The organism is Micromonospora narathiwatensis (genome assembly GCF_900089605.1).
Taxonomy (GTDB): domain Bacteria; phylum Actinomycetota; class Actinomycetes; order Mycobacteriales; family Micromonosporaceae; genus Micromonospora; species Micromonospora narathiwatensis.
In genome coordinates, this window is sequence record NZ_LT594324.1 from 1,084,002 (window position 1) to 1,141,672 (window position 57,671).

The window sequence follows — 57,671 nt, forward strand, 5'->3', positions numbered from 1 at the left end:
TCGGCGGCCGCGGCTGCCGAGTTTTTGCGCCATCACCACGCGGCGATCCTTCGAAACGATCAGCCTCGTCGCTTGGAGTGGCTCGGTGCCTTCACCGCGCGCGCCGACCCACGACGGCTGAAGCTCGAGCTCCTGCTCGACCCGGCCATCCGCTTCGACCTCGTCTCCGGGCAGACCGCTTCGGCGATCCTGGACCGGTCGGTCGTCGACGGACTGCCCGAGGCGCTGGATGCCATCGACAAGGTTGTCGCAGGCGAAGCCTCGTACCGATCGGCGGCGCAGAAGGCGGGTGAGAAGGTCAGACGCGCCGAGGTCCAACGAATCCTGCAGGAGATGCCTGTGGAGGCGTTGAAGACCGCCACCCGCGATCGACTTCGGCTGGGGCCACTCGGCGAGGCGGGGATCAGCACGGTGCAGGACGTGTTGAACGTCGGCTTGGCCCTTCAGGCGCTGCCGGGCGTCGGGGAGACCTCAGCACGCCGCATGCTCGGAGCAGCGCAAACCCTCTGGCAGACGACGTACGACGAGATGCCAGTCCGCATTGACATCAATCACCGCCATTCAGAGACCACTCAACTGCTGCGCTGCCTCACCGAATGGGACTCGTGCCGGCAGACCCGAGGAGCGGCCGCCGACCTCGAACGTGCATCCGAGCTCGCACCGCTGCGGGCAGCGATCAACGGCGAAACCAGTCACCTGCTTGTCATTCCGGCCAGGCAGCTCGCCGCCTCGGGGCTCTCCGAGAGCATCCAGATCGTCAAACGGCGGGCCGAGCTGCTGGGCATGTCATCGGGATCCGGTCGCAAGAGCGCCGGCGCGGACCCATGGGAAGACTTCCTCGCTCGACCCGCCGACTACTTCGCCATGCTTGCCGAGCTGGGGTTCGTCACCGAGGACGAGAACGCGGTGCACGGCGATCTCCCGGAGGAGATCATCCAGGCGGTACGCGATCAGGCACTCGACGGTGAACACCTGACCGCCTCGCTGCGCGGCTACCAGAGCTTTGCGGCCCGCTTCGCCCTGGTACAGCGCAAGGTCATCGTCGGGGACGAGATGGGCCTCGGGAAGACCGTCGAGGCGATTGCAGTCCTCGCACACCTGCGCAGCAGGGGTAAGACGCACTTCCTGGTGGTGTGCCCGGCTGCGGTGGTGACCAACTGGGTTCGCGAGGTCACCGGCAAGTCGAAGCTGCGCCCGCATCGGGTCCACGGACCGGAACGCGAGCGGGCAGCCCGTACCTGGATGCGGGATGGCGGCGTGGCCGTCACGACCTACGAGACCCTGGCGTGGTGGGAGCCGGCGCTGCGGGAGCTCCGCGATCTGGCGTGCGTCGTGGTCGACGAGGCTCACTACATCAAGAACCCTCAGGCACGGCGGACGACCAGGACCAGGGAACTCATTGCGCGCTCGGACAGGGCGATCCTCCTCACCGGCACGCCACTGGAGAACAAGGTCGACGAGTTCCGCAACCTTGCCTCCTACGTACGCCCTGACCTCACCGTTGACGCCACCGACCTGTCGCCGAGGACATTCCGGCGGCAGATCGCGCCGGCCTACCTGCGCCGGAACCAGGAAGACGTACTGACCGAACTCCCCGAGCTCATCGAGGTCGAGGAATGGCTTCCCATGTCCACGGCGGACAGCTCACGATATCGAGGGGCGGTCGAGCGCGGGAACTTCATGGAAATGCGCCAGGCGGCGATGCTCCAGGGAGCCCAGTCCACGAAGATGCAGCGCCTGATCGAAATCGTCCGCGAAGCGGAGGAGAACGAGCGGCGAGTCATCGTGTTTTCCCACTTCAGGGAAGTGCTCGGCCTGGTTGCCCGGTCGTTGCCGGGGCCGGTCTTCGGGCCACTCACGGGGTCAGTGCCAGCCAGTCAGCGCCAGCAGATGGTGGACCAGTTCTCGTCCGCCAGGCACGGCGCCGTCCTCGTCGCCCAGATCGTGGCCGGCGGCGTCGGGCTCAACATCCAGTCCGCATCCGTCGTCGTCATCTGTGAACCTCAGCTCAAGCCCACCACTGAGGCACAGGCCATCGCCCGCGCGCACCGCATGGGGCAGGTGCAGTCGGTGCAGGTCCACCGGCTGCTGTCCGAGGACAGTGTCGACCAGCGGATCACCGAACTGTTGGCCGGTAAGAAGCGGATATTCAATGAGTTTGCCCGAGTCAGCGAGATGGCCGACTCCACGCCAGAGGCGGTGGACTTGTCCGAGGCTGAACTCGTCCGCGAGGTCGTGGCCGCTGAACGCCAACGCCTCTTCGAACGTGCCTCTGCCAAGACCAACGCAGCCGAGTGACCGCAGCGAGCATCAAGAGATAGACCGCCGGCACGGACGCGTGGTCCTGGTGGGTCTCCGACACGTACGCGCCATCAGGCCGATGATGTGGTGTCACGGGCATGACCACGCGCGATGTAGGGGAGGGTGCCGCCTGCGTCAGCGTGCTGGCGTGCCGCGCGGGCTCGGGTTACGGCGCCTCCGGCGGGGGCGCTCCGGCTCCAGGATGGCCGTGGGCCGTCTGCGGCCGCCGGCTTCGAGGGTGGTGGCGGTGGGCCATCCTGTCTGCCATCGACCCGGGCAAGCCGAGCAGACCGCCGCCCGACCCGCCAGCGTACGCGCGGGCGGCGAGGTCCGCGGGCTGTGGCGGGCCGGGCGGCGGCCCGCTCCCCGTCGGGCGGGTCGATGGCAGACAGGATGGCGGAAGCGGCATCTGGCGTCTGGGGTTGAGCAGCCCACGGACTGCGCGACGCCGTCGTGAGCTGGGTCAGCCACCAGCTCGATCGTACGGCTTCGGCGAGGGTCGATGGCGGAACGCCTCGGACGCGGGTGAGGTGGCAAGCGTGGCAAGAACGGTGCAGATTCGGACCTACACGGTTCGGGAAGGACTGTTGGACGAGTGGGTGGACAGGTGGCAGCGTCTGGTCGTGCCCCTGCGTCGTGATTTCGGCTTCGAGGTCCACGGCTCGTGGAAGGACCGCGCACGCAATCAGCACACATCTGGGTGATCTCTCACGACGGGCCCGAGTCGTTCGAATAGGCCAATGCCGCCTACTGGGCCTCGGAGCGCCGTAAGACGCTCGGTCTGGACCCGGACGACTATCTGGTGGGCGAGGAGACCCGCGAGGTCGAGCAGACGCTATGAGTCCGCGTCGACCGGCAGCAGGCGGGCTCGCCGCTCGGCGTCGGTGTGCCCTCGGAACACCCCGGTTCGCGCCACCGTTGTCAGTGCATCCAGGTCGACGTGGTCGGCCCAGACGCGGGCGGTGCCGTCCGCCGATCCGGTCACGATTTGTCGCCCGTCCGATAGCCAGGCCAGGCTGGTCACGCCGTCGCGGTGTACGCCGATCACCTCGCACTGGTCGTCGTCCGCGGCCCAGATTCGTACGGTCCGATCGTCCGAGCAGGAAGCCAGCCGCCGGCCGTCCGGCGCCCAGGCCACCGCGCGGACCCGCTTGTCGTGGCCGGTCAGCACCCGCGGCCGGTCAGTGCCGGTGAGGTCCCAGACGCGGACGTTCCAGTCGGCGGAGCAGGTCGCGAGCCGCCGTTCGTCCGGTGCCCAGCTGAGTCCGTCCACGTAGTTCTGTGCCCGGAGTGGACCGTGCTGTCGCCCGGGTGCTCGATGTCCCAGATGCGGACGGTCCGGTCATCAGAGCCGGAGGCGAGATAGCGGCCGCTAGGCGACCAGGCGAGCGCGCCCACCCAGTCCGCGTGCCCGCGCAGGACGCCAGCGGAACTGCGTGTGCGGATGTGCCACACCCATACGGTGTTGTCCTTGCAGCCGGCTGCCAACCGGGATCCGTCCGGTGACCAGGCCAGTGACTCGGCTTCGCCGTCGAGGCGTACGTTGCCGTCGACGCCGGCCAGGTGGACCGAGCCGTCCCGCAGGGCTACGGCGAGCACGTTGGCCGCCGGTGAACAACGCTGGCTGCTGGTCTTCAATGACAGAGTCGAGCACATGTTCGTCGGCGCCTTTCTGGCCGCGGCCCGTGGTGTCGGCGGGCGACGATCTGTCGACGTACCGGCCAACGTACCCAACCGGGTACGTCCGAACGGGGTCTGCCGCTGATCTTGTGACGGCATGTCAGCTCGGTGGAAGGATGCGTTTGCGGAGCAGGTCGAAGTTGGCGCGGCCGGTACCGGCCCCCGCGCTCGCGGGAGCTCTGTCTTAACGTGACGTTTACGTCGCCTTCCTGCAGGCGCATGTCCCATCGACGGTGATTTTTGAGACAGTTGATCTGTCGCTGCCACGCTGTCAGCCGGGGTCCTCACCTGGCCGTGGTCGGCGGCAGGCAGGAGTCTCCCCAGTGGCCCGCGTTCACAAGGCCGCCCTCGCCGTGGTGGCCGCCACCGTCCTGGCCGTCGTTCTGGCCCCGGCGTCAGCCCACGCCGCACCCCCGAACGTCCCCTCGTACAGCAACGCGGTGAGTCGGCTCAATTCGCTCACCGTCGCGGCCGAGTCCCACCAGTCCAGCTACAGCCGTGATCTGTTCCCGCACTGGATCACGATCTCTGGTACGTGCAACGCCCGTGAGGAGGTCCTCAAGCGCGACGGCACCAACGTTGTCGTCGACTCCAGTTGCTATCCGACCTCCGGGTCCTGGTACAGCCCGTACGACGGGGTGGCCCGGACGAGCCCCTCGACCATCGACATTGATCACATGGTTCCGCTCGCCGAGGCCTGGCGGTCCGGGGCGTGGGCCTGGACCACCTCGCAGCGCCAGACCTATGCCAACGACCTGGGCGGCCCGGAGTTGTGGGCGGTCACCGACACCGTGAACCGGTCCAAGGGCGACAAGGATCCGAAGGATTGGAAGCCCCCGCTGAGCGGGTTCCACTGCACTTACGCCAAGGCCTGGATTCAGGTCAAGTGGTACTACAGCCTCTCCGTCGACAGCGGTGAGAAATCGGCGCTCAACGCGATGCTCAGCACCTGCTGACCACTCGATTCGAGTCCGAAATCGCGGAGATCCGACATGAGTCGCTCAGCCATCCGGCGATGCGACCCATGTCTGTCTTGCATCAGGCTCAGCGAGTCGCACCTCCTCCAGCGGATCCCGGATGCTTCATCGGTGCTCAAGCCCGAGGAACCGGTGTGAGCCATGCCTTCTGGTGCCAGCTATCGCTGGCTGTCACAGCTGGTCTGCGACTCACGAGCGGCGTTGGCTCTAGACGGCTACAGTCCTCCGACGTGGAGGGACACGAAGAGCCTGCCTACGACCTGGCGCAGATGATTGTCGATGGTGGCCGGCGGGTGGCGGTTGTACGACTTGGGGACTGCCAGCCCATACCCACTCAGCGGCTGAGCTGGGATCGCCCAAACCCGGGACGCGTCGTCAACGTAAGTGTCGAGCAGCTTGCCTCCGCTTGCCTGATCGGTCGGACTCCTCCGCACCAACGCTGACCTCAACACCCGAACCGGCGGACGTGGACCAGTAACCGACACCGACCGCCCCATGAACCGGAGACATCCGTGAACGTGAAAAGCATGCTCGACCGTATGACCCCGGAGCAGAGGGGGATCGGCGTCGCTCTGCTAGCCGTCGCGGCAGTCATCAGCCTCGCCGTCGTCGTCAACATCCTGGTCGACGAGCCGACGCCGATCGCCGCACGGAATACACCCACCACCACCCCAATCCGCACCACCGTCGCGCCCACGCCGTCTCCCGTGCCGGCGCAGACGGCTACACCGGTCACATCGACCGCAAGCCCGGAGAGGCTTCCACCAACCCTGCCTGCCGATGTCCTGGCCGATCTGCGATTGGGCGGGCAAGGCACCACCTGGTATCCGCACATCAAGGGGGTGGATTGGCGCAGCATCGACGGCCGGTACACGCTGGTCGCGTCGACCGACTTGCAAGAACGTCCCGCGGACCGCGACCTGGCCGGGAAGGTGTGCGTGCAGATGGGTTCGTACGCGTTGGATGGGGATGGCAAAGTGTGGCCGATTCTCGTTCTTGGCGACCACGGCGAGAGGCTTCTCTTTCGCCGCGACGTTGCGCAGCCATGCGAAGCTGACTTCTAGACTCCGCGCGGGCGGATGCCGGCCGGCTGGACTGATCCGCGTATCACGAGTGTCGCCCGAAACGCCTCACATGACCTGACAGGTTCCGATCAGGGGGTCGCCCGTCGGGCAGCCATGCCAGGCCGGTCACGCCGTCGCGGTGGACGCCGATCACCTCGCCCTGCTCGTCGTCCACTCGCCAGACCCGCACGGTCCGGTCGTCGGAGCAGGAAGCGAGCCGCCGGCCGTCCGGGGGCCGCGGCCACCCCGCGGACCCGCCGATCGTGGCCGTTCAGCAACCGCGGCCGGTCGGTGGCGCTGAGGTCCAGACGCGGACGGTCCAATCGGCGAAGCAGGTCATATCATCCTTGGTCTTCTCGACCGTTCCCGCGACAAGAGCCGGCCAGGACGCCCGAGCCGAGCGGCAAGATCGACGCTGGGCTGGGCTGGCTATCGTACGGCTTGTGGCTATGACGAGCGACAGCGGTAGCTGGTGGATCGATGATCCCATCTCGACACCAGACGACGAAAGTCTGGGGCGCATGCCGTTCGTGCGCCGGGTTGCTGAACTGCTCGACGAGATCGCCAGCCGGCCCAGCAGCACAGTGGTTGCTTTGGTAGGCCCCTGGGGGAGCGGCAAGACCAGCACGGCCAATCTGGTGCTTGATGCCCTCGACCCGGATCAGTGGGGCATCTCTCGGCTAAATCCTTGGGCCATGGGATCTGCCGAAGCGATCGTGGCCGAGCTACTCGGGGCGATTCGCAGTTCGCTGCCGAAGAAGGCAAAGGAAGCGCGGAAGAAGCTCAAGTCCTATGCGGCGTACGCAGCGCCGCTGCTCTCGCTGATCCCCGTCGCCGGCGACACGCTGAAAGACGTCAGCGACATGGCACTGAAGCGGCTGGAGGGCGAAAGCACACTACAGGCCCAGTTCGAGCAGCTGAGCGACGAGCTGCGAAGCCTCGCTCGGCCGATCCTCGTGTTCATCGATGACGTCGACCGACTGCAACCTGACGAACTGCTGGCACTGTTCCGAGCGATCCGGGTACTAGGCCGGTTGCCGTACGTGCACTACGCCGTCGCATATGATCAGCGCACCATCGTCGACCTGCTCAAGGCAACCCCGATCGCTCGAGAGCGGGAGGATCGAGCACTCGCCTTCCTAGAGAAGATCGTCACGCTTCGGATTGACCAGCCGCTCATCCGGGCGGAGCAATCCGAGCTGCTATTCAACGATGGACTAACGAAGCTGCTCACGGACTTGCAGGCCACCCTGGGCAACGAGGAGCGCCGAAGGCTGTCCGACGAGTGGGAACTGCTGCTATCCGCCGACCTAGCCGAGCCGCGCAGCGTCAGCCGGTTCATCGCACAACTGCGGGTCTACCTACCGCTGGTCGGCCTCGGCGACGTCGACCTGGTCGACTACCTGGTTGTGACCCACCTGCGCTCCATGTATCCCGCTGCGTACCAAGCCCTTGCTGCCGACCGGTCGTGGCTAGCGGCGTCTGCTGGCTACGGAGATGATTCATGCCTTGCACCTTGGAGGGACGGCAGCCGGCTGGCAAAGATGGAACTCCCGGCGGCGCAGCACGACAGGTTGCTCGCCGCAATTCAGCGGCTCTTCCCCGTACTCAAGCCTGCGGAACGCCGCGAGGTACGGCGCCGCGGCGTCAACAACCCGGACTACGTCGACCGATACTTCACCTTCGTGCTCGGCGAGGCCGACGCCACCGACGCAGTTCTACTGAACGCAATGCGCGACTGGAGTCGGGGACAAGCCGGTACGGGCACAGACCTGCTGATCAGCATGCTGACGCCCAACGCCGAGGATAGGGACGCCTGCGCGCGCAGCGCTAGCGTGATCCGCCGTCTGGAGGCACTCACCGACCAACTGCCCACTAACGACGCGGAGATACTGCTGCGCAACGTCCTGCGCTATCTGCCGTTGCCGGCCGGTCCGGGGCTGGTCCTCGGTGGGCCCGACGCTGCCGTGATCAGCTGGATCTCCCGTTTGCTGCTGGCCGTCGACGACGTCGACGTGCCTAGCCTGCTTGCCGTAATAGACGGGCGGGGGATCCCCGCGCTGGTCGACTTCCTGCGGTCGCTGCCCGACAGGAAGCCTTCCGCCGAGGTCGGGCGGCTAAGCCGGCTGCTCGATGAAAGCGCAGAGCATGGATGGCAGGCATTCCTTGGACACGTAGAAAGCGGCGACGCAGCCCCGGACGCGCCGACGGAGAGCCTGTTCGCACTCGTCGAGAATCTCCTTGGCACGAAGGAGACGGATCGCCGGCTGCGGTCCGCGGTCGACGACGGCACCTCCATCTCCGGCCTCGCGGCCCGCCTCGTCCGGGTGGGCGCCGAGGTCTCGTCGGGTCAGCCCGTGATCATCGACCTCGACGCCGCTTCGCTGATTCAGCGCCTCGGTGATGCCCGAGTGTTGGAGGGGCGCCCTGCCCTAGAAGCAGACGCGGGAAGCGAGACCGTCGACCGGCAGGATCTCGCTTGGGCAAGTCGGCGGAGAACCGCGGCGCGCCTCCTGGTCGACGCCCTGGCGAACCCATCGCGCTCCCGGGTCCCGTCCCTGCCCACCGATGTTCCCGAGCCCTTCACCAACTACCGCGTTAACCCCCTGGAGGCGCCGAATGGCGAGGTTCCGGACCTGGGGATCTCGGTGACCGTCCTCGTGTCGGCCGGCGAATCGCTGCCGATGACCAACCTTGCAGCGCCGGGACCGTTCGGAGACGAGCGTGAGGCGATCATCCAGAACGAACTGCGCAACGGTGGCGTCAACCATTGGCTGGAGGTCACAGCCGCAACGGCCTGGCCGCTCATAGCCGATCAGTGGCAGATTAGCGACGGCGGCGATGGCCGGACCGTGACAAAAGCAGCCGTTGCTCTGCGCTCCAAGGACGAGACGACGACCGGCGGATGGCGGCAGGAGACGCCCATCCTGGCGGGTGCACAGATCCGGACCGGGGCCACGAACCCGGGCGGTGTCGAGCCGTTCCTTGTCGCGGACTTCGCGGTCGGATTGTGGCTCACCGAGCTGACAGCCGATCGGCGGCCGGATCCCCGGCGGCACGACAGCCGGCCGCTGCCAGCCGCGCTCTCGCTGGCCGAGTTGTATACCTTGCTCATCGAAGTGATGACTGGTGCCATCAGGTCCGCGGCCGTGCTCCATGCTCGTCTGATTGAGCGGGGCGAGCCGGAGCCGTCGATGATCATCAAGGTAGCGATGGAGGCGGGCACGGGGGTCGACGCCGTGGTTGATCTCAGCAAGGAGGAACGGGTAGGGACGGGCGGATCCCGGCCGCAGATCCAAGTTGGCCACTTCCGGTTCTCGACGCCCGACGCTCAAGACGTCGATAAGTTCAACGAGCAGGCCCGCTCGGCAGTTCTGGCGCTTATGGGGGAATGGCTACTTCGCTCCGGATACCGGAGGTACGAGGACGTGTTGCTGAGTCTTCCGGGCGGCTGATCGGTCGCCTGTCGGCGATCACGCTATTCGCGCTCGTCACCGCCGCCTACTGGGAACCGGCCCTTCAGGAGGATGTGCGCCAGCTCGTTCGGGCTCGGCAGGACGCGGCTGTTGCGGCGGATCGGCTGGTCGCGATCGAGGAGTCGCTGCCGCATCTGATGCCCATCACTCCTGGCTGCCGCGCCGGCGACCGCGCTGTGGCCGCGCGGCGCCGGCCCGCGCGACCAGGGCGACGACGAGGAACCAAGCCGCCCAGGAAGCGCCGCTGGTGGCGGCGGCGCGGCTAGCGCGACAGGTGCTCGTCGGGCGGCAACACCCAGGCCAACTCGGCAATCCTATCCTAGGACGCTCTGCAGGCAGTGTTCTCCTCAACAGTGCAGCCTGGACAGGCCGGCAGGGCGGCCCCTTGACCGCTCGCCATAACGGACCCGGTAACGCGGTGAACGAATGTCTGGGCTGGGTGGCCCCTCTGCTGCCTGATCAGCGACCGGATCTCCTTTCGGAGGGCGGCAAGCTGGTCACCGGGCACCTCCCGAGTAGCCGTGCTCACGCACCACGTCGACGACCACCTGCGCGACAACCGGGACTCTGCGGTCGACCGCTGGCGCGGGGAACAGGCGGTCCATCAGCGTGAGACACCGTCGGCACGTCGGTGCGAACGCCGGCTCCCGGTGCCTGCTCAGCGTGCCGTCGTCACCGCCGACCATCAGCGCCCAGGCCCGGCCGCCCATCGTCGTGTGCTCCCAGATCGGCTCTCGCAGCGCCTGAACGTCATACCGCCGCCCGACTGCATCCCGCTCGCTGTCTCCGCTCGTGAGGCTTGCTGGGCCAGACACGCTGCCGTCGGGCTCGTAGAGTCAGTCGCCGACGCGGGGGGTCGGAATCTGCCGTTGTCGCCGGCATGGCACAACCTTCCCCGCCTGACAGCGTGGCCCGACCGCCATCGCCGCGAACGGCAGGAGTCAGCCATCCACCACGGTCGCGGTGCTTTTCTGGTCGAAATGAATGACGAGCGGAATGAAAGAGGTGCGGAGGGCGATACCAGGCTGGCGATCGGGAGCGCCGCCGCCGGGCGGTGTGGTCACTGGATGCCGTATGCCCACGACCGGGTCACCGAGCAGTTCGTCGGGCGTAGGACCCAGCAAAGGCGTCGGCGCCGGATGCGGCGTGGTGCGACGGCCGGCGAAATGACGCTCGGCCGCGATGTGGAACATGGCGGCATGAGTGCGGGCGAGCATCCAGCTTTCGGCCAGCAGCGTCGCAGGCGGAAGGTTCAGGGTCGTCATTTCCAAGCCCTGCTTGCGGCCTGCGGCCCTCGGTCGTGACAGGTGTGTCACCGACAATCCGTCGATCAGGCTGTGGGTGCCTGAGCCGGTCAGAGCGCTGAGGGGCATCGTCCCATCCGGGTCCGGGCCGTTCTTGGTGAATATCGCCAACAGGTCGTTGCGAGCGCGAACTGCCATTCCGTGCTTGATCTTGTTGTAGCCGGCGTTGAGATCAATAGGTTCGCTAGAGAGTAGTAGAAGCATTGCTCGCTGCAACCAGGCCGCCATGACGTTGAGGGCGGTCGTGTTTGCTTCATCCGGCGGGCTGGTTTGCGCAGCGGAGGCTGGTAGTACCAGCTTCCAGAAGGTGGCATGGCCATCATCGCTCGACAGGTGAGCGGAAGCCTGATCAACGAGGGTCGCGGTCTGGGTCGGGCCGTCACACAGCGCGCTCCACACGCAACGTGGCGCGCCAGCCGGTGAGGGCGCCACCGCCAGTGCGTGGTAGAGCCGCACTAGAGTCTCGGCGGCATGGTGGCGGGCGGCGAACGCCTCGGTGGCCACATGCAGGTCACGGTCAGCATCGGTAAACGAGGCGGCATCAGACTCGTGACCCGCGCCCAACCCGGCGATGCACGTAGCCAGGCGGTTCGACTGGCCGGCCGCTGGCACGTCGGCGGACGTTAGCAGCGAGGCTATTCGAGCAGCCATATGCGCCAACGGTCGGGATCCGAAGAACTCGTCATCCAGCGCCACCGCCTGCTCCGCGGTCAGCGCCTGGCCTCGCGGCTGGGTGAACACCCCTACACATCTCCTTGTACGCAGCACGATCCGCCAACCGTTGTACCGCCTGACATCGTTTCCAACAAACTTAAATTGACGGCTCGCACTGGTTGTAGCGACCGCTGGCAGTGGGGCGAACAGCGAAGCACATCTCCCTGTCCCATAGCATCGGCTGCTATCGAATCGATCCGCTGGCGCCCCGGCGCGGTCGCGACGGCCCTGGGCTGCGCAGGGATCCTTGCGCGGGTCCGGAGTTGCTGCGTTTGCTGCGCGGTGCCGATCCCCATCCCGGCTCGGTGACGCGCTCCCCGCGGTCGCGGCGGCATCACCTGATCCGACGAGCCCGGCCGTGATAGCGCGACAGGTGCTGACCGAGCGCCGGGCCCTGCCACGACGGGCCGCACTGACACAGGTGGCCACTGATCGACGAGTTTACGAAATCGACAGGGTCCTCGCGAACGCCGACCTGATCCACGCCTCAGCAGCTACCGTCGTTGCCCAATGGGATAAAACGGCCGGACCGGACTTGGCATGTGCAGGGCCTGATGGTCACCCGCAAGGGTCGTGCCGGCCATCTACGTCGGCATACCCGGGTGCTTTTCTGCACGGCAGAGACCATCGGTACCGAGTTCAGCAGCACTCGTCGTTGGTGACGTTCTGGCGTTGTGCCTGCCGAGAATTCCACTCAGGCAGGTCAGGCGGGATGTTCGTACTCGTGAAGGATGCCGCCGAGGCGGCCACGTCGGTGGATGTTCAGGTGGGCGAGCCGGTCCGGGTCGGTGATCGGTTTGGGTAGTGGTGCGAGTGGACGGGCGTTGGCGATGCCCTGGTGCGGCCGGTGCTCGTTGTGGAAGATCTCGAACTCGCGCAGCACGTGCAGCAGGTGGTGTTGGTTCCAGGTCAGTCTGCGATCGAGCAGCTCCCGGCGGCAGGTCCGCACCCAGCGTTCCATGATCGCGTTCATTCGGGGCATCCGGACGCCGCTGCGCACGACCGTGGCCCCCGCGTTGCGAGGATCTGGTCGAACAGCGCTGGGTACTTCCCGTCCCGGTCGCGGACGAGGTACCGGACGTTCGACGCGACGTACTGCAGGTCCATGACCAGGTTCTGGGCGGCCTGGGTCACCCAGGCGGCGGTCGGGTGCGCGGTCGCGCAGAGGATCCAGATGCGGCGGCTGGCGTGCTCGATGGCCGCGAGGATGCGCATCCTCGTGCTGATGAGCGTGATCGTCAGGATGAAGTCTGCTGCCAGAAGCGCCTCGGTCTGCGCGCGCAGGAACTGCGTGCAGGTCGTGGCGGCCCGGTCCGGGGCGGGATCGATGTCGGCCTCGCGCAGGATCTCCCAGACTGTGGACGCGGCGACTTTCACTCCCAGGGTTGAGGTTGAGCAGTTCGCCGTGCACCCGCCGATACCCCCACGACGGGTTCTTCCGCGCCAGGCGCAGCGCCAGTGCGCGGGTCGAGCGTACGGTGCGCGGCCGGCCTCGCCGGCGCAGCCGCGACGTCGCCGCGTGGCGACGTGCGGCGAGGTCGCGATGCCACCGCAGGGTTGTGTCGGGACGTACCAGCAGCCGCAGACGGTGCATTGGGGGCCTCGGGAGGCGGTATAGCAGCGCGGTCAGCAACGCCCGATCGGCTGTTTCGAACCGGACGCGTCGCTCGCCGAGCTGACGCTGCAGCACCGCGAGCTGGTGGCGTAACGCGAGGATCTCTGCGTCATTGTCCTGGTCGCTGCCCGGCAACAGCCGCAGTAGTGCGACGACGTTCGTGAGGCCCAGGTACGCAAGTCGCAGCAGCACGACCCGGCATCATCGCGCAGCCATCAACGGAGATGGGAAAGGAGGCCCGCGTCGGAGAACGAGGCAAGATCGGTTCCCAGGCCCGAACAGCCTCTGAGCAGCCCGGACGTATTTTCTCGGCAGGCACCGGGCTTGCCGGCTGGTCCCGCCTGTGTCGTCGCCGCCCGGCGGTTGCTGGCCCAGCTTCAGGCTCGGACAAGGTCAATTCGGGCCCGGCCGCCGGCCCCCGGCCGCTCGGCGGCGTGGGGTATGGATGGTTAGGGCAAACTCGGCTTCCGCCGTCGTCGGAGAGCTCATCAGCTCGTTCCTGGTGTCCGTTCGTTCGGAGAGTGGGCACGCTGGTGGTGGTGCGGATGAGGTTGACTTGCTCTGATCATGCGACGGATACCGTGGGAGGGGTTCCAGCGTGGACGGTGGGATCGAGCTGGCTGATCTGCTTTGGCAGCTACGGCATGAGCTGAGCCGAGCAATGTGGGCCGGTGAACGCACGGACCTACGTTTCGAGGCTGGGCCAGTGGAGTTGGAGCTCACGGTGGCAGTTGAGAAGTCCACCGAGCCTGGGGTGAAGGCGAAGTTCCTGGTGGTGGAGGCGGAAATGGGTGGGCGGCGGGCGTCGACGGTCACGCAGCGTATCCATTTGACTCTGCATCCACGGTTGGCTGATGCCCCGGAGCGCTCGCCTCTGATCGCAGGGCGTTCCGAGGATGGCGAGCGGTGAGCGGCCGGAGCATGCGATGACTGATGGCGTAACGCTTTCAGCCCGCGAGCCTTCGAAGGCCCTGGATGGGCGGCGAGTCGCCGAGGTGATATCCATCCGTAGGGACGGATCTACGCATCGTGGCTCGGGCTATCGGGTTCGTGATCGGCTGGTTCTTACAGCGGCCCACATCGTGAGCGATGCCATGGAGGTGACGGTCCGGTTCGACGCTGACCAGTCGGGCGAGTGGTCAGCGCCAACGACTGTCGCATGGTGTGATCCATCGGCAGACGTGGTGCTGTTGCGGCTGGAGCGGGTCGACGGCCCGCCCGAGGTGGTGCCGGTGCGGTTCGGCCATCTCGCGCGCCGGGCCGAGCAGGTAGAGGCACACCTGGTCGGCTTTCCTCGATGGAAGCTACGCAGGCACTCAGATGGCAGTTGGATTCGAGAAGCGCATCACGCAGTGGGTACTGTTGCAGGGCTGTCCAATTCCAGGTCGGGCACCTTGGAAGTCACCGTTGATCCGCCCGCGGAAGATCCGGATCCGGCTGTGTCGCCGTGGGAGGCGATGTCCGGGACTGCGGTGTGGGTCGCGGGGTACGTCGTAGGCGTTGTTTCGGCACATCACCGTCAGGAAGGTCTGGGCCGCCTAACCGCTGTACGGCTGGAATCCCTCGCGAGCAGCGAACCAGCGAACATCCTCGGCTTTCCTGATGGTGCCGAAGTGCTGGCGGACGTCCTCGCCTTGGTCGATCGGGCCGATGCGGGACCGTCTCGGGCCACGCATTCTGGCGGATCCTTAAAGCTGGATCCCGTCAGTCGAGCCGATGCGCTGATGCGAGGCCCTCTTGAGGCGATTGGCCTTGCTGCAGAGGTGGCCGTCGCCGCAGGAATGGAGCAAGAACACCCTCAACTCGCCGGAGAGACCTATCTCCGGGTAGCGGAAAGCTTGGGGGTCCACCGCTACCCTGGTCATTCAATGCTGATGAAGAGGCGCGCAGTACGAGCCTTCACAGCAGCAGGGGAGAAAGATCGCGCTGCTGCAAATTTGGTGACGATGATTGAGGAGGCTACCCTCACCGGAGGAGGTTCGGAGGACGGAGGCTACGAAGTTCACGAACTTCGGAAAATACTTCGGGAAGGCCGCCTATCAGAAGAATCGGTTGAGCGTGCGAATGCCGCGCTAGCTCTATTCGAAGCCTTTCAGCATCCCTTTGACGACCTCAGTAATCTGGCGGCAGCCGTTGACATCCTGGCTGCGAAGAGGGTTTCGTCGCTTCCGACTTATGTCCTCGCCCTTGGCGAGGCCGCAATTGCAAGTGACCAAGCCTCCGTGGTCGCGGGGCGGAATGCGGTTTTTGGTCAAGCGGCCGACTTATCCCCCGATCCCAAGATTGCTGTCCGCATCCGCCTCTGCATGGCGGAAGCAAACAGCGACTGGTCCAAAATCGTGTCCGAAGCTCGGAGGCACCAGTTACCGCAGCCCTTGGCGGCGCTCGTAAGTGCTCGATTTGCGCGCCACCTCACCCTTTCTGCCGATCCCGATGAGGCGGCCATCTATTGGGGCGATGCGATTAATGGGGGAGCACTTGCTGGACTCGGTCACGACACTGCCGCGTGGTTGTACTCCATTAGAGAGAATTCGCTGCGTTATGGCCCTATAACAGAGGAAACGGAAACACATTACCTCGCCCAGGTGATGAAGGCCGTAGGTGGGGAACCGCTCCTGCCGGCATCTCGCGATCATCTCGCTGATGCCACAGCGGCTCTGCTAAACAAGAGGCTTGTACAGGCGGTACGAGCCTCCCGACGAGCATTGCGGGACGCCGTTTCGGCGGCCCATTTGATGGACGAGATCCGCGCCAGCAATGTACTTGCTGACGCGTATGTCGCAGCAGGTGAAGCGAAGCGAGCTGCGATCCTCTATATCAAGATTGGGAACGCTGAGGCCGTCGTTGAACTCATTAAAAAAATGGACGATTCCTACGGCGACTTGTCGCGATTCTTTGCGGATGCCGCGCCTTGGAGGCGTGCCGCTTCATATAAGGCGATGGCCGCACAATCTGACTTGGCGCCAGATGGCGATGTAGAACCTCAGACGGCAGCTGCCCTCGGCGACTTTGAGGCGTATCTCCAGGGACGGATCCGTCAGAGTCGGAGGGCTTCGAGTGTGGGCTTGGCTGCGCTAGGTCTGATCTCTAAGCTCATCGGCCGCGCCTCCCGTGACCAAGCAGTTAGATTGCTCGCCATCCTTGATCCGTTGGTGCCGCGCGAGGCAGACAGTCATCTGCACACGGACGATTTCCATGTCGCCGCTTTGGTCGGGATTCTTGAAGGTCATCCGGATCTAGCCGAGCCTGCCGGTAAACAACTACTAGACCTGCTTGAGCTCGGTCATCCGATCTCTGATCAAGTCGCCAATGTAGCTGCTGACGTGATCGATGCGAACATAGAAGTCTTCTCCGCTCGCCTAGAGTCGGCTGCTGCTAGCGGGAGCGTGGCTGCCGCGAAACTCTTGGTCCGGATCGACAAGGAGCCCCCGGATCCTGCAATCGCCAGATCCGCTTACGCTCGTCTGACCGCAGCATACAGGCAGCCACCCGGAGTGTTCGCTCACGGCATCGACCTGGCAACCCCAGCCTTGCTTGTGCGGCACCTACCGGAAGGCGAGCGTGAGGCTGCGGCGCAAGCGCTTTTGGACCGTGCGCTTGATCGGAGCGAAATTGCAGCTAACAGGAGGGAGGCGCTCAATGCTTTGAAGGCGTTACGGGATGTTGTATCGCCAGGCAAGCGTGACGAGTTGTTCGAGACGGCAATGTCGTTCGCGGAAGGCAGTCAAGACGGAAGTGCAATGGATGATGTCTTTGCGGGGCCGGCGCATCCCCTAAGCCAGTTCAGGGTCTCGTTCGGACGCGCTAGCCTGGTAATTCCCGGCCTACAACTAGCGGCGACATGTGCATCGCCGGAGCAAGCCGCCCGCGTAGAGAGGATCGCCGCTGGCCTGCTAGGGCAGGATGATGAGGGAATCGTCCATGGGAGTGCGCTAGCAATGTCGTGGCTCCCGCCCCATCACGCTGAATCGAACCTCGAAGCGCTTGCTAATCATCCAAGCCGGAGCGTCCGAGCACTCGCTTGCGTACGCTGGCCCAGAGAGGCTGACCCAGACCCGGAGTTGGGGCTCCGGCTTGCACGTGACGCGGAGGCGATTGTCCGGCGCACGCTTGCCGAAGCGGTCGCAGGAATGCCTGAGGACGCGGAGGTCCTTGCCCTCGTTCGCGGCGTTCTTAGCACAGATCGGCGGTGGTCCGTGAGGCGGCTGGTTCTTCCGACAACAAATACGGACACGACAACAAATACGGACCCGACAACAAATACGGACCCGACAACAAATAGGGACACTTTGTCAGGCTCCAGTTGATGCGTTACGGATCAGTGTCACTTAATCCGTAACACGTCCGGCTAGACCAAGTTTCTCGATCGTGAGGGTAGCCGGGGCGGTCATGTCGACGGTGCCCACGGTTTGGTCCAGGTGAGGAGTTGGTGGGTTCCGGTACTGATCGTTGGGTTGGGGTCTTGGGTCAGCTCTGAGCAGCGGGTGATGAAGCGATCGGTTGGGCCGTCGGGCAGTAGGTGTTGTCCGAGGGCTGCGTAGAGGTGGTCGAGTTGTTCGTCAGTGGCGGCGGCGACGGCTTGGGCGATCAACCGGACTCCGTGGGTGTCGTCGCGTTGCAGCAGGGCGTGGCTGGTCGCGTTGGTGACGGCTGTGTCGTGTTCGTCGAGGAGCAGGCGCAGCAGCTCAACCCAGTCGTCTCCGTTGCCGATGTCACCCTTGCGGTACTCCGCGATGCGGCAACCCTTCCTGCCCTGCAACGGTTCGTACGACAGGATGTCTTCGAATGCGGGCTCCAGCTTTGCGCGGGCGGCGGCAAAACGCGCGTCGTTGACGGCCGGGTCAGGGTGCTGGAAGAAGATTTCGCTCGACGGCCCCGACCGGCCGAACGTGCACGTGTACGACATGCCGGTTATGCCGGCGGGCAGGGACTGCCAGTTCTGCGGCGAGCCCTTGGTCGACGTCGTCCACCCGAGCTTGCGGTCATGGACCGTCTCCAGGAACCTCGTCCAGAACTCCTGGTAGGCCATCGCTCGGTCGCTCGCTGCGGTGTCGCACTTGGCGATCGCCTTGACCTTCTTGCCCCAGTCGTTCGGCTGCACGACCAGGCGCATGAGGGGCGCCGGCACCGACTCGCCGATGCGTACCGCGCTGATCTCGATTCCGAAGAACCGCGTGTTCTCGTCCGTACGGGTGTTGAGCCAGTCCAACGCGGCCCGATGTTCCTCCCGGAACTCGGTCGCGATCCACACCACGTTGACGGGATCCGTCCTACCGGCGTAGGTCAGCAACTGACCCAGGTGGCCGTGGTCCGTCCTCGTCAGCTGGTTTTCGATGATCACCGTCTCGTTCGTCGCCTCGTCGACGCCGATCAGGTCCAGCGAGAATCCGCCCACCGGATGTTCCGCTGACGACAGCACCAAGTCCATGCCGAGCAGCTCACCGAGCACGTCCGCGTTCGCCAGCAACCACGGCGTGAAGGTATGCGCCTCGTGCTTTCAGACTTGCCGCACGTCGAGTAGTTCGAGCTTGCCGAGCGTGGGCAGTCCCTCGCCGGCATCCACAGAGGTCATATCGCCGACCGTATCGGCTTGAGGCCGGTCCTGACGTCCCATGGCCCCCTCTTGGTGCTGGCATTGCAGGGTCGACGTCACGAGGCCGTTGAAGCCTCTCGGTCGGGCATCCAGGCGAGGATGTCCAGCAGGCGTACGTCCGACAGGCGATCCGCCGCCTCGGCGACCAGTGGGTCGTCGTGGTCGCGTGCGGCGCCCCGCAACAACGCGAGGCCCTCGGCGGCCCGCAGCAGATCCGTGCGGTATGCCGCCCAGTAGGCCCGCCGCGGTGGTGCGTGCCGGCTGCCTGCCTGCTGCAGTTCACGCGCCGCGACCTCGGCGGCCCGCCGGTACCGCCGCAGCAACGCGCTGTCGAGGATGAGGAACAGGCCAGGCCGCACCAGGTGTAAGGCCTTGCTCACCTTCGCGTGCCCGAGCCCTCGCGGACGATCCTGGAAAAAGTGCTGGTACAACCGGAGCGCACAGTCGTAGTGGCCGTCGTCGAGCATCGGGTCGGCGTCGCGGAGGTGGGCGTCGAGCGGGACGTCGTCCCAGGGCGCGGTCTCGCTCAACCGGAGCAGGTGGCGCTCCTGCTCCCGACTAATTCTGCTGCCCATGTGCGGTGCGCGAGTTACCTTGATGAGCTTCGGCGTCAGCACGGGGTGCGTGCCGGCCAGCCAGTCGTAGGCGCGGACCGTGCGGGCATGCCGCTTGCAGTAGTCGACGAAGACGCCAAGCGGGTCGTTCACCGGTCGACCGGCGACCTCGATCGGGCCACTGTGGCACCTGCTTCCTGATCGCTCGGCGGAGTCTCCGCCAGTTCCCAGCCTGCTTCCGTCCAACAAACCGTGCCAACCTCCCGGGCGGCCACCGAGAGGAGCGCTCGGGTGACGACAGCCACCCGAGCGGGTCGTTCCGCGTCGGGTGTTGGTCCCGTTCTGGCCCCGGCTTTCGCCGATGGCAGCGTGCCCGTCAGCGCATTTACTAGCATCACCATTCCTTCATCGCCCACTTGGGGGCGCTCGGGTCGTCGGCCTCAAGGCCGGGACGAGGAGTCGACGAAGCATATGGTGGCCAACGGCAAAAACCAGTTCGAACGGCTGAGCGAGAGCGGGTACTACTCCGCCGTGGTCGAGGCGAACCGGGCGTACCTGGACGTCGCGGTGCCCAACCCGGCCGGCACGGAGCGGGAGTACTGGACCCTTTCCTGCCTGCCGAACACCAAGAGCAGCCCGCGCCGGCTGTCCGCGGTGTGCATGCGAACAATGGAGACGTTCGTTCTGCACCAACCGCTCGATCCGGAGAACCAGGACATAGCCGAGGGGTTCATCGTCGTCCGGCGGTCCGTGCTCCGCCGGCACTGGCCGACCGGCCGAGCCCTGGCCCGGGAGTTTCCGGGCCTCACCGAGGAGCGGTCGGACTACCGGGACGCGGGACCGGACCAGGCTCGGGTGTGCGGTCCGTACGACCAGTTGGTTGCGGCGCTCGCCGACGAGCGCTTCGCTGCCGCAGTCCGGCACCTGACCTCCGCCCTGCTCACCGCGCGGACCGTGCAGGGCGCCGGGCACAGCCACCGGCTTGTCGACGAGGTGCTGGGCCGCGCGCGCCCGGCCGCCGAGTGGATCTATCCGGTGAACGACCGGACCGAGGTGTGGGGCTACGACCAGGACGTGCTGGAGATGTTTGGGAGTCTGCCGGCCGACGGCGCATACGACGACTGGCACCTCTCCTCCTGCTTCCATCAGATCCGGGCCGGGGACCGCATCTGGGTCTACGCCAGCACCCCGCACCGGCGGATCGTGGCCGCTGGGACCGCCTGGGCTGACCCGTACCTCCGCGCCGACGGCGACGGTTCGGAGTGGCGGCTGGAGATCCGCTGGGAGGTGCCGCTGACCCGTTTCCTGCTCAGACGCGGCGTGGCGGGGACAGACGTGTTGGAGAAGGTCGTGCAGGGCGTTCGCGCCGTGCAGCCGGTAGAGTCGGACCGCCTGGCCAAGATCCTGGACGAGGCCCGGGCGCCCGAACCCGAGGGACTGCCGGAGGGCCGCCGTCGGCGGCTGGCGCAGGTGACGGCCCGACAGGGACAGGCCGACTTCCGTCGCCGGCTCATCGAGGCGTACCAGGGCCGCTGTGCGATCAGCGGTTGCGGCGTGGAGGCGGCGCTGCAGGCCGCGCACATCGAGCCGTACGATGGGCCGGCCACCAACCGGGTTTCCAACGGCCTTCTACTCCGAGCGGACCTACACAACCTCTTCGACCAAGGGCTGCTCTGGATCGACGACTCGTACCGGGTCCGGGTTGCGGAAGGGCTCGACCACTACGGCGAGTTCGCCGGGGTCGAACTGCCGGCGACGGCGGATCCCGCGCACCGGCCGAACCGGCGGGCGTTGGCGGCGCACCGCCGCGACCACGGCGTTGAGTGACGATTTCCGCAGCCGACCGACACCCGGACGGTGCGGTCGACCGCGGGGCGGTACTTACGAGGGGCACGCACAAGGAACCTCCTGATCAGGGCCTGTCAGGCCATGATCGAAAGTTTCCGTGCTACCGGAGGAACCTCACTTGGTCTGAAGACCGCCTACGAGGTGGTGCCACAGCCAGGCGTCGGTCGGGCGGCCCGTTATTGCCACCTGATGAGGTAGATGCCTTGCCCGTGGGTGGTGAAGTGCCCGTCCGCGGGGTGCATTGTCGCGGAGTGGTAGGTGCCGGGATGGCTGGGGTCGGGTCGGCGAAGCGCCATGTCGAGGACGTACCGGGCGGTGCGCCGGAACGCGACCGCGTTGCCGGCCATGAACAGGGTGTGAGCGTGCAGGCGTTGGTGGATCCTGTCCCTGTGGGAGGAACGTCGACGGGCTTGGCGGTTGAGTTCGTGGACCTCGTCCCAGGTGGGGACGTCGTTCGGGTTCCAGGAGATGGTGTGGGTAGCCCCGGCTCCCAGGCGGTGGCGTAGCTGCTTCCATCGGTTCGGGGCGAACTGCAGGTCGCGGTGACTGAGTACGAGGTCGAGCTCACCGATGGTCACGGTGGCGAGGGAGGGCTCCGGTGGCGTGTTGCCCCGTAGCGGTAGGTGGATCAGCGTGTGGCGTGACCGGGCTGCCAGCATCCACAGGCCGGTGATGGTGAACGCGGCGTCGGCGTTGAGTTCCAGGACGAACCAGGGGTTGTTGTCGACCAGCACCGCGCCGGTCACCGGTTTGCCGGGGCGGACGACGCGGTACTGATCGGTCCCGAGTCGCCCCTGATGTACGCGGATCTTGAGGTTCATCCGCTGGCGAGCTGCGCGCGGGTGCGCATCAGCGCGAACCCGAGGAGGTTGCTGCCGCGCCATTGGGCGGGATTGTGGGCGCGTGGGTCCGTCGCGGAAAGACCGATGCCCCAGGCCCGATCCATCGGGCTGGCTTCCACCAGTACCCGATTGCCCGTGCGGGACAGGTACTGCCCGAGGTCGGGGTGCTGGCTGAACTTGGCCACGTTGCCGGCGACGACCAGGTCGAAGGACTGCGCATCCCAGGTGGCCTGGTCGAAGTCGCGGACCTGCCGGCCCAGGGTCTTGACCGCGCCCGGGTGCGGCGCCGTGAGCATCTGCGCGGTGATCCCTTCGTCGCCGAACAGGCGTGCCTTGCCGATCATCATGTAGTGCTCGGCGGTGGCGTACCGGATCCCGTCCACGACGAATGGGGCCGGCCACCATTGGCTCAGGCAACCCGGTCCGATGCTGCCGTCCGGTTGGGGCTGGTGCCCCCAGAAGAACAGGTACTTGATCGGCCCGCCCGCAGCGGCGAGCGCCCGCAGCTCGGGCAGGCTGCGCGGTGGGGCGGCGGTGTCGGGCATGTTCGGCAGGGTGCCAGAATCGTATGGTTACGCGCCATCGGGTTTGCCTGCCGTGCGTGTTTCGCAAACCAGCGAATCCGCTCCCGCAATAGGCGGATCTCTCCGGTGGCCAACTGCTCGTGATGCTGTAACCACCTATCCGGCTGCCCCGATCGTGGCCTTGGGCTGCCTGCCGTCGGGGATCCTGGGTTGACGGTCGCGTAGCCGACGGAGAGGCGCTGGCTGATGATGTCCAGCGCCTCTCCCAAGCCCCGGACCGCCGTGATATCTCACAACCGTCTCACGGACGGCCCGGGACGGCCCGGCAAGGCTCGATGCGGGTCGGACCGTCGCTTGGCCGTTGACCTGCATGTTTGGCATGATTCGGTACGGCCCGGCAGGTGCCGGTAGGCCCGCTAGTTCTCTGGGGGTCAAGGGGTCGTCGGTTCAAATCCGGCCGTCCCGACAGCGAGAGGGTTTCCGCAGGTCAGAGACTTGCGGAAACCCTCTTTTCATTGCTTGGCATGGATGCCTGGTCTAGCACGCCGCTGTTGGACTCCTTGACTCGGGCAGGTTGTCATGCCACTACTGGATCTTCAGAAACTCACTGTCGGACTGTCCCGGACCTGGGCTGGGTTCCTGCGGGACTGGGACCGGTCGCTGCGGGCCGGGAACTACCCGGAGACCACCCGCTACAACTACCTCCTCGCTGCCGCGCAGTTGGGTCGGTATCTGGGGGAGTCGTCCCCGGATCCGGACGCCGATGATGCGGCTGACGACCCGTGTGCGGTGACCCGGGCGCACGTGGAGGCGTTCCAGGCCTGGATGATCGACAGCCGGTCCGCGTCGACCGCGTTGAACAAGCACAAGGGGCTGCAGCAGTTCTTCAAGTGGCTGCTCGTCGACGAGCAGGCCATCGACCGCTCGCCGATGGAGCGGGTGCGGCAGCCGAAGACACCCCGGAAGCTGGTCCCGGTAATGCGCGACGAGGACACCGGCAAGCTCCTCGACGCGTGCAAGGGCAAGGGCTTCGCCAATCTGCGCGACGAGGCGCTGATTCGGCTGTACTGCAACACCGGCGCCCGGCTGTCCGAGGTGGGCAACCTCCTCGTGGCCGATGTTGACCTGAACACCGAGTCGGTGCGTTTCCACGGCAAGGGTGCCAAGGATCGGCGGGTACGTTTCGGGCCGAAGACCGCCCGGGCCCTGAGCCGCTACTTGCGGGCCCGGGACAAGCGCAAGGGTGCCGCCCTGCCGAACCTGTGGCTGGCGGAACGAGGCAGCGCACCCTTGACTCCGAACGGCATCAAGATCCTCCTCAAGCGGCTGGGCAGAGCTGCCGGGGTGCCGGATGTGCACGCGCACCGGTGGCGGCACAGCTTCGCCCACGAGTGGAAGCGCGCCGGTGGGGACACCGGAGACCTGATGCTCCTGCTGGGCTGGACATCGGAGGACATGCCCCGTCACTACGGTGCGAGCGCGGCGGCTGAGCGGGCGCAGGAGACGCAGGCACGACTGGGTATCGGCGAGCGCGTGTAGGCCGGCTGATGTGACGCGATCACGCACGGCCTGCCGTGCGTGATCGCGTCGTTACCGATAGGCTGCGGCGGGTTTCGGGAGGGTGGGGCGATGACGCGTTACGCGATCGACGAGAGTCGCAGCGAGCTGGTGGCGATCTGGGAGACCGGATACGGGGCTGTCGCGATTCGGGTCGCGCCGCTGGCGGTGAGCATCGAGCCGAGACGGCGGCTGGCGCTGGCAGCCGAGTTGTCGGGCCTGTCCCGGGCGCTCTGGCGTTGCTACACGCATCCGGCGAGTGCCGCCGGCAGTTTGGCGCTCAACACCGAGGGCTGGCGGCGAGAGCAGACCCGCAACGAGTTCGCTTCCGTGACCGCTCACATCAGGAAACCGAACCTGCCCGAGGGCAATTCATTGATGGTGTCGTACGACCCGGTGGAGGAATGCGCCCATCGCGTGGGCCGTTGCCTGCACGCTGCCGGGGACACGGATCTCACTGCTGCGGTGGTCGCCGATGTGGAGGCAGAACGAGCGGCGGTGGAGGGCGCCGAACTGGGGGATCTGTCGGGACGGTCGGCGCAGGCCGTGCAACTGACGCGCCAGGCTGCCTCGCCGGTCCAGGTCGCTGCTGCCGACCGGATCCTGATGGGCGACCCGCTCGGCGGGGGCGAACTGTTTCTGGAGCTCGATCCGACCTCGGCTTGCGTGGCGGCGGCGCACTGGTTGCAGGCGGCCGCCGATGTGGCGGCGGACGCCGCCAACAGCGCCGCACCCGACGTGTTGGCGGAGGCCGACGACATCGAAGCGTTGCCGCTCGCGACACCCACCGTCGTCCTGGAGCTGATGGAGATCGGCCTGTCGCCGACCGACGTGGTGACCAGAATGATCTGCGATGCCATGGCGGTGGCTGAGGGCGAGGCGCCCGACATCGATGACCTGCGAGAGAAGATCGAGGAAGCCGGCGAGGAAGCCGAGCAGGTTGCGGCGAGCGGTGCTGAAGCGGTTGGCGAGATCACGGCGATTCGGTTGACCACTCTTGACCCGCTGCGTCCCGCCCGCGACATGCTCGAGGACCTACTGTCCGGCATTCGCGGATGCTGGCTGCTCTACCGCGAGAATGCCATGTTCTCAACCGACCTCGAGGGCACCGTGTCCGACGACGAACTGGACGGCGAAATCAACGAAGCGTTCCGCAATGAAGTTCGCGCCCGAGCCGCTGCTGACCGGCACCGACTCGATCTCGAGGACCGCAAGTAGCAGCAGGAGGCATTGGCACGCGCGGCATGGCCCACCGTGTCTGCGATCGCGGCCATGCGCCACGGCGTTACAGTGCGGCCGCTCACGCGTCAAATTGCTGACCGCGTAAACGGACTCGTCGACGGGCAGTCCACCGTGGATAACAGTCATGACGGCCGCAACCGCAGGCAGCGTCGGCGTTCTTATGCGGACAGTGATGTGTCACCGTCTGTCGCCTGTGGAAAGTAGGGTGGCGTGACCGGGTTAAGGTTCTCGGGTGTCTGTCTTGCCCGCCAGGTCGGCTGCCGTGTCGGGAACTGCCGTCCTTGCTGTTCCTGAACCTGGTCAGGTCGTTGAGGTGCGTGGCTCGACCTGGGCGGTGGCCCAGATCAAGCCGCAGGGACTACCGCGCAGCCCCGCCGACGAAGCCGTAGCCTCGCTGAACCACGCCGTAACCTTGCAGGCGCTCGATGAGGACCGGCTGGGTGAGGAACTGACGGTCGTCTGGGAGCTGGAGGTCGGCCATACCGTCACGCCCGCTCAAGGGCTGCCGACCCAGGTCAACCCGGACGCCTTCGATGATCCGAACACTCTCGCCGGTTTCGTCGATGCGATGCGCTGGGGTGCGGTGACCTCGGCGGACGACCGGAGCGTGCAGGCGCCGTTCCACAGTGGTGTCGCCGTCGAGGCGTACCAGTTGGAGCCGCTGCGGCGTGCGTTGTCCTCGCCTCGTACGAACCTGCTGCTGGCCGACGACGTGGGCTTGGGTAAGACCATCGAGGCTGGCCTGGTGGTGCAGGAGTTGCTGCTGCGGCACCGGGCGCGGACCGCAATCGTGGTGTGCCCGCCGAGCCTTGCGCTGAAGTGGCAGGACGAGATGCGGGACAAGTTCGGTCTCGACTTCACGATCATCAACAGCGAGATGATGCGGGAGGTGCGGCGCCGGTACGGCTTGCACGCGAACCCGTTCCAGCTGTATCCGCGGGTGATCGTGAGTATGGCGTGGTTGCCGCAGGTGCGCGCCCAGCGGATGCTGCGTGACGTGTACGCGCAGGCGGCGAGCACGAAGACCGCCCGGCGGTACGCGTTCGACATCCTGATCGTGGACGAGGCGCATCACGTGGCGCCGGCCAGTCCGTCGGCGATCGGGGGTGGGCGTGGCTATGCGGTCGACACGCAGCGCACGATCGCGGTGCGGGAGCTGGCGGACAAGTGCGAGCATCGCCTGTTCCTGAGCGCCACCCCGCACAACGGGCATCCGGAGTCGTTCACGGCGCTGCTGGAGATGATCGATTCGCGCCGGTTCAGCCGGGGTGCGCTGCTAGACGAGCGGGCGTTGCTGGAGGTGACGGTTCGCCGATTGAAGTCGGATCCCGCCCTGTCGCACAAGGGCTTCCGTCCCCGGGAGCTTCGGGTCATCCCGTTCACACCGCGAGCCGACGAGCAGGAGATGTTCGCCCTGCTGGACCGGATTCTGACCGACAGCGCGAAGGCGAACGGGACCGGTGCGTCCGGTGACATCACCGCGATGCTGTTCAAGAAGCGGTTCCTGTCCAGCCCGTGGGCTTTCGGTATGACCCTGCAGTCGTATCTCTCGGCGCGGTCAGTGGGCCGGGCGCCGGAGGACTGGGACTACGACGACATTCTCGGCGAGGGGCAGTCCGACGAGGAGGAGGGGCTGTGGGAGCAGGACGAGGCGACAGCCCTGCGGCACAGCAAGGCAACCGATCCGCTCGTCACCGCCGTACCAGGCGAGTTGCAGCGGCTGGCCGAGTGGGGGCTGGGCTTCGAGAGCCGGCCCGATTCCCGTCTCGATGAGCTGATCACAACACTGAATGCGATCTGCCAGCCCGGCGGGTTCTGGTCCAACGAGCGCGTCGTGGTGTTCACCGAATACGCCCACACACTGGAGTGGGTGCACCGGGTGCTGGTCCAGCAGGGCTACGGCGAGGTGCTGGAGGTCATTCAGGGGCAGACGCCGACCGACGAGCGGGAGCTGATCCGCGAGCACTTCACCACGGAGCCGTCGGCGAAGAACTCCGTGCGGGTGCTGTTGGCCACCGACGCGGCCGGTGAGGGCATCGACCTGCAGGACCACTGCCATCGGTTGATCAACCTGGACATCCCGTTCAACCCGTCGCGGCTGGAGCAGCGTATCGGCCGGATCGACCGGTACGGGCAGCAGCAGACCCCGTTGGTGTTCCAGTTCGCCCCGGACCGTTCGGCGACCATGTACGCCGCGGACATGGAGTTCATGGGCAGGATCGCCCGCAAGGTAGTGACGGTCGCGCGTGACCTCGGGTCGGTCAACCAGGTCATCGCCGACGAAATCCAGGACCATTTCACTCGTTCCAGCGGGGGGCGGCGTAAGAAGGCCGCGCTCGACGGCAACGCCGTGATCAACAAGGCGTTGGCCGGCGGGTTGGATCTCAACAGCCGGTTGACCCAGCTGGAGAAGGGCTACGCCGACAGCCGGGCGCAGCTGCACTTGGAGCCGGAGAACCTGCGGCGGGTGGTCGACACCGCGCTGCGGATCAGCCATCAGCCGCCCCTGGTGGTGGCCGGCGACGACCGGACCGACGCGGGCGTCTACACCATTCCGCCGCTCGGCCCGGCATGGCAGTCGACGTTGAAAGGCCTGGACACCCGCTCCGAGCCAGGCGTGTTGCGGCCGATCACGTTCGACGACAAGGCAGCGGCCGGGCGTAAGGATCTGGTGTACGTCCACCTGGGGCACCCGCTGGTGAAGAAGGCCCAGCGGCTGCTGCGCCGGTCGCTGTGGAGCGCGGACGCTCCGCTGCACCGGGTCACGGCGGTCGTGGTGGACGGGCTGGAGGAGTCCTTCGTCGCAGCCGTCACCCGGATGGTGTTGGTCGGACGCGGCGGCCTACGGCTGCACGAGGAGATCTTCCTCGCGGGCGTACGCCTGCATGGCCGCCGGGCGATCGCCGAGGAACGGGCCGAGCAGCTGCTCGATCAGGCCCTCGACGGCGGCAGGCTGGCGTTGGCTGCGGCGGACATCCGCGCCGACCTGGCGCGGAAGTGGAACGAGCCGGAGTCCCCGCTGCGGGCTCGGCTGCTCGACTCGATGACCCGCCGCGCCGAGTCCCGCCACCAGCGGGTCAGCGACCAGCTCGCGAAACGCGAGGACGCCGACATCACCCGGGCGCGGGAGATCTTCGCCGCGTTTCGGCGGAACCTGCACGATTCGCTAGAACAGCTCACCAGCGCCGAGATGCAGGACCAGCTCGCACTGTTCCCCGATGAACAGCAGCGGCAGCGCCGCCGCGACATCGAAACAATGCGCCGCAGGCAGGACGAACTCGGCGACGAGGAGCAGCGGGAGATCGCGGCGATCACCGAGCGGTACCGCGACGTCAAGCCACACACCACTGCTGCGGCGGTGGTGTTCGCGCTCACCCCGGCCGACGCCCAGCGAGGAGGTTCCCGCTGATGCGGACCGTCCGTACTTTCCGGCCGAAGACGGCCGCCGAGCTGCACCGGGCCTGGCTGGAACTGGTCGAGACGGACGGCCCGTTCCTGGCGATCCCGCCGCTGAAGCGGGTGTGGCCGCAGGGCATGCCCGCCCTCGACGCCGAACGTCTCGAGGCCTTGCGCGAGGCCAAGCCGGCGTTCGACCACGCCTGGGAGGCCCTCGACATCGACCCGGGCGACGAGACCGTCCAGGCCAAGTACGCCGAGGTCCGCGACGTCTGGGTGCAGACCGTGCTGCGGGAGGTCGTCGGCTGGCGTACCTCGCTGATGTGGGATCCCGAATGCGCGCCCGGCGTGATCGTGCACTCGCCCGACCGGCGGATCACCGTCACCCCGCAGGCCGCGCTGCACGGGCCGGACGGCATCGGCGCGCTGGTCGGGGTGGTCGACAAGTGCGACAGCCTGCACGCCACCGGCACCGACGGCTGGGCCGCCACCGCTATCGACCGGATGGAAGCGATGCTGCGCGGCGCTGGCGTCGCGATCGGCATCGTCACCGACGGCCGCTGGTGGGCGTTGGTCTGCGCCCGGCCGGACGCGATGGTCGCCTCCGGCATCGTCGACGCCCAGACCTGGGTCGAGGAACCGTTGACCCGCAACGCCTTCCTCACCGTCGTCGCCCGGCAGTACATCATCGGCGGTGACCCCAACGAGCGGCTCCCCAAGCTGTTCGAGGAGTCCGTCGCCGCCGCCGAGGAGATCACCGAAGCTCTCGGCGCCCAGGTCCGCCGCGCCGTCGAGCTGCTGATCCAGGCGTTCGACGAGACCGCCGCCGACCACCACAGGCGCGGCCTGCGTGATCCGCTCCCGGACGACCCGCACGACACCTACTCCGCGGCGGTCACGGTCATGATGCGCGTCGTCTTCCTGCTTTTCGCAGAGGAGCGCGGCCTGCTGCCGCAGAGCGAGCTCTTCCTGCAGGGGTACGGCATCAGCGGTGAACTCGACGACCTGGAACAGCGCCGGCTGCGCGACGGCGAGGAATCGCTGGACAGCACCTATCTGACCTGGCACCGGCTGCTCGCCACCAGCCAGGCCCTCTACCGGGGCGCGTCGTTCGAGAACATGCGAATGCCCGCGTACGGCGGATCGCTGTTCGACCCGGACCAGTACCCGTTCCTGATCGCCGCGAACGACAACGGCACCCTCGCCATGCCCGTCTCCGACCGGGTCATGCTGCACGTTCTGCGCTCGGTGCAGGTCGCCCAGCTCAAGGGCGGCGACGCCCGCCGGATCTCGTTCCGTGACGTCGACGTGGAACAGATCGGCTACATCTACGAAGGGCTGCTCGGCTACTCCTGCACCCGGGTTACCGGCGACACCCACGTCGGCATCGTCGGTGCCACCGGAGCCGAGCCGGAGATCCCGCTGACCGTGCTGGAGCAGCTCGCCAACGCCAATGCGGCTCCGGCGAAACTGGCCACCGCGATCATCGCCTGGCTCAAGGAGAACCAGCCCGCTGCCACCCCGCCGAGCGCGAACGCCTTGGCGAGGCGGCTCGCAACCACGCCTGGCGACGACGCCGACCGCATGCTGCGCGCGGTGACCGATGACGACAACCTGCGCCTACGCCTGCTCCCCTGGGCCACCATCACCCGGCCCGACCTACGCGACCGCCCCACCGTCGTCCTGGACGGCGGCCTGGTGGTCACTGAGACGCCGTCACGGCGCAACGCCGGCGCCCACTACACCCCGAAAGACCTTGCCGAGGAAGTCGTCAAGCACGCCCTCGAACCGCTCTGCTACTTCCCCGGCCCGCACCAGGTCCCCGAGAGCAGCGGCGCGTGGAAACTGCGCGACGCGGACGAGATCCTCAACCTCAAGGTGGCCGACATCGCCGCCGGCTCCGGCGCATTCCTCGTCGCCGCCGCCCGCTACCTCGCCGCCCGCCTCGTCGAAGCATGGATCGACGAAGACCCCGCCAACGCCGGCCGGCACGACCTCGGCCAACACGCGATCCGTGAAGTTGTCGCCCGCTGCCTGTACGGGGCCGACATCAACGCGATGGCCGTGGAGATGTGCAAGCTCTCGCTCTGGCTGGTCTCCCTCGACCGCGACCTACCATTCTCCTTCGTCGACGACAAAATCCTGCACGGCAACTCCCTGCTCGGCCTCACCGACCTGCGCCAGCTCCGCACCCTGCACATCGAGGCACCCACCCACCAACAGGCCAGACTGACGGCCCAGGATGTGGACGCCACCATCCGCCGGGCCGTCGGCATCCGCCGCGACCTCGCCAGCGAGGTACGCGAACACGACCCCATGCGCAGCGCCACCGCCAAACGCCGCCAGCTCAATCAGACTCGCAAGATCACTGCCGACCTACGCACCGCAGCCGACGGAGTCATCGCCGCCGGGCTCCGCCTCGGCGGCAAACCCGGCAAAGCCCTGGACGAAGCGTACGAAAACCTGGCCGAGGCGGTGACCGCCGCGATGCCAGCCGACGGCACGGCCGCCAATCCCGAGCCCTTGGACCTAATCCTAGAAGAGGGACTGACCCCGACCGTCACGACGGACTACGAACGCTGGCAGCCGCTGCACTGGGTGCTCGAAGTCCCCGACGTAGTGGTAGATCACGGCGGCTTCGATGCCGTCATCGGCAACCCGCCCTTCCTCGGCGGCCAGAAACTCACCGGCGCGATGGGGACCAACGTCCGGGACTGGTTCGTCCACCAGATCGCCCACGGCACCCGGGGCAGCGCCGACCTGGTCGCCTACTTCCTGCTGCGGGCGGTCGAGTTGCTGCGCCCGTCCGGGGCGCTCGGCCTCATCGCCACCAACACGATCGCCCAGGGCGCCACCCGCGAAGTCGGCCTCGACAAGGTCGTCGCGGATGGGCTCACCATCGCCCGCGCAGTGCAGAGCGCCCCATGGCCGTCGGCCAGCGCCAACCTGGAGTACGCGGCGGTCTGGGGGAGTTTGGGACCGATTGCCGATGCAGCCGACCAGGTCGCGGACGGAGTGGTTGTGCCGCGCATTTCCACGCTGCTGGAACCAGCTGGCCAGGTCCATGGCAGCCCGGCCCAGCTGATCGAGAACGAGAACATCGCCTTCAAGGGCTGCGTGGTGCTCGGCATGGGATTCGTTCTAAAACCCGAGGAAGCCCACGCGTGGCAGGCCGCAGACCAGCGCGACAGCGCGGTGCTGTTCCCCTACCTGAACGGCGAGGATCTCAACTCCCGGCCGGACTGCTCCGCCTCTCGCTGGGTGATCGACTTCACCGGCTACTGCGTCACCTGCGCCGCCCGGCTCCGCAGGCCGTTTGACCGTATCGAGCAGCTCGTTAGACCCGAACGGATGCGCAACAACCGTGCGGCCAGGCGAGATCGGTGGTGGCTCTTCGCGGAAAGTGCTCCTGGACTGCGGAGAGCGATCGCCAAGCTAGACGAGGTGATCGCTATCGCGCAGACGAGCGCTACGCAAATGCCAGCCATCGTTTCTAGTAGGCAGGTCTTCGATCAGAAGCTCGTGGTCTTTGCGAATAGAACCAGAGAGGTTTTCGCTCTGCTCAGTTCGTCCATACATCGTTCATGGGCTACCCAATGGGGCTCAACGCGGACCGGAGACCCCGTCTATACACCCTCCGACGTCTTCGAGACGTTCCCGCGGCCGAAACCGATGGCTCGGCTGGACGAAGTAGGCCGGATGCTGGATGAGGAGCGGCGAGAGGTCCTGCTGCGACGCAGGCTGGGGTTGACGAAGCTGTACAACCTGGTCAATGACCCAGGGATAGCTGACAGCGACGACCCGGACGTGGCTCGGTTGCGGCGGATTCATGTCGAGCTGGACGAGGCGGTGATGGCGGCGTACGACTGGTCGGATGTGCCGCTGGAGCACGGCTTCCACGCGTACCGCCAGATGATGCGGTGGACGGTGAGCCCGGCGGCGCGGGTGGAGATCCTGGACCGGTTGCTCGCGGAGAATCTGCGCCGTGCGGCGGCGCAGCGGTCGAAGGCGGCGAAGAAGGGGATTCCCCGGCAGCGGAAGCCGGTCGTCCACGAGGGCCAGGAGGCGCTGCTGTGACCGATCCCGCGCCGGGGTTTCAGCTCGCCCACGAGCCGGACGGCACGTCGTACACGGTTCGCGAGAACCTGGTCGACATACTCGAGCGTGAGCTGCTCGGACCGTCGGGTGGTCCGGAGGAGCTGTTGGCGGTGAGCCCGCGCCAGCTTTACCTGGTGGGACATATCGCGCCGGTGAAGTTGACCGAGCCCGATGCCGACCCGGCCGGGTCCGAGGACGGGTATGGCCTTCTCGGCGTTCGTGCGGATGCGGCGGGTATCCATGCGCAGCGCGGGATCCCGGCCGAGTCTGCCGAGGGGGCCGGCGCCGACGGCGAGGAGGACGACGCCGACGACAAGGCTCCGAGGCAGGGGCTGATGATTCCGTCGTCGATGGGGTTGCGGTTCCAGGTGCCGAACGATCTGGCCGAGTTCACGGTGACCGCGTCGTGGGGCACCTACGAAAGCGTCAAGACTGGTGAGATCGACCGGCGGGGCCAGGCGGTGCGGCGATATCAGCGGACGCCGGTGGCGATCGTTGAGAAGATCGCGGTGGCCGAGCTGACGCCGGGCCGAACGTACACGCGGGTGCTGACCGGGCAGATCTGCCTGCGGATCGACACCTACGACGACATCCGGTTCGGTCGGCGACTGATCGAGATCGCGCTGGTCAATGACCGGGAGACGCCGCCGACAATCCCGGTGCACGAGTGGCTGTTTCAGACGAAGCTGCACGTCGACGCGGGCGATGCTGCGGTGTTCTTGCCGGTGCGTGACGTGCTCGAGCAGGAGTGGCCGGAGCACGACGACGAGGTGCGGCGGCTGCATTTGCAGTACCGGAACCGGCTGGAGTTCGCGGTCGGGCGGACCTGCTCGGTCGATTGGCAGGTCGAGCCGGGGGCGCGGCGGGCGACGGCGGTGTGGACGACGTGGCTGCCGGTCGCGGAGACACCGCAGACGCAGGCGCGGTCGGTGACGGGCGCGATGCTGGGCATGGACGCGCTCGGCAAGGCCAGCCCTGAGCAGGTTCGTGACGGGCTCGCCCCGCTGGTGGACGGGTACCGGACCTGGCTGGAGGGTGAGGCGGCGAAGGCGGCGCAGCTTCCGGATCATCTGCGGGAGTTGGCCGAAGAGGTCGTGGACGAGGCGCGCGCGGCGCAGCAGCGGCTGGCCGACGGTCTGGCGCATGTGGTGGCTGATCCGGAGGCGTTCGCGTGCTTTCGGTTCATGAACGAGGTCATGCGGGACCAGCGGGTCCATTCCCAGATCGGGGCGTTGCGTAGCTCCGATCCGAGCCTTTCGTTTGACGACGCCCGTCGTCAGGTCGGGGCCGACGAGCGGGGGAAGCCGTCGTCGTGGCGACCGTTCCAGCTGGCGTTCATTCTCATGCAGTTGCCCGCGCTGACCGACCCGACGGCGCCTGAGCGTAGCGGTGAGCTGTCGCGGGTGGAGTTGTTGTTCTTCCCGACCGGTGGTGGCAAGACCGAGGCGTATCTGGGGCTGGCGGCGTACACGTTCGCGATCCGGCGTCGGCAGCAGGTCGTGGCCTCGTCGGACGGGCCGTTGGACGGGCGTGACGGGGTGGCCGTGTTGATGCGGTACACGTTGCGGCTGCTCACCGCTCAGCAGTTCCAGCGGGCCACTGCGCTGGTTTGTGCGGCGGAGCTGGCCCGCCGGCGGGACGTGGCGACCTGGGGTGGTACGCCGTTCCGGATCGGGTTGTGGGTCGGCACCGACGTGAGCCCGAAGCGGTGGGACGAGGCGAACGAGCAGCTACTCAAGGCCAACGCGTACGGCGGGCATCGGTTGACGGTGTTGCAGGTGCAGCGGTGCCCGTGGTGCGGCAGTCCGATCGGCGCGGCGAACGTGAAGCCGGTCAAGGCGACGCGGCGGGTGCTGGTCTACTGCGGCGACGACCTGGGGCAGTGCCCGTTCGCCAAGGGCGGTGAGGTCGGCGAGGGCCTGCCGATGCTGACGGTGGACGAGGAGATCTACCGGATGCCGCCGGCGTTCGTGATCGCGACGGTCGACAAGTTCGCCCGGCTGGCGCGCGAGGGTGAGGCGGCGTCGCTGTTCGGTTACGTCGGCCGACACTGCGGTCGGCACGGCTACGTACACCCCGATTACGCGGCTTGTAACGTCACCACCGGGCACCAGGCCGAACCCGGCCTGCCTGCCGCGACCGTACGGCCGGTGGGCCGGCTCCGGCCGCCGGATCTGATCATTCAGGACGAGCTGCACCTGATCACCGGGGCGCTGGGCACCGCTGTGGGGCTGTTCGAGGTGGTCGTGGAGACCCTCGCGTCGTGGGAGACCGCCGACGGCAAACCGGTCCGGCCGATGATCGTGGCGTCGACGGCCACCGTGCGCCGCGCCGACGACCAGGTGCGAGGGCTGTACGGGCGAAGAGTGGAAATCTTCCCGCCGCAGGTGTTGGACGTGGCGGACACGTACTTCTCGCAGGAGCTGCCGATCGGGCCGACCACCCCGGGCCGGCGCTACATCGGGGTGAGTGCGCAGGGGGTGCGGCTGTCGAGCGCGGAGATCCGGGTCGCCGAGGTGTTGCTGCTCGCGGGGCAGTTGCTGTTCGACTGCAGTGGGTCCGCCGCCGATCCGTACATGACGTTGGTGGGCTATTTCAACGCGACCCGGGAGCTGGCCGGTATGGCCCGATACATCGCCGACGACGTGCAGAACCGGGTGCGGCAACCCCGCCTCGGATCGGGTTTCCCGCGACGGCAGGGTTCGTACGGGCGGCTGGTCACTGGTGAGCTGACCTCTCGGATCGCCTCGGTCGATATCGGCCGTACCCTGGACAACCTGGCCCTGGAGTTCGACCCCGGCTACGCCACGACTGCGGCGATGCGGCAGCGGATCGAACAGCAGGAGGCTGGCGGGCGGGTGGAGCGGCCGAAGGCCGATCCGTTCGACGTGGTCCTGGCTACCTCGATGCTGCAGGTCGGGGTTGACGTGCAGCGGCTCGGGCTGATGCTGGTGGTCGGGCAGCCGAAGAACACCGCCGAGTACATCCAGGCGTCGTCGCGGGTGGGCCGCGACGTCGGCCGCCCGGGTGAGGACTGCGGTCGTCCCGGGCTGGTCGTGGCGCTCGGGAACTGGGCGCGGCCCCGCGACCTGGCCCACTACGAGCAGTTCCGGCACTACCACGAGACGTTCTACGCGCAGGTGGAGGCGCTGTCGGTCACCCCGTTCTCACCGACGGCCCTGGACCGGGGCATTGACGGGGTGCTCGTCAGCGCGGCACGGGTGCTGCAGGCGCACCGCGACGACGGGTTGTCGCCGGAGCGGGCCGCGTGGCGGGTTCGTGACGAACAGGATGCTCTTGCCGCTCTGGTCGATCGGCTCTATGCCCGGATCCGGCCGGCGGCCCAGTTGGACGACCTGATGGCGCAGGCATACCAGCGGCTGATCAACCGGCTGGACCAGTGGAACGCTCGGGCGAAGTACGCCGGGAAGGCGAGCAAGACCCTGGTGTACGAGCGCACCGGTGACAACGACAGCTACCTTCCGTTGCTGATCAGTCCGGAGAACGCGAAGGCCCACCAGGGTCAGCCGGACCGCGCGCCGTTCGTTGTCGCGCACTCGATGCGGGAGGTCCAGCCGGAGATCAATCTGCTGGTCAGCCCGATACCCGAGCGGCTGTTCGTCGTCGAGCCCGACGATGCGCCGTCCTGGGAGCTGCCCGAAGGAGAGGACGCGTGACGGACGACAACCCCGCGCAGATGATCTTCGAGTCGGCGCAGCCGTTGGACCCGCTGGCCGACAGCGAGCAGGCGAACGTCAAGAACCGGGCCAAAGTCGGGTCGGCCCGCCCATCGTCGCTGCTCTACACCTACGGTATCGGCTCGATCATGGACCTGCCGCAGTTCTCGATCATGCCGGCCGGGCTGGACGACTGGGAGCCGATCTGGCGGCGGCGGCCCACCGTGCAGACGATCGAGGAACCACGCCTACTCAAGGTGGTCCAGCTTCACCTCGGGTCGCGTGTCCAACAGCTACGGCCGTTCCCATGGCAGCCGAAGGCCCGCGCGATGTCGCAGGAGGGCTCCGACCTCGGCATCCCTGCCCGGGTGTTCCCGCAGTGGCTGCGCTGCACCGGCTGCGACTACCTCGGGCCGCTGTCGCGGTTCAGCTACACCAACACCCACCCGTTCCGGCCCGACCTGGCGACCTTCGAACACGCAAGTTGTCCCGGCCGCACGTTCGCGGGGGCGGCGAAGGGAAAGGCCAAGGCCCCTGCGAAGGGAAAGGCTCGGCGCAGCCCGGCGGTGCCAGCCCGTTACCTGCTCGCCTGCGCCAACGGCCACCTCGACGAGTTCCCGTACGCGCTGTGGGTGCACCACGGCAAGACCTGCCCCACCGCCCCCCACCCGGACTTGAAACTGCGCGACAGCAACATCGGTCAGGGCGCCGGCGCGGTCATCACCTGCGAACGTTGCCAACAGCGGCGCGGCATGGGCGAGGCCCAGGGCGAGGCCGGCAAGCGGAAGCTGCCGACCTGCCGGGGCCGGCACCCGCACCTGAACGCCTTCGACCCCAAGTGCGGGCTGGACACCGCGCTGATGATGATGGGCGCATCCAACCTCTGGTTCGCCTCGACCCAGTCGATCATCGTGATGCCCCGCAGCGAGGAGCAGAAGCAGACCGCGCTCGCCACGAAACTCCGTACGCACCTGACCCCGGAGGAACTGGCCGACTACGCCGCCATGCCGAAGGTGCTTCGTTCGCTGCTCGTCGCGAACAAGTGCGACATTGCCGGAGTCACCGACGAGCAGCTGACCGCAGCGGCGGCCGAGGCACTCGCCCCACCCCCGTCGGAGGAGGAACGCCGGGAGAGGCTACTCGATTGGGACCCGGTCGAGCTGCTCGTGCCGGAGTGGGACTACCTGCAACAGCCGAGCCTGTTCGCGCAGCAGCAGGACTCTAGCGGGCTGATGGTCACCGAGATGCCCACCGCCGCCGACCTCCCGAAGCAGGTGCACCGGGTCATCGCCGTAAACCGGATGAAGAAGGTCAACGCGGTAATCGGCTTCACCCGCATCGACGAGATGGACCGGGTCAACGACCTCCCGAGCCGACTCGTCAAGCTCACCCGGGACGGCCGACCCACCTGGGTCCCGGCCACAGAGGACCGCGGCGAGGGCATCTTCCTCCAGCTGGACGAAAACGCCGTCGCCGCCTGGGAAGCGCAGATCCTGCCCACCGCGCTGTGGCGAGCGCACCGCGAAGCCCACCGGCGCAACTTCTCCCGACGCTTCTCCGCCACCGCCGCCCGGGTCGGCCCGAACACCCGGTTCCCCGCACCCCGCTACTGGCTGATCCACACCCTCGCGCACATCCTCATCCGCCAGATGGCGATGTCCTGCGGCTACGGCGCCGCCAGCCTCAGCGAGCGCCTCTACGCCTGGACCGGCACCACCGACCGCCCCGCCGCTGCGGGGCTGCTCATCTGCACCACCGCCTCCGACAGCGAGGGAACCCTCGGGGGCCTCGTCGCGCTGAGCCAACCGGAACGGCTCCACGGACTCCTTCTCGACGCGCTCCGCAGAGCAGGCCGCTGCTCATCCGACCCCGTCTGCGGCCAACGCACACCACGGCACGGTGAGGACTTCCTGCACGGCGCGGCCTGCCACTGCTGCTGCTTCGCCTCGGAGACCTCCTGCGAACGCGCCAACCGGTTCCTCGACCGGCGGTTCCTGCTCACCCTGCCCACCATCGACGACGAACGGGTCCCCGGTTTCTTCGGCAGCATCGATGCTTACTGACCCCCACGCCGCGCTCGGCGCCTTCCTGACCGCATACGAGGCACAACGACTCGCCACCGTGCTACAAGCTGGCGGCACCACCGGACAAGCGCTGAAAGAGGTGCACGCCGCCCGGCGCAGCGAGGCGAAACGCTTGCTGGCCGCGACTGGAGTCGGCGCGGAGCACCGGGATGGTTCGGTCGCCGTGCTTCGGGCCATTGCCGGCGCACGATCGGTCCGGGCCGCCATCGACCCCGTCTGGACCATGCCCGGCGTCGAGGCCACGGTTGGACGCCTCACCAGCGAAGCCCAACGAATCATCGACGACGCACGCATGTCGATCGTCTGTTCCAGCTTCAATTTCACGCCGTACTCAGGCATGTGGGCTGCCCTGAAGAGCGCCGCGGCGCGCCCTGGTCTCAGCGTGACGGTGTACCTCGACGCCCACGCCAGCTCACCGGCAGCCGTCGCGGCCCACCTGCCGAAGGCGACCGTGCTCCGGACGCTGACCCTGCCCGGAGGTCACCAGCCGCTGGTCAACCATGCCAAGTTCATCGTCGTCGACCGCGCGGTAACGCTGTTGACCAGCGCGAACTTCTCCTACAGTGCCGAGAACACCAACATCGAGCTGGGGCTACTGGTGCACGACACCAACCTCGCCACATCGATCGAGGCCCTCATGCGGAGCAAGCACGGCATCCTCTACGAACAGGTCACCTGACAGGCGCACGCGCGGCTTCCTTCCGAAGGGCACGTTGAGTTCGGCGCAGCCCTCAAGCGTGCTTACGCCCAATGAGCGCCAGCTCGGCGATCTTGGTTGCCATGGGGAAGCCAGCATAGAGAGGTTCGGGTCCGTTGCTCTCTACACGCTGGGTCAGCTCCGCGATCAGACTGGCTTGCAGGTCGGCGGAGGTAGCCTCCCAGGTGCCCTTGATCAGGTTGAAGTACCTCTCGTAGGTGCTAGAACCGCCGACGGCCAGGTTGTCAAACACTGGAAAGACCCGGGGCAGCAGGAAGTGGCAGAACTTCGACGGGAATACGGGGGAAGTTGTGGGCTTCAGGCGCGCCACTACCTCGGGGAACGCCCGTACCTGATCCCAGGTGACCCCGGTGATGTCCTTGTCTTTCACTGGCCCGCACGCCTGCTGCCAAGCGCGGGTCAGGTCATCCCGGTTGGCGGCCAGCAGAGCGGTCACCTCGGCTCGGGAGAAGGGCCGCAACGCCCGCCACGCGGACAGCCGCGGCAGGAATCCGGCCCACCAGCCGTCCTGGAACGCTCCGTCGGGGTTCTGGGTGGCCAGCACCTCGTAGTCGGCATTGTGGAAGTCGCGCGGCCATCCGGTTTTCGTGAGCCACCACTGGACACCGACGGAGAACTCGTGCCTGTCGATCGGCTTCACGCGCCGCATCCTATGCCCCGGTAGCGGCGATTGGCATCAGGCAAAGTGGTCGTTGCTCGCGTCCCGCCCGCCGGTCGTTCGAGGGTAAGTCATCAAGATCGTAAAGCCGCTGGAGGAAGGCAGCCTCGTCGAGCGCGCCGCTCCAACCGATCTGGCCGTCGGACAGACCGGTGAGCAGGCTGCGCCAGCTACCTCGGTGATGCGACGCGCAGGGGGATCTCGCGGCCCCTATTGATCTGCGCTGTCGAGCCCCTGCTCAGGGCCGGGTCGGTGGTTTGGCTTCTTGCTGTCGCCTCCTCGAACGGTTTCCTCGACCCGTAGGAGGTTGTCGATGATGACGGCGATGCCGTCTTGGGCGGCAGGTGAGAGCTTGGTGATGGATCGTGCCATCACGCGGACGCGTCGGCTGTGTTCTTCGGGTTCTTCTTGGTCGCCGAGTAGGTAGCCGGTGGGTACGTCGAAGAACTGGGCGAGTGCCCGGAGTGTGGATGCTTTGGGGTTGATTCGGGGTGCGCGCAGCAGGTTGCGGATGCCCTCGGCGGTGATGCGGTGGCCGGCCTTGGTGAGTTCCCGGGCAACCTCCGCCTCTGTGTAAGGTGGCCGGCCTTCGGCGCTGGCCTCGAAGAGGGTTCGGAGCCTCGTTTGGATCAGGTGTGAGGCTGCGGCCTCGGCCTGGTCGGCTGGTATGTCCTTCATGGAGTCCCCCAACTCCAACCACAGTTGGCCACAACAAAAACTGCGGTTGACGCTCTTCTGTGACCTGTGCTTAGCTCTGCGTGCCGCTCTCGCAACTGCGGTTCGGTCGGACCCGAACTGGAGTTGTCTGGAGCGTAGCGGATCGGGTCGCCGTACGCGAGATGGCATCCCGGCACGCGAGCGGCGGCGCAGGAGGGGACGCGCCGTCGCTGTAGGGCCTGCTTCGTCTGGTCAGCGTCCAGGTCGTGACAGTAACGGGGGACCGGCCGCGCCGATATTGGCGCCGGCCAGTGCTGTACGGCAAGCCTTACGGGGAGGCGGACGTGCAAGGTCCATCGGACGAGCAGCCCGAACGGCTCGCCGCCCACGCGCCTTTGGGCGGGCACGGCGGTGAGCAGGGGGAGCCGGCGGGCAGGGAGAGGGCCCTCCCGCCGGCTCCCACCCCCGAACAGATCGTGGCCCGGGCTCTGGCCTCGGTGCCTTCGGTGCCACGCCTTGTCGGTGAGGCGGCGGTGCGGGAGATTCCGCGGGAGTTCGGCGCGGGAACCCGGGTGGAGACGCTGTGGTGGCGGGCGGCGTCGCTGCGGTCGGGCTGTCCACTGGTGTGCGTGTCCTCAGCGGACGGCGGCGTCGGGCGATCGGTGTTGACCGTCGGGCTCGGCGGGCTGCTGGCTCTTGCTGTTCCCGATCCGGTGGTGGCGGTTGACGGGACCTTGCGGGCGTGGGGTGGCCTGGAGCATCGCGTGGCCCGGCGCACCTCGTCGACCGTATGGGACGCGGTGGCCGCAGATGCCGGCTTGACGGAGAACGCGGCCGCGGAGCGGTTGACGCAGGTCGGGCCGACGGGGCTGCGGGTGCTGGTGGGGGAGAGCAAGTTGACCGCGCAGCGGCGCCCACCGACGTGGCCGGAGATGTTCGGCGTGATCGGTCATCTGCGCTCGGTCTACCGGTTGGCGCTGCTGGATCTGCCGACGGCGGACAGTACATCGACGTGGCGGGCGCTGGGCTGGTCGACGGTGCCGGTGCTGGTGTCGAGGGCGACGGTGGACGGGGTGCAGCACACGCTGCGGCTGCTGGCCCACATGCGCGGAGCGGGCCTGGCGCATGTGCCGGACCGGGCGGTGGTGGTGGTCATGGCGACCACGCCGTCTGTGGCGCGTGAGGTGCGGGCGGTGGAGCAGTTGGCGCGGCAGGCATCTGCGGAGCTGGTGCGGGTGCCGTATGACCCGGTTCTCGCACGGGCGGATCCGCTTGACCCTCGGGCGCTGAGTAAGGCCACTCGGTCGGCGTTGACCGAGGTCGCCGCAGCGGTGATCGACCGGTGTCCGGTCGAGCCCGCGGCTGTCCTTAGTCCGGGATCGTCGGCCCCGAACGGGGAGGACTAATCGTGTTGCATCAACTTGCGGCGGCCCTGACGGTGCGCGTCCCGGCGGTGGCGGCGCTGTTGGCGCCGACGCCGACGCCCGAGCCGTCGGGTGATGGTTTCGACTTCAGCCGGATCAGCCCGGACCCGTCGGCCGTGCCCCGGTCGGACCTGTTCTACAAGCTGGCCAACGCCGCGCTGTTCCTCGGTGTGATTTCGGCGGTGGCGGGGCTGGCGGCAGGGGCGATCGCGTTCGGCATAGGCCCAATCTTCGGCGCCCACATCATCAGTGATCGCGGGAAGTCGATGATGTGGAAAGCCGGCCTGGTGGCGATCGTCGTCGGGTCAGCCACGTCCATCATCGCGTTCCTGCTCACCGAGATCTAGCAGGTGGCGGCCATGAGCAGAGCGGAGTTCAAGCCGACCACCGGCCGCCGGATGCCGATGGTCGCTGCAGTGCTGGTCGTGATGGTGCTCGCCGGTGTGGCGGTGTTCGCCGCCGGGCGCGCGAGTACGCCGGAGCCGCAGGTGACCGCGCGGTATGTCGAGCGGGTACAGGCCGGGGTGCCGGTGGGTTTCCCGGGCACGCCTCGCGGCGGCGGAGACGCGGCGGCGGCGTACACGCAGGTGTTGGCGTCTGCCGGTACGCGGCCTGCGACGAGCCGGCAGGCGATGGTGGACCTGATCGCCGCTGAGGGAGCCGGACCGGCGGTGCAGCCCCTTGTCGGGCCGACCGGGGACGGCGAGGCGATCTCGCAGACGGTCGTGGCGCGGGTCTGGGCGCCGGACGCGGACCTTGACGCGGTGGTGTCCGAGGACCGAGAGGTTTCGGTGCGGATGCTCGTCTGCACCTTGAGCGGTGCCACGACCAGCGGTTCTGCGGATCCGAGTGCTGGGTTGGCGGGCGGCTGGTACGTGCAGTCGGTGACGGTGCGGTGGTCGCAGGGCCGCTGGCGGGTCGTGACTGCTGAGCGTCCGGTGCCGGTGCCGCCGCCGGATCAGCGCGGTGCGCGCCGCGACGGCGGTCCGCGGGACATGCAGCCCCTCGTCGACGTGCTCAGCGCGCGGTCGTGGGCGCCGGGGACGGTGTGACCGATGGCCGTGGTGTCCATGGTGTTCCGTCTGCTGTTGGCTGCGGCTGCGCTGACGACGGTCGGGCTGGCCGTACCGGGGCAGGCTGCGGCGGCACCGACGTCGGCCCCGTCGCCGTCGGCCTGCCCATCACCGCCGGTCGATGTTCGGCCCGGTGGCGGTGTGGAGCCGCTGGCGCAGCCGGAGGTGAATTGGTGCCTGCCGTGGGTGCGGTGGCAGGAGAGCAAGGGCTGGACGACGTTGTGCAGCGCAGCGGCCAGCGCTGCCGATCAGGAACGGTGCGACGCGGTGGCAGAGACGCTGCAGTCACCGCCGCCGGACGGCACGCCGTCTGTGCTCGACGAACGCCTGCCGGCCAGTGGTGAGGAGCCGGTGCGCTGCGAGCGCTTGGACGCTCGGGCGAGGCAGGACCAGGCCAACGCCGACCGGTGGACGGCGAAAGCGGACCGCTGCCGGGCGTTGCGGGCGTCGCTGGTGGCGTCCTCGTCGCTGAAGGCGTCGGAGTGTGGGTCGTTGGATGTGGCGTGCCGGGTGGGCGCGCAGGTCAAGGAGGCGGCGCGCACGGGCTTCGAGGGTCTGGCGGACGTGGCGGTCGCCGGGTTTGCGTGGGCGTTGGGCAAGTTGGCTGAGGTGGTGTTCACGCAGTCCTCGACGGTGGCGGACGAGCCGTTCTATGGCGTCTACAACGACCTCAGTGGGGTGCTGATCGTCGTGGTGTTGGTGGTCTTCGTGCTCTCGACGGCGATCAACGGGCTGCGGCTGAGTGGACCTGGGCCGTTGTCGAGCCTGGGCGGGTTGGTCCGGGCGATGTTCGGCATCGCGTTCGCAGGCGGGATTGCGTACCTGCTGATGGCGGCGTGGGACGAGGCGACGGTGGCGTTGATCGCCCGGAACCAGCAGCGGGAGTGGCAGCCGAGCATGTGGGTCGACGCGCTCAACACGCTTACCGCTGACACCGGCACGATCCTGCTGGCCTTCGTCGTCGCGGTCGTCGGCGTGATCGGGCTGGTGCTGGTGTTCGTGATGCTGCTGTTCCGGTCGTTGCTGGCCGCCGGGGCGGCGCTGTTCGGGGCGATGGCGATGACCGGCCAGGTCATGGCCGAGACCCGTGCGTGGGGTCGGAAGTGGTTCTGGACCTGCAACGCGCTGGCCAGCAGCAAGTTCTTCATCGCCGCGCTGTGGATCTACGGCACCCGCACCACCTACGAGAGCGACAACGTGATCAACGTGCTGCGGGGCCTGTTCATCATCGTGCTGATGGTCCTCGCGCCGTGGATCCTGCTGCGGCTGACGAGCATGTGGGACGGCTACCTCGCCGACGTCGATGCCCGCGGGTTCCTGACCTCGGCAGCCACGGCGGTGGGAATAGACGGCGCGCGGCGCCTAGCGGAACCGTTGAGCGGCGGCGGTGGCGACATGGACGCGTCATCGCTGATGCAGGGCAACGCCGAGGCCATCCCCACCAGCCCGACAAACCCCGGCGGACCGGCCGAAGCAGTCGACGGCCTATCCGACACGGTCGAGGCGCTGCACGGCCGGGGGGACAGTGACCAGTTCGGCGAGCCTGCCGGGCATGCGGGCGGCGAGCAGGGCGGGGGCGAGAACGCCGACGAGGCCGCCGGGGTGGAGCGCGACTCCCGCACAGCGCAGGGCGATGTGACCGACGGCCAGCTCACGCTGCCTGGCGACGCCAGTGGCGAGCAGGGTGCGCTGCCGGTGACCCCGCAGGCGGCACCCGAACAAACAACCGCTTCCGCCGGGACCGACGCCCCGGATGCCGGCAGCCCACCGCCCATGGGTGACAGCGACGCGCCGAGCCCCGGCAGCAGTCCCGAGCCGCCGCCGGTCGACAACACCGGTAGCGGGGGCGCGACGCCGCCAAACAGCGGCGCGGCAGCCGGCCGGGCGGGCGGGGCGGCGGCGGGTGGGCAGGGCGGCACCGTAGCGGCCGGTGAAGCCGCCGAGATCGCGATCGTGGCGCTCTAGGCGAGAAAAGGAGTACGGCGTGACCCAGTTCCACTTTCCTCCGCGGTCCACCCGCGGGTCGATCCTGGGCTTCTCCTGGGGGCAGATCGGCACGGCAGTGGCTGGGGTGATCTGCCTGGTCATCGCCGCGAACCTGCTGGCGGTCGGCCGGCAGCGCGCCGCCGGTGGTCTGCTGCTGGCGGCGGTGCTGCTGCTCACGATGGGGCTGTTGCGGATCCGGGGCCGCCGGGTCACCGAGTGGACGCCGATCGTCGCGGGCGCCTTGGCACAGCGCGTGGCCCGGCAGGACCGCTATCGCGGCGCGGTGTGGGCGGCGAATCCAGGCACGCAGCATCTGCATCTGCCCGGCCCGGCGGCCGGCTACCAGTGGCTACCGGCGGTGGCCGCAGACGGGCTGACCGAAGTGGGCTTGCTGCACCACCGGCGGGAGGGGACTGTGACCGCGACGTTGGCGTGCGCGGGCAGCAACCTCGTCCTGGCGGACACGTCGGTGCAGCATCAGCGGCTCACCTCGTGGGCCGACGTGTTGAACCTGCTCGGCACCGAGTACGCCGACAGCGGCCTGGCGCGGTGGTCGCTGACGGCGAGAGCGGTGCCGGACGTCAGCAACCGGGCACAGCGGTACCTCGCGAAGCAGGCGGTCGACACCAGCACGGCGGCGTACCGGTCGCTGGCTGAACTCACCGTAGCGGCCGGTCCGGGCACCCAACGCCACGAGGTGTTCCTGACCGTGGTGTTCGACGTGCGGAAGCTGTCCGCAGAGGTTGCGGACGCGGGCGGCACGGACGCGGCTATCGCCACGGTGGTGCTGGACAAGCTGACCGGTGTGCGGGCGGCGGTGCGGGAGGCCGGCATCGAGACCGGGGGCTGGTTGACGCCCCGGCAGTACGCGGCGGTGCTGCGCGGCCAGTTCGACCCAGAAGACACCGATCTCGAGGTGGCGCCGCACACGGCGGGGCCGGTAGCGGCGGAGACGGTGGGCTGGTCGTCGTACCGGCACGACTCCGGTTTCTCTCAGACGCTGTGGGTGTACGAGATGCCCCGTCAGCCGGTGCCGATGACGTGGGTGACGCCGCTGTTCACTCGCACGGTCGGCCGGCGCGCGGTGGCGGTGGTTGCTGAGCCGGTGCCGGCGCAGTTGGCGCAATTGGCGACGCGGCGGGACAAGGTTGCCCGCGCCGGGGACGAGGTGACCAAGCGGCGGATGCGGCTGGTGCGCACCGCCCGGGAGGACGAGGAGGCCCGCGCGGTCGAGCAGGTCGACCGGGAGCAGGCTGCCGGGCACGTCCGCTACCGGTACGCGGTCCTGGTCACGGTGACGGCCGACAGCCCGGAGCAGCTGCGCCACGACGTCCGCGCCGTCAGGCGGGTGCTGGGCCGGTGCGGCTGCCAGGCGGTGGTGCTCTACGGCGAGCAGGACCAGGCATTCGTGGCCGGCGCGCTGCCCCTAGCGCGTGGGCTCAAGCCGATGCGGGGGTGGTTCGCATGACCTCCCGTACACCCAGGAGTGCGACGCGCCGGGTGCGCCGGGAAGGGGCGTGGTCGCAGCGACTTGCTGATTCCGCCGCCCGGCGCGATTTCGCCGCGGCGCAGGCGGACCTCGCACGGGAGCAGCGGGCGCTGCGGCGGCTGACCGAACAACTGCTCGGCCCGCCCTCTGTGGACGGCCGGGGAGCCTTCGGACCGGCCGCGGGACGGGTGTTCTGGCGGCTGCGGCTACCACCGCTGGTCACCACCAGCGCGCAGCTGTGCAGCGTCTACCCGTTCGTCGCCGACCCAGGGTTGGGGGTGGACGGACCGCTGATCGGGCAGGAGGTGTACTCCCGCGCCGGGTTCGTGTTCTCGGTGCACGAGCTGTATCGGGCGGGCGTGCTCAGCGCCCCCAATATGGTGGTCACCGGGGAGATCGGGTCGGCGAAGTCGTCGCTGCTCAAGACCATCGCGTTCCGCGGGATCCCGTTCGGGGTGCGGTTCTACATCGTCGACGTCAAGGGCGAGTACGACACCCTCGCCGAAGCGGCTGGCATCCGGCCGGTGCGGGTCGGTCCCGGCTCCGGGGTGGTGATGAACCCCCTGGCAGGCATCCGCCGCCTGCCCGATGAGGGCGAGGCGGAGTGGCTGCAGATCCAGCGAGCACGCCGACTGCTGCTGCTGGAAGGGCTGCTGGAGATCCAGCTCGGCGGGCCGCTGAGCGAGGCGGAACGATCGTTGGTCGAATACGCCCTGGACGCGGTCACCCGCGCCGACGACGGCACCAGCCCGGACCGGATGGCCGCCCCGACCCTGTCCCGGGTGCTGACCGCGATGGGCGACCCGTCCCGGTGGGCGCACCGACTGGCTGGGGTGCACTACGACGTCGACCAGTTCACTGCCGACAGCCGCCGCGTCCGCCTAGCGTTGGAGCGGCTGATCACTGGCGCGCTCGGCGGGATCTTCGACGCCCCGGCCGCGTCGACGCTGGCGATCGACTTCGACCAGCCGGGCGCGATCCTGGACCTGCGGGCAGTCCGCGCGTCCGACCAGATGACCGCGATGGCGATGACCTGCGCCCAGTCCTGGTTAGAGGCGGAGCTGACCCGCCCCAACGCCCCCGCTCGGGTCTGCCTGTATGACGAGTTCGCGCTGGTCAGCCGCCACCTCGGGCTGATGAGGCGGATGCGTGAGCAGTTGAAGCTCGCCCGCGCGCTCGGCACCGCGAACATTCTTGCCTTTCACCGTTTCACGGACCTGTCGGCCAGCGGTAGCGCCGACTCCGAGCAGGTCCGTATCGCCCGAGGGCTGATCGAGGACACCGGCGTACGGGTCTCCTACCGACAGGCACCCGGCTCCCTCGACGCGGCACGCGAGTTCCTGGGCACCACGGACGTAGAGACCAACCTCCTGCTCCACCTGCGCCGCGGCGTTGGGCTATGGAAGGTCGGGCTGCGCTCCTACGTCGTCAAGCACCAACTCTCGACGATCGAACGGCGCATGGTCGACACCGACAGCCGGATGCGGCAAACCCCCGAGCCTGAGCCGGAGAGGGCGCCGTCGCAGGGGGAACACGCCGTGGTGGGGCAGGTGCGGTGATGGCCGGCTCACTCATGTCCCCGGGACACCGGCTGCCCCGCCGGGGGGTGGCCCGCGCCGACATCCTGGCCCGACTGGCGCTTACGGGCATCGCGGCGCTGCTGGTGCTGTCGGGCACCGCCACGCTGTGGCTCGCCGGGCAGGCCGGCGGGCTGCTCACCCACGCGGCCTGGCCGGACAGCTCACCCGCGGACGCCCCAGGCATCGCCGTGCGGCTCATCACCAACCCGGGCGACCCGGCCCGGGCGTGGCCGCCCGCCGCCCGAGACACGCTGCCGCCAGCGCCCCTGCTGTACGGGCTGTGGATCGTCCTGCTCAGCGCCACCGTCGTCGGAATCGGAGCGGTGACGATGCGGGTGGCGCAGCGGTGGGTACGCCGACGCGGCTTCGCCGGCCGTAAGGACCTCGACCGCGTGGTGACGGCCGAGGCGGTGCTGCGCCGCGTCGACGTGCTGCGGCCCGCCCTGACCATCCGCGACACCGACCCACCCGAAACCGTCACGGTGAAGCAGCGGCGCCGCACCGACCCCCTCGAAGTGGCCCGGCTGCTCGGCCACCATGCCCTGACCGGTGAGCCGCTGTACCTGGCCAACGAGTACACCGAACTGCTCGCCGGGGCGGCCCGGTTCGCCAACAAGACGAGCCGTTACATCATCCCGAGGGTCGCCGACGCCCGCGGAGCGGTCATCTCCACCTCCACCCGCCTCGACGTCGCATCCGTCACCTACGACCTGCGCGCCGAGGTCGGCCCGACGTGGATCTTCGAGCCGCAGGGCCAGGTACCGGGGGTGCCGCGACTGCGCTGGTCACCCATCGACGGCGCGGAGGACCCCGACATCGCGGCGCTGCGCGCCAAAGGCTTCGCCGCCGGCGCCGGCCTCAAAGGAAACGTCGACAACGGCCAATACTTTCAGGACCAGGCGGCGTCGATCATCCGCGGGCTGCTGCACGCCGCAGCCTTGGACGAGCGCGCCACGATGACCGAGGTGGCGAGCTGGGCCGCCAACCCTTCCGACCCGCGCGCCGAGCGGATCCTGCGCCATCACGGGCAGACGGTGTGGGCCGACCGGCTCGCGTTCCACCGGGAGACCACGGGCCGCAGCCGCGACGCCATCCAGTCGGTGGTGTTCGGCGCGCTCGACGCGTTCAGCAACCCACGGATCCTGCACGCGTGCTCACCGCCGCGCGGGCAGCAGTTCCACCCCGAGCAGTGGCTCGACGAGTCCGGCACCCTCTACCTGGTCGGCACCCGCAGCGGGCAGGCGCTGATCGCGCCGCTGTTCGCCGCCATCGCCGAAGACATCATCTACCGCACGCTGCAGCGGTCGTTTCTCGCTCCGGGCGGTCGGGTCGAGCCCTGCCTGTACCTGATCGGTGACGAGATCACCAACATCGCGCCGCTGCCGTCGCTGCCCGCGCTGGCATCCGAGGGCGGCGGCGCAGGCATCGCCCTGTCGATCGCCTGCCAGAACACCCACCAACTGGAAGAACGGTGGGGCCGCGACGGCGGCCAAGCGCTACGCGACGGCGCGAACGCCCGCTTCGTAATGGGCGGCACCCAGGACGTCAACGCGCTCAAGGACGCCCAGTCGCTGCTCGGGCAGGTGCAGGAGTTGTCCTCGGCGGCGTCCTGGGGTGGCGGTCGGGCGAGCGTGCAGGAGAACACCCGCCGGGAGAACCTGGTCGACCTGGCGGAGCTGCGCACGCTGCCGGCCGGGCATGCCCTGGTGCTGCTGGGCAACATGCCACCGGTCGAGGTGGTGCAACCCGCCTGGTGGGAACGCCCGGACGCCGACCGGTTCCACACCGCGCAGGACGCCTTCACGGCCCGACTACGGGGAGCACAATGATGCCGGATCGCGCCTTCCTGTTCGACATCCCTGAGCAGGCCTCGCCGCAGGAACGGGCCACCGCCGAACTGGCCGAGCTGATCGACACGCTGCGCGGCGCGGTGGAACAGCTCGCCGAGGCCCACGTGGCACTGTCCGAGCGCGTCGACGCGCTCGACAGCCCGACCGGGTTCGTGCCGGCGCGGCACTGCTGGCGGGACCTTCACCGCGACGACACCCGCGAGTTGTGGGCGTGGCTGATCGCCTGGACCCGCTGGCTGTCCGACCGGTACGGGCTGGCGCAGTACCTCGGCGCGTGCTGGCCGGCCCACCCGGCCCTGGTGGAGGAACTGACCGCGCTGGCGGTGTCGTGGCACCACGCCTACTCGGCCAACGCGGACCCCGACGCGCCGCTTCGCTGGCACGAGGCGCTGCACCGCGCATGCAGCCGGTGGCAGCAGTGGGACACCACCCGTTGCCGGCACGGCCAGCACATTCCTCGCAGTCCGGACACCGTCTGGGCGCAGCCTTGGCCGGACACCGCCGATGACGCCGTCAGCGAGGACATCCGCGCACGGCCGGCGCCTGCGACGGCGGCCCAGGATTCAAGGGGCAGCAAATGACACATCCAGCCGAGATCACCAGCGTTTGGGACTGGCAACGGTTCGAGGCCGCCCTGACCGGGCTGCGTTTCGGGGTCGACGCCGTCGACGACTTCATCGCTGGCATTCACGAGGCACGCGACAACTGGCGAGACGACGAAGAGAGGCAGCAGTGGACGGACATCGACGAGCAGACGCGGCGGAACACGGAGCTGGACTGGGCCAGCGACGGGCACCTCGACGGCGACCACGACCGCGACGTCGACGAGTGAATACCAGCACTTCGTTCGACGCTCCGCTCGCCGCGATCAGCAGCAGTCTCACCCAACTGCGCGACGACATCGATGCCCTGGTCGGCGCGGCCAACGGGCATCCCGCCGTGCAGCGGCGCGGGGCGCTGGTCGACGTCCACCACCAACTGCGGCTGCTCGGGCAGCGCGTCAACGCCGCGCTCGGCACCCCGCCAGCCGGGGACCCGCCGCCCCACGAGCCCTCGGATCAGGCATGACCCGCCCTCGCAGCCGAGGCACACTCCTGGTGGCTGCGATGCTGTTGGCGGCCGGTTGCACCAGCCGTACGACCGGAGCTTCCGCCCCGCAGGCAAGCAGCCCTCCGGCGGTGACACCGCCAGCCGACATGCACGCGGACCCGGACGGTGTCCTGCCCGCCCGATCCACCGCCGCGGACCCCGCAGCCGTGGCCACGGCGACACGGTTCGTCGCCCGGTGGGCACGCTCGGACCTGCCGACCGCCCAGTGGCGCGCCGACGTGCGCCTCTACGCCGTGCCCGGCTACGCGGACCTGCTCGACACCGTCGACCCGGCCAATGTGCCCGCCACCCGGATCACCGCACCCGGCCGCATTGTCACCGCCACCCAGGAGCGGGCGGAGGTCGACGTCGGCACGGACGCGGGCGTGCTGCGCGTGGTGTGCGTACGCGACGGCCAACGCTGGCTGGTGGCCACCGTCGGTATGCCGGAGGTCACCCGGCGATGAACGGGCAGCGGGCCGGCGTAGGCGTTGCCGTGGTGGCGACGCTTCTGCTCGTGTGTGGTCTGCCGCTGGCGTCGGTGATCGCCGAAGCGCCGGCCGCAGCCTGCGCTCCCGCTGCTGTTCCGGCCACGAGCAGCGCGGGAACGCGCGGCGGGGTTGGCCGGTGGAACAGCGAACAGGTCACCAACGCGGCCACGATCGTCACCGTCGGCCAGCAGCGGGGGATACCCGCCCGAGGCTGGGTCATCGCGGTAGCCACAGCCATGGTCGAATCCAGCCTGCGGAACCTGCAAGGGGGCGACCGCGACTCGCTCGGCCTGTTCCAGCAACGGCCCAGCCAGGGATGGGGCACCCCGACGCAGATCCTCGACCCCGTCTACGCCGCCGGGAAGTTCTACGACAAGCTGCTGCGCATCCCCGACTGGCAGCAGCTGCCACTGACCGTCGCCGCGCAACGGGTCCAGGTCTCGGCGTTCCCCGACAAGTACGGCGAATACGAGCAGGACGCCGAACAGGTCGTCGCGGCCGTGACCGGCATCGCCACGATCAGCGACCTGCCCGGGGCCAGCCTCGCCGTGTGCAGCAGCGCCCCGAACGTAGCCGCGTCGGGATGGACCCTGCCTGTGCAGGCACTCCTGGGTAGCGGCTATGGGCCGCGCGCCGGACGGCTGCACGCTGGCGTGGACCTGGTCGCCACCCGAAACACCGTCATCCGCGCGGCCAGCGCTGGCGAGGTGGTGTGGTCCGGCTGCGATCCCGGCACCGGCAACTGCGACATCGACGGCAGCCCGATGTACGCGTCGGCGACACCGTGCAAGCGGGCCAACCGATCGGCCTGGTCGGCACCAGCGGCCATTCCTCCGGCCCGCACCTGCACTTCGAAACGCACCAGGCGGTTTGCGACGGGCCGCGCTGCGACCTCAGCAACGCCAACTCCACCGACCCGGTGCCGTTCATGCGCGAACGCGGTGCCCCGCTCGACGAAGGCAGGTGAGGCGCGACCTCGCACCACGACACCAAATCCGACCGCGCACACATCACGGGGGTGAAACATGCGCACCGACCAGAACCAACATCCATGCCTGCCCGCACCTGAACCGCCGCCACCGGCCGACCGCGCCGGCAGCAAGGGCCAACATCGCAACCAGCACACCCTGCGCCGACCGCGACACCTGCGGAGGCCACGATGACCGCCTCCATGCGGCGGCAGATCGCAGGGATCTACCGCCCACCCGTCAACTCTCGACCGGCCCCGGCGCCGCGCCCGGACGCAGTGGCGCAGCTGTGCCGCACCGCGAACACCGTCCGCGTGCATCTCGAACGCACGGTGTTGCGCGAGGTGGGCATGACCTGGACCAGCTACGACGTGCTGGTGCTCATCTGCGCCCGCAGAGTGGTCGAGCCCCGCGCCATCGCTGTGGAGGTGGGCATCGCCAAAGCCACCCTCACCAACACGCTGAGCGCGCTCGTCGACCGGGACCTCGTGCGCCGCCAGCTACACGAGCGTGACCGCCGGCGCGTCGTCGTCAGACCCACGCAGGCCGGCCTGGACCTTGCACGGGAGCTGCAACGCCTCGTGCACGCCCGGCAGGCGGAGCTGTTCGCCGGCCCAGGAATGCCCCCGAGAGACAACATCGCCCACGTGCTGCGCGTGGTGGCCACCCGCTCCCGCCCAGACGACGACGCCCCAGGCAGGGAGGAGGCTCAATGACCGGCAACCTCGGTGTGGCACGAGGAACGCCCTGTGCGTCGGCGCAGTCCTCGGCCCCGGAGTCCTGGTCCTGCCGGCACTGGCCGTCCGCGCCGCAGGACCGGCGGCGCTGCTGGCATGGGCGGCGCTGCTGTCCGTCTCGGTGCTGATCGCGGCCTCGTTCGGTGCCCTCGGCGCCCGCTACCCGGACGCCGGAGGCGTGGCGACGTTCACCCGTCGGGCCTTCGGCGCCCCTGCTGCCGCCGTCGTCGGCTGCTGGCTGTATGCGGCGGTGCCGGTAGGGGTGGTCGCGGGCGCAGTCGCTGGTGCCCGCTACACCGCAGCCGCGCTCGACGCCTCACCCACGATGGTCGCCGGCATCTCCGCAGTGCTCCTCGCTGCGGTGTACGGGGCGAATCTCATGGGGCTACGCCTGTCCGGCCGGCTGCAACTGGCGCTGACCGCAACCCTGGTGGCGTTGCTCGTAGCGGTCATCGCCGTGGCAGGACCCCGTGTTGACCCCGAACGGCTCACGCCGTTCGCGCCGCACGGAGCCGCCGGCGTCGGCAGCGCTGCCGCCGTGCTGTTCGCTGCCATCTGCGGCTGGGAGGCCACCGCCAACCTGTCGGCGGAGTTCACTCACCCCCGGCAGGTGCGACGGGCCGCCATCGCGAGCCTGAGCGTCGTCATCGTGCTCTACTCCGGGTTGGCCGTCTGCACCGTCGGGGTTCTCGGCGACACCGCTGGTGGCACGCCGGTGCCGCTGATGCACCTGCTCGGCGCGACCGGAAGGCCGTGGGCGGCCGGAACGGTCGCCGTGTTGGCGGTACTGCTCACTTTCGGCGCAAGCTTCACGTTCGTCGCCGCTGGTGCGCGGGCCGGTGTGGCCCTGGCCCGTCACCACGTCCTCCCTGCTGGCGTCGCGGTGACTCGCCAGGGTGTCCCGCTGCGCAGCGTCGCCGTGCAGGCCGCGGCCGGAGCCGTCGTCGCGGTGATCGCCACGGTCGCTCCTGGCGTCGTCACCGTGGATCTGCTGGTGCGCGTGTTCGCCGCATTGCTCGCCTGCGTCACGGTGGTCGGCCTCGCCGCGGCGGTGCGGCTGCTGCCGGTACCGCGGGCGCGTGTCGGCGCGGCGGTGGCCGCGCTGGCGGTCGCCGTCATCGCCGCGCTGAGCGGCCCCTTCCTGTTTGCTCCTGCCGCCGTTGCGGCCGTCGTTCTGGCAAGGCTGCGGCGACATCCCAGCCCGGCGACCGCTACGCGTGCCACCGGGCTGGGGATCGATCGCCGCGACCCTCTCGGCGAGGTCCTTGCCCGTAGGACAGCGGCGAAGGTGGGGATCCGATGACACGGCAGACGACCATGCTGACCGAGGAGGCCGATCGCCGTAGCGAAGTGCCCATCGCATCCGGACCCGGGTGGCGGCTGGGCGTCCTCTACGGACCCGCTGTCTACGGCGTCAGCGCCGCCGCCGTCGCGCTCCCGGACGCAGCCCGGCATCTCCACGCGAGCGGTCCAGCGCTCGCATGGATCCTCACCGCGTACGCCGTGGGCATCGGCGTCGGTGCGGTCACCGCCGGACGCGTCACCGATCTGTGGGGCAGCCGCCCGGTCATGCTGATCGCCGTCACACTGCTTACCGCCGGAGCGCTGGCATGCGCGGTCGCCCCCAACCTGGCCGCCGTCGTGACCGGTCGAATCCTGCTAGCGGTGGGCTCCGGCGCGGCCCAAGCCACCGCACTCGCGACGGCCGCCCACCTGCCGGCGTCGCAACGCCCGGCGGCATTGGCCCGGTTCGGCGCCTGCCTAGCCGTATTCAGTGCCACCGCGCCGTTGGCCGGGGCAGTGGCAGTGGCCTGGTCGTGGCGGGTGGCACTCGCACTGCCCGTGCTGTCCATCGCCGCAATCCCGCTGTGCTGGCCCCTCACCACCCCACGACGACACCGAGAACCGCTGGACTGGCTCGGAGTGGGACTGCTTGCGGTCGTCGCCGCCGGACTCCTCCTGACCGCCCAAACCGCAGCCCAACACACCAGCGCGGTCACCATCACGGCGGCGGCTGCCGCCACCGCAGCCACCGGGCTCATCCTCGCCATCCGCAGCCGACGCCACCCCGGCGGGTTCGTCCTCGACGGCGTCTTGTCGGCCGCATGGTTCCGGCGCGCGGCGCTCGCCGGCGCGGGCGTCTACGGGGGCCTGTTCGCCATCCTCTACGCGGCACCCCACCTGCTGACGAAGCTCGGCTACGGCACCACGCACATCGGGCTGCTCCTGCTGCCCGGCGCCGCCGTCGGTGCCGCGCTGGCCCGAGGCGCCGCAGCCGCCGCCCGCCGCATGCCTGCCCGGTACGTCCTGTCGGCGGCGAGCCTGCTGTTCGCGGGCACGCTGTGCTACGCCGCCGTCGACACCGGTCCGATCGGCGTCGCGGCAGCCGCCACGGCCGCGTTCGCCGCCTCGGCGATCGCGCAGATGCTGCTCACGGCAGAAGCCACCAAACACGCCCCACCAGGTTGCCGCGGCGGAGCAATCGGACTGCTCACCCTGGCCACCTTCGTAGGCGGCGGTGGAGGCACCGCACTCTGCGCCGCCCTGTGGCAGCCATACGGACCAGCCGCCGCGCTGGCCATCACCGCACTGCTGCCCGCCGCAGCCGCCGCCGCAGCCTGGCGACTGTGCCCCCAAGCAACAGACACCCCCACCCAGATCGACTGACGGCGAAGGATGCCCATGTCCCAGACGACCCACCACGAGCCCGACCTGGGCCGTCGGCTTGCTGCCCTTTCGGCAGGCTTACCGCCGCACGTCGAACGGACCTGACCGGCAGCACATCCACTATCGGGTTCCGGGCGTTGGCACCGCTGCTGGACTTCGCGGTCTACAACAGCGGCGACGCCGACAGCGACCCCGCCCACCTGAACCACGCCCACGACCTCGAACGCGAGGCCGTCAGCTTTTTCGCCGGGCTGTTCCGAGCACCCGAACGGTGGTGGGGATGCGTCACCAGCAGCGGCGCCGACGCCACACTCCACGCACTGCACCTGGCACGCGCCCGCCTCGGCGCAGCCGCCGTCTACCACTCGGCCGCCGCGCACCCCAGCGTGCCGAGCGCCGCACGGCTCCTCGGCCTGCACACCGTTGTGGTCGCAATCGACCCGACAGGCGAGATGGACTACGACGACCTCACCCGCCAGCTCGCCGTTCACCGCGGCCCCGCCGCCATCGTCGTGGCCACCATCGGCACCCCCTGGACCGATGCCGCCGATAACGTCGCGGAGATTCACCAACGTCTGGACCAGCTCGGCATTACCCGACGGCACGTCCACAGCGACGCCGCAGGCACCGGCATCCCCCTGGCACTCAGCGACGACCCGCCACCATTCGACCTGTCCGACGGCGCCGACAGCATCAGCCTCAGCGAAAACACCATCATCGGCCTCCCCATGCCCGCCGGCATCCTCGTCACCCGACGCCAGCACGCCGTACCAGACCCAACAGGTAGGGGCCGAGGATGTGACGCTGTCGACGCCCGCAGCGGCCTGGCCAGGATCATGCTGTGGTACGCCACTGCGCGCCTCGGACGGCGCGGGCTGCGGGAACGCGTACAACACGGCGCCGAACTGGCCGCCTACACCGAGCAGCGACTACACGACGTTGGCTGGCCGAGATGGCGTCGCCCCGGCGCGTTGGCTGTCGTCCTGACCACCCCACCGCCAAGCGTCAGGGCTCGGTGGATCCTGCTGACCGCGCATGGACTCAGCAGGATCATCTGCCATCCGGGCATCACCTGCCAACACATCGACGAGTTCGTCGCCGACCTCGCACCACACGCCTACAGCGTCAGCCATGACGGTGTGGCGGTGCCCGGTCTCCTCTCGGAGGCGACACGAGGCACCCGTCACGCATGATCGACCGCAGCCACCGACGGCCCGAACGTGGTCAGCCGGGTGAGGAGCCCCGTCGCAGGTCAAAGCTGGTGGCAGTGTGGTGAATCAGACCCGGGACCCAGCCAGTCGAAAAGCGACTGAGGCTGTACCTGCGGGAGGCCGCCGAGCGAGGCGATAATCGATCTCGGTCCGGTGCGTTCGCGGGCACAATGAACGCCGTGCTTGCCGCCACCGGTTCCCTGCTGACTTCGCTCGATCCGCTGCCGTACCGGAAGCGGATGAACCGCCTCGCGGAATGGGCGCGTACTGCGCCCGACCGCGCGCAGGTCTGCGCTGACCTACGGGAGCAGGGCCCCTACGAGCGGCATCTCGCCCTGGTCGCTGCGACGGTGGCCGGGGATTCCGACGGCATCGCTGCTGCGGCACGCGATCCGCAGCCGTCGATCAGGGGTGCCGCGCTCACCGCGGCGCTGCGGGCCGGCCTTCCGGCTGGCGATGTTGTCGAGCGGCCGGCGATGGAGCGGCGGCGTGTCTATCGGGCCCTGCGCCGTCGGTATGCGCCGGCT

43 protein-coding genes and 1 pseudogene (2 of these 44 cut by a window edge) are annotated in these 57,671 nt (G+C 68.4%); 30 read left to right on the forward strand and 14 right to left on the reverse strand.

Annotation, left to right across the window (positions count from 1 at the left end):
- A protein-coding gene (locus GA0070621_RS04920; protein WP_091202011.1) for a DEAD/DEAH box helicase crosses the window boundary here: on the forward strand, positions 1–2,298 show its 3' portion. The gene continues 369 nt to the left of window position 1, outside the view; the window shows 2,298 of its 2,667 coding nt (coding positions 370–2,667); the start codon falls outside the window, past its left edge; it ends in the stop codon at positions 2,296–2,298.
- An 838-nt stretch (positions 2,299–3,136) separates the two neighbouring features.
- Here the strand turns inward: GA0070621_RS04920 and GA0070621_RS31325 are convergent.
- Positions 3,137–3,574, reverse strand: coding sequence for a WD40 repeat domain-containing protein (locus GA0070621_RS31325; protein ID WP_167666593.1), 438 nt, complete (start codon positions 3,572–3,574; stop codon positions 3,137–3,139).
- Positions 3,466–4,209, reverse strand: a complete 744-nt coding sequence (locus GA0070621_RS31330) for a WD40 domain-containing protein (protein ID WP_157740093.1) — start codon at positions 4,207–4,209, stop codon at positions 3,466–3,468. The genes GA0070621_RS31325 and GA0070621_RS31330 overlap by 109 nt, the downstream gene beginning before the upstream one ends.
- 95 nt (positions 4,210–4,304) lie before the next feature.
- On the opposite strand from GA0070621_RS31330, the gene GA0070621_RS04935 reads away from it, so the two are divergent.
- Together GA0070621_RS04935 and GA0070621_RS04940 are read left to right on the forward strand one after the other, a co-directional pair.
- Positions 4,305–4,937, forward strand: a complete 633-nt coding sequence (locus tag GA0070621_RS04935; protein ID WP_091191944.1) for an HNH endonuclease family protein — start codon at positions 4,305–4,307, stop codon at positions 4,935–4,937.
- A gap of 533 nt (positions 4,938–5,470) precedes the next feature.
- Complete coding sequence (locus tag GA0070621_RS04940; protein ID WP_157739833.1) at positions 5,471–6,022, forward strand: hypothetical protein; 552 nt, start codon at positions 5,471–5,473, stop codon at positions 6,020–6,022.
- Between the two features lie 43 nt (positions 6,023–6,065).
- On the opposite strand, the gene GA0070621_RS31235 is transcribed toward GA0070621_RS04940, so the two are convergent.
- Positions 6,066–6,284 carry a hypothetical protein gene (locus GA0070621_RS31235; protein ID WP_091191947.1) on the reverse strand — a complete coding sequence of 73 codons (219 nt, stop codon included), beginning with the start codon at positions 6,282–6,284 and terminating at the stop codon, positions 6,066–6,068.
- Positions 6,285–6,471: 187 nt separating this feature from the next.
- On the opposite strand from GA0070621_RS31235, the gene GA0070621_RS04950 reads away from it, so the two are divergent.
- Entirely contained in the window at positions 6,472–9,477 is a 3,006-nt protein-coding gene (locus GA0070621_RS04950; protein ID WP_167666595.1) for a KAP family P-loop NTPase fold protein, read from the forward strand.
- Positions 9,478–10,439: 962 nt separating this feature from the next.
- Here the strand turns inward: GA0070621_RS04950 and GA0070621_RS04960 are convergent.
- The 3 genes from GA0070621_RS04960 to GA0070621_RS30685 form a co-directional block, all read right to left on the reverse strand.
- Positions 10,440–11,543 (reverse strand): hypothetical protein, encoded by a 1,104-nt coding sequence (locus tag GA0070621_RS04960; RefSeq protein WP_091191950.1) that lies wholly within the window; start codon positions 11,541–11,543, stop codon positions 10,440–10,442.
- Between the two features lie 676 nt (positions 11,544–12,219).
- On the reverse strand, positions 12,220–12,489 hold the full coding sequence (locus GA0070621_RS30680; RefSeq protein WP_167666596.1) for an integrase core domain-containing protein: 270 nt from the start codon (positions 12,487–12,489) through the stop codon (positions 12,220–12,222).
- Positions 12,486–12,893 carry a hypothetical protein gene (locus tag GA0070621_RS30685; protein WP_167666597.1) on the reverse strand — a complete coding sequence of 136 codons (408 nt, stop codon included), beginning with the start codon at positions 12,891–12,893 and terminating at the stop codon, positions 12,486–12,488. The genes GA0070621_RS30680 and GA0070621_RS30685 overlap by 4 nt, the downstream gene beginning before the upstream one ends.
- An 836-nt stretch (positions 12,894–13,729) precedes the next feature.
- Here GA0070621_RS30685 and GA0070621_RS04970 point away from each other — a divergent pair.
- The gene (locus tag GA0070621_RS04970; RefSeq protein WP_167666598.1) at positions 13,730–14,041 is read left to right on the forward strand and encodes a trypco2 family protein; all 312 of its coding nucleotides are present in this window, start codon (positions 13,730–13,732) and stop codon (positions 14,039–14,041) included.
- A 16-nt stretch (positions 14,042–14,057) separates the two neighbouring features.
- Positions 14,058–17,438 (forward strand): trypsin-like peptidase domain-containing protein, encoded by a 3,381-nt coding sequence (locus GA0070621_RS04975; RefSeq protein WP_269455589.1) that lies wholly within the window; start codon positions 14,058–14,060, stop codon positions 17,436–17,438.
- Between the two features lie 80 nt (positions 17,439–17,518).
- Here the strand turns inward: GA0070621_RS04975 and GA0070621_RS04980 are convergent, their stop codons facing one another.
- Genes GA0070621_RS04980 through GA0070621_RS04985 form a run of 3 tightly spaced genes read right to left on the reverse strand, consistent with a single transcriptional unit; the run spans position 17,519 to position 19,431 of the window.
- Complete coding sequence (locus GA0070621_RS04980; RefSeq protein WP_091191952.1) at positions 17,519–18,598, reverse strand: DUF4268 domain-containing protein; 1,080 nt, start codon at positions 18,596–18,598, stop codon at positions 17,519–17,521.
- Between the two features lie 30 nt (positions 18,599–18,628).
- Positions 18,629–18,784: a hypothetical protein gene (locus tag GA0070621_RS29385; protein ID WP_157739836.1), complete on the reverse strand. Its 156-nt coding sequence runs from the start codon at positions 18,782–18,784 to the stop codon at positions 18,629–18,631.
- Positions 18,781–19,431 carry a DUF6308 family protein gene (locus GA0070621_RS04985; RefSeq protein ID WP_091191953.1) on the reverse strand — a complete coding sequence of 217 codons (651 nt, stop codon included), beginning with the start codon at positions 19,429–19,431 and terminating at the stop codon, positions 18,781–18,783. Before GA0070621_RS04985 ends, GA0070621_RS29385 begins: the two co-directional genes overlap by 4 nt.
- Before the next feature lie 318 nt (positions 19,432–19,749).
- On the opposite strand from GA0070621_RS04985, the gene GA0070621_RS29815 reads away from it, so the two are divergent.
- Positions 19,750–21,105 carry an HNH endonuclease gene (locus GA0070621_RS29815; protein WP_167666599.1) on the forward strand — a complete coding sequence of 452 codons (1,356 nt, stop codon included), beginning with the start codon at positions 19,750–19,752 and terminating at the stop codon, positions 21,103–21,105.
- 197 nt (positions 21,106–21,302) lie between these two features.
- Here the strand turns inward: GA0070621_RS29815 and GA0070621_RS30690 are convergent, their stop codons facing one another.
- Both GA0070621_RS30690 and GA0070621_RS05000 read right to left on the reverse strand, forming a co-directional pair.
- On the reverse strand, positions 21,303–21,947 hold the full coding sequence (locus GA0070621_RS30690) for a hypothetical protein (RefSeq protein WP_167666600.1): 645 nt from the start codon (positions 21,945–21,947) through the stop codon (positions 21,303–21,305).
- Positions 21,944–22,513: an NADAR family protein gene (locus GA0070621_RS05000; protein ID WP_091191955.1), complete on the reverse strand. Its 570-nt coding sequence runs from the start codon at positions 22,511–22,513 to the stop codon at positions 21,944–21,946. Before GA0070621_RS05000 ends, GA0070621_RS30690 begins: the two co-directional genes overlap by 4 nt.
- 558 nt (positions 22,514–23,071) lie before the next feature.
- Here GA0070621_RS05000 and GA0070621_RS05005 point away from each other — a divergent pair.
- The 7 genes from GA0070621_RS05005 to drmC all read left to right on the forward strand — a co-directional run bounded on the left by GA0070621_RS05005 (position 23,072) and on the right by drmC (position 39,225).
- Positions 23,072–24,031: a tyrosine-type recombinase/integrase gene (locus GA0070621_RS05005; RefSeq protein ID WP_091191957.1), complete on the forward strand. Its 960-nt coding sequence runs from the start codon at positions 23,072–23,074 to the stop codon at positions 24,029–24,031.
- 90 nt (positions 24,032–24,121) lie between these two features.
- Positions 24,122–25,267, forward strand: a complete 1,146-nt coding sequence (locus tag GA0070621_RS05010) for a hypothetical protein (RefSeq protein ID WP_167666601.1) — start codon at positions 24,122–24,124, stop codon at positions 25,265–25,267.
- A gap of 286 nt (positions 25,268–25,553) precedes the next feature.
- Positions 25,554–28,700, forward strand: a complete 3,147-nt coding sequence (gene drmD, locus GA0070621_RS05015; RefSeq protein ID WP_269455412.1) for a DISARM system SNF2-like helicase DrmD — start codon at positions 25,554–25,556, stop codon at positions 28,698–28,700.
- Between the two features lie 263 nt (positions 28,701–28,963).
- On the forward strand, positions 28,964–32,764 hold the full coding sequence (locus GA0070621_RS05020; protein ID WP_167666603.1) for an Eco57I restriction-modification methylase domain-containing protein: 3,801 nt from the start codon (positions 28,964–28,966) through the stop codon (positions 32,762–32,764).
- Entirely contained in the window at positions 32,761–36,462 is a 3,702-nt protein-coding gene (drmA, locus tag GA0070621_RS05025; RefSeq protein ID WP_091191959.1) for a DISARM system helicase DrmA, read from the forward strand. The genes GA0070621_RS05020 and drmA overlap by 4 nt, the downstream gene beginning before the upstream one ends.
- Positions 36,459–38,525, forward strand: a complete 2,067-nt coding sequence (drmB, locus tag GA0070621_RS05030) for a DUF1998 domain-containing protein (RefSeq protein ID WP_167666604.1) — start codon at positions 36,459–36,461, stop codon at positions 38,523–38,525. Before drmA ends, drmB begins: the two co-directional genes overlap by 4 nt.
- Complete coding sequence (gene drmC / locus GA0070621_RS05035) at positions 38,515–39,225, forward strand: DISARM system phospholipase D-like protein DrmC (protein WP_091191961.1); 711 nt, start codon at positions 38,515–38,517, stop codon at positions 39,223–39,225. Before drmB ends, drmC begins: the two co-directional genes overlap by 11 nt.
- Positions 39,226–39,277: 52 nt before the next feature.
- On the opposite strand, the gene GA0070621_RS05040 is transcribed toward drmC, so the two are convergent.
- Positions 39,278–39,904 carry a hypothetical protein gene (locus tag GA0070621_RS05040; RefSeq protein WP_157739837.1) on the reverse strand — a complete coding sequence of 209 codons (627 nt, stop codon included), beginning with the start codon at positions 39,902–39,904 and terminating at the stop codon, positions 39,278–39,280.
- A 228-nt stretch (positions 39,905–40,132) separates the two neighbouring features.
- Entirely contained in the window at positions 40,133–40,600 is a 468-nt protein-coding gene (locus tag GA0070621_RS05045; protein ID WP_167666605.1) for a hypothetical protein, read from the reverse strand.
- A 290-nt stretch (positions 40,601–40,890) separates the two neighbouring features.
- Here GA0070621_RS05045 and GA0070621_RS05050 point away from each other — a divergent pair, with 290 nt between their 5' ends.
- The 16 genes and pseudogenes from GA0070621_RS05050 to GA0070621_RS05125 all read left to right on the forward strand — a co-directional run bounded on the left by GA0070621_RS05050 (position 40,891) and on the right by GA0070621_RS05125 (position 57,126).
- On the forward strand, positions 40,891–41,985 hold the full coding sequence (locus tag GA0070621_RS05050; RefSeq protein WP_091191963.1) for a MinD/ParA family ATP-binding protein: 1,095 nt from the start codon (positions 40,891–40,893) through the stop codon (positions 41,983–41,985).
- Positions 41,986–41,987: 2 nt separating this feature from the next.
- The gene (locus GA0070621_RS05055; protein WP_167666606.1) at positions 41,988–42,350 is read left to right on the forward strand and encodes a hypothetical protein; all 363 of its coding nucleotides are present in this window, start codon (positions 41,988–41,990) and stop codon (positions 42,348–42,350) included.
- Between the two features lie 78 nt (positions 42,351–42,428).
- Positions 42,429–43,055: a hypothetical protein gene (locus GA0070621_RS05060; RefSeq protein ID WP_157739838.1), complete on the forward strand. Its 627-nt coding sequence runs from the start codon at positions 42,429–42,431 to the stop codon at positions 43,053–43,055.
- Between the two features lie 3 nt (positions 43,056–43,058).
- Positions 43,059–45,041 carry a hypothetical protein gene (locus tag GA0070621_RS05065; RefSeq protein ID WP_157739839.1) on the forward strand — a complete coding sequence of 661 codons (1,983 nt, stop codon included), beginning with the start codon at positions 43,059–43,061 and terminating at the stop codon, positions 45,039–45,041.
- 19 nt (positions 45,042–45,060) lie between these two features.
- Entirely contained in the window at positions 45,061–46,530 is a 1,470-nt protein-coding gene (locus tag GA0070621_RS05070; RefSeq protein WP_091191968.1) for an SCO6880 family protein, read from the forward strand.
- Complete coding sequence (locus GA0070621_RS05075; RefSeq protein WP_167666607.1) at positions 46,527–48,110, forward strand: hypothetical protein; 1,584 nt, start codon at positions 46,527–46,529, stop codon at positions 48,108–48,110. The genes GA0070621_RS05070 and GA0070621_RS05075 overlap by 4 nt, the downstream gene beginning before the upstream one ends.
- Entirely contained in the window at positions 48,110–49,960 is a 1,851-nt protein-coding gene (locus GA0070621_RS05080) for a type IV secretory system conjugative DNA transfer family protein (protein ID WP_167666608.1), read from the forward strand. The genes GA0070621_RS05075 and GA0070621_RS05080 overlap by 1 nt, the downstream gene beginning before the upstream one ends.
- Positions 49,957–50,562, forward strand: coding sequence for a hypothetical protein (locus GA0070621_RS05085; RefSeq protein WP_157739840.1), 606 nt, complete (start codon positions 49,957–49,959; stop codon positions 50,560–50,562). Before GA0070621_RS05080 ends, GA0070621_RS05085 begins: the two co-directional genes overlap by 4 nt.
- Entirely contained in the window at positions 50,559–50,813 is a 255-nt protein-coding gene (locus tag GA0070621_RS05090) for a hypothetical protein (RefSeq protein ID WP_091191972.1), read from the forward strand. The genes GA0070621_RS05085 and GA0070621_RS05090 overlap by 4 nt, the downstream gene beginning before the upstream one ends.
- Positions 50,810–51,049 carry a hypothetical protein gene (locus GA0070621_RS05095; RefSeq protein ID WP_091191973.1) on the forward strand — a complete coding sequence of 80 codons (240 nt, stop codon included), beginning with the start codon at positions 50,810–50,812 and terminating at the stop codon, positions 51,047–51,049. Before GA0070621_RS05090 ends, GA0070621_RS05095 begins: the two co-directional genes overlap by 4 nt.
- A gap of 110 nt (positions 51,050–51,159) precedes the next feature.
- Complete coding sequence (locus tag GA0070621_RS05100; RefSeq protein WP_157739841.1) at positions 51,160–51,537, forward strand: hypothetical protein; 378 nt, start codon at positions 51,160–51,162, stop codon at positions 51,535–51,537.
- A pseudogene (locus GA0070621_RS31335) lies at positions 51,534–52,528 on the forward strand (M23 family metallopeptidase). The gene GA0070621_RS05100 and the pseudogene GA0070621_RS31335 overlap by 4 nt, the downstream one beginning before the upstream one ends.
- A gap of 192 nt (positions 52,529–52,720) precedes the next feature.
- On the forward strand, positions 52,721–53,245 hold the full coding sequence (locus GA0070621_RS05110) for a MarR family winged helix-turn-helix transcriptional regulator (RefSeq protein WP_091191976.1): 525 nt from the start codon (positions 52,721–52,723) through the stop codon (positions 53,243–53,245).
- A 79-nt stretch (positions 53,246–53,324) separates the two neighbouring features.
- Positions 53,325–54,569, forward strand: coding sequence for an APC family permease (locus GA0070621_RS05115; protein ID WP_231921018.1), 1,245 nt, complete (start codon positions 53,325–53,327; stop codon positions 54,567–54,569).
- A complete protein-coding gene (locus GA0070621_RS05120) occupies positions 54,566–55,933 on the forward strand; it encodes an MFS transporter (protein WP_167666610.1) in 1,368 nt (455 codons plus the stop codon). Before GA0070621_RS05115 ends, GA0070621_RS05120 begins: the two co-directional genes overlap by 4 nt.
- Before the next feature lie 137 nt (positions 55,934–56,070).
- The gene (locus GA0070621_RS05125) at positions 56,071–57,126 is read left to right on the forward strand and encodes a pyridoxal-dependent decarboxylase (RefSeq protein WP_091191979.1); all 1,056 of its coding nucleotides are present in this window, start codon (positions 56,071–56,073) and stop codon (positions 57,124–57,126) included.
- 317 nt (positions 57,127–57,443) lie between these two features.
- On the opposite strand, the gene GA0070621_RS30695 is transcribed toward GA0070621_RS05125, so the two are convergent.
- Positions 57,444–57,671: the 3' portion of a hypothetical protein gene (locus tag GA0070621_RS30695; RefSeq protein WP_167666611.1), read on the reverse strand. The gene runs 117 nt beyond the window's last position; 228 of the gene's 345 nt are visible here — the last part of the coding sequence; its start codon lies beyond the right edge, outside the window — the gene reads right to left on this strand; its stop codon occupies positions 57,444–57,446.

Bases quoted from the DNA above. Each gene is read 5' to 3' on its own strand.
- GA0070621_RS30680 (WP_167666596.1), bottom strand. From the start codon at position 12,489: ATGAACGCGATCATGGAACGCTGGGTGCGGACCTGCCGCCGGGAGCTG.
- GA0070621_RS05010 (WP_167666601.1), top strand. From the start codon at position 24,122: ATGACGCGTTACGCGATCGACGAGAGTCGCAGCGAGCTGGTGGCGATC.
- GA0070621_RS05075 (WP_167666607.1), top strand. From the start codon at position 46,527: ATGACCTCCCGTACACCCAGGAGTGCGACGCGCCGGGTGCGCCGGGAA.
- GA0070621_RS30690 (WP_167666600.1), bottom strand. From the start codon at position 21,947: ATGAACCTCAAGATCCGCGTACATCAGGGGCGACTCGGGACCGATCAG.
- drmC (WP_091191961.1), top strand. From the start codon at position 38,515: ATGCTTACTGACCCCCACGCCGCGCTCGGCGCCTTCCTGACCGCATAC.
- GA0070621_RS05065 (WP_157739839.1), top strand. From the start codon at position 43,059: ATGGCCGTGGTGTCCATGGTGTTCCGTCTGCTGTTGGCTGCGGCTGCG.
- GA0070621_RS05110 (WP_091191976.1), top strand. From the start codon at position 52,721: ATGACCGCCTCCATGCGGCGGCAGATCGCAGGGATCTACCGCCCACCC.
- GA0070621_RS05005 (WP_091191957.1), top strand. From the start codon at position 23,072: ATGCCACTACTGGATCTTCAGAAACTCACTGTCGGACTGTCCCGGACC.
- GA0070621_RS29815 (WP_167666599.1), top strand. From the start codon at position 19,750: ATGGTGGCCAACGGCAAAAACCAGTTCGAACGGCTGAGCGAGAGCGGG.
- GA0070621_RS05085 (WP_157739840.1), top strand. From the start codon at position 49,957: ATGATGCCGGATCGCGCCTTCCTGTTCGACATCCCTGAGCAGGCCTCG.
- GA0070621_RS05090 (WP_091191972.1), top strand. From the start codon at position 50,559: ATGACACATCCAGCCGAGATCACCAGCGTTTGGGACTGGCAACGGTTC.
- GA0070621_RS04950 (WP_167666595.1), top strand. From the start codon at position 6,472: ATGACGAGCGACAGCGGTAGCTGGTGGATCGATGATCCCATCTCGACA.
- GA0070621_RS05080 (WP_167666608.1), top strand. From the start codon at position 48,110: ATGGCCGGCTCACTCATGTCCCCGGGACACCGGCTGCCCCGCCGGGGG.
- GA0070621_RS05000 (WP_091191955.1), bottom strand. From the start codon at position 22,513: ATGCCCGACACCGCCGCCCCACCGCGCAGCCTGCCCGAGCTGCGGGCG.
- GA0070621_RS31330 (WP_157740093.1), bottom strand. From the start codon at position 4,209: ATGGGACATGCGCCTGCAGGAAGGCGACGTAAACGTCACGTTAAGACA.
- GA0070621_RS05045 (WP_167666605.1), bottom strand. From the start codon at position 40,600: ATGAAGGACATACCAGCCGACCAGGCCGAGGCCGCAGCCTCACACCTG.
- GA0070621_RS04975 (WP_269455589.1), top strand. From the start codon at position 14,058: ATGACTGATGGCGTAACGCTTTCAGCCCGCGAGCCTTCGAAGGCCCTG.
- GA0070621_RS05120 (WP_167666610.1), top strand. From the start codon at position 54,566: ATGACACGGCAGACGACCATGCTGACCGAGGAGGCCGATCGCCGTAGC.